The sequence below is a fragment of the Streptomyces sp. NPDC059080 genome, assembly GCF_042739975.1.
In the GTDB taxonomy this organism is placed as follows: Bacteria; Actinomycetota; Actinomycetes; order Streptomycetales; family Streptomycetaceae; genus Streptomyces; species Streptomyces benahoarensis.
Map to the genome: position 1 here is coordinate 60,202 of NZ_JBHYGX010000019.1, position 53,555 is coordinate 113,756.

Annotated in this window: 35 protein-coding genes; 20 read left to right on the forward strand and 15 right to left on the reverse strand. The window is 72.9% G+C overall.

All coding sequences use genetic code 11. The annotated features are described in order from the left end of the window. Positions 1 to 105: 105 nt before the first annotated feature. Entirely contained in the window at positions 106 to 309 is a 204-nt protein-coding gene (locus tag ACFWWQ_RS17135) for a DUF1918 domain-containing protein (protein WP_384596848.1), read from the reverse strand. Positions 310 to 718: 409 nt separating this feature from the next. On the opposite strand from ACFWWQ_RS17135, the gene ACFWWQ_RS17140 reads away from it, so the two are divergent. The 3 genes from ACFWWQ_RS17140 (at position 719) to ACFWWQ_RS17150 (ending at position 2,681) form a co-directional block, all read left to right on the forward strand. Continuing rightward, positions 719 to 1,171, forward strand: a complete 453-nt coding sequence (locus ACFWWQ_RS17140; protein WP_384596850.1) for a GNAT family N-acetyltransferase — start codon at positions 719 to 721, stop codon at positions 1,169 to 1,171. 146 nt (positions 1,172 to 1,317) lie between these two features. Continuing rightward, the gene (locus ACFWWQ_RS17145) at positions 1,318 to 2,373 is read left to right on the forward strand and encodes a hypothetical protein (RefSeq protein ID WP_384596852.1); all 1,056 of its coding nucleotides are present in this window, start codon (positions 1,318 to 1,320) and stop codon (positions 2,371 to 2,373) included. Between the two features lie 116 nt (positions 2,374 to 2,489). Continuing rightward, positions 2,490 to 2,681 carry a DUF1059 domain-containing protein gene (locus tag ACFWWQ_RS17150; protein WP_384596854.1) on the forward strand — a complete coding sequence of 64 codons (192 nt, stop codon included), beginning with the start codon at positions 2,490 to 2,492 and terminating at the stop codon, positions 2,679 to 2,681. 123 nt (positions 2,682 to 2,804) lie between these two features. Here the strand turns inward: ACFWWQ_RS17150 and ACFWWQ_RS17155 are convergent, their stop codons facing one another. The 11 genes from ACFWWQ_RS17155 to eccD form a co-directional block, all read right to left on the reverse strand. Then, entirely contained in the window at positions 2,805 to 6,293 is a 3,489-nt protein-coding gene (locus ACFWWQ_RS17155; protein ID WP_384596856.1) for a right-handed parallel beta-helix repeat-containing protein, read from the reverse strand. Between the two features lie 55 nt (positions 6,294 to 6,348). Beyond that, positions 6,349 to 7,896: a hypothetical protein gene (locus tag ACFWWQ_RS17160; protein WP_384596858.1), complete on the reverse strand. Its 1,548-nt coding sequence runs from the start codon at positions 7,894 to 7,896 to the stop codon at positions 6,349 to 6,351. Positions 7,897 to 7,994: 98 nt separating this feature from the next. Further along, complete coding sequence (locus ACFWWQ_RS17165; RefSeq protein WP_384596860.1) at positions 7,995 to 22,220, reverse strand: hypothetical protein; 14,226 nt, start codon at positions 22,218 to 22,220, stop codon at positions 7,995 to 7,997. Beyond that, positions 22,217 to 22,549, reverse strand: coding sequence for a hypothetical protein (locus tag ACFWWQ_RS17170; RefSeq protein WP_384596863.1), 333 nt, complete (start codon positions 22,547 to 22,549; stop codon positions 22,217 to 22,219). Before ACFWWQ_RS17170 ends, ACFWWQ_RS17165 begins: the two co-directional genes overlap by 4 nt. 130 nt (positions 22,550 to 22,679) lie before the next feature. Continuing rightward, on the reverse strand, positions 22,680 to 22,979 hold the full coding sequence (locus tag ACFWWQ_RS17175; RefSeq protein ID WP_384596865.1) for a YbaB/EbfC family nucleoid-associated protein: 300 nt from the start codon (positions 22,977 to 22,979) through the stop codon (positions 22,680 to 22,682). Next, positions 22,936 to 25,011, reverse strand: coding sequence for a hypothetical protein (locus ACFWWQ_RS17180; RefSeq protein ID WP_384596867.1), 2,076 nt, complete (start codon positions 25,009 to 25,011; stop codon positions 22,936 to 22,938). Before ACFWWQ_RS17180 ends, ACFWWQ_RS17175 begins: the two co-directional genes overlap by 44 nt. Before the next feature lie 77 nt (positions 25,012 to 25,088). Continuing rightward, on the reverse strand, positions 25,089 to 25,571 hold the full coding sequence (locus ACFWWQ_RS17185) for a hypothetical protein (protein WP_384596869.1): 483 nt from the start codon (positions 25,569 to 25,571) through the stop codon (positions 25,089 to 25,091). A gap of 161 nt (positions 25,572 to 25,732) precedes the next feature. Then, positions 25,733 to 26,041 (reverse strand): WXG100 family type VII secretion target, encoded by a 309-nt coding sequence (locus tag ACFWWQ_RS17190; protein ID WP_384596871.1) that lies wholly within the window; start codon positions 26,039 to 26,041, stop codon positions 25,733 to 25,735. A gap of 99 nt (positions 26,042 to 26,140) precedes the next feature. Continuing rightward, positions 26,141 to 26,464 carry a WXG100 family type VII secretion target gene (locus tag ACFWWQ_RS17195; protein WP_384596873.1) on the reverse strand — a complete coding sequence of 108 codons (324 nt, stop codon included), beginning with the start codon at positions 26,462 to 26,464 and terminating at the stop codon, positions 26,141 to 26,143. A 105-nt stretch (positions 26,465 to 26,569) separates the two neighbouring features. Continuing rightward, positions 26,570 to 28,090 carry a type VII secretion protein EccB gene (eccB, locus tag ACFWWQ_RS17200; protein WP_384596875.1) on the reverse strand — a complete coding sequence of 507 codons (1,521 nt, stop codon included), beginning with the start codon at positions 28,088 to 28,090 and terminating at the stop codon, positions 26,570 to 26,572. 139 nt (positions 28,091 to 28,229) lie between these two features. Beyond that, complete coding sequence (gene eccD / locus ACFWWQ_RS17205; protein WP_384596877.1) at positions 28,230 to 29,624, reverse strand: type VII secretion integral membrane protein EccD; 1,395 nt, start codon at positions 29,622 to 29,624, stop codon at positions 28,230 to 28,232. 464 nt (positions 29,625 to 30,088) lie between these two features. On the opposite strand from eccD, the gene eccCa reads away from it, so the two are divergent. Both eccCa and ACFWWQ_RS17215 read left to right on the forward strand, forming a co-directional pair. Then, positions 30,089 to 34,054: a type VII secretion protein EccCa gene (eccCa, locus tag ACFWWQ_RS17210; protein WP_384596879.1), complete on the forward strand. Its 3,966-nt coding sequence runs from the start codon at positions 30,089 to 30,091 to the stop codon at positions 34,052 to 34,054. A 169-nt stretch (positions 34,055 to 34,223) separates the two neighbouring features. Beyond that, positions 34,224 to 35,372: a glycosyltransferase gene (locus ACFWWQ_RS17215; protein ID WP_384596881.1), complete on the forward strand. Its 1,149-nt coding sequence runs from the start codon at positions 34,224 to 34,226 to the stop codon at positions 35,370 to 35,372. A 65-nt stretch (positions 35,373 to 35,437) separates the two neighbouring features. Here ACFWWQ_RS17215 and ACFWWQ_RS17220 read toward each other — a convergent pair whose 3' ends face one another. Both ACFWWQ_RS17220 and ACFWWQ_RS17225 read right to left on the reverse strand, forming a co-directional pair. Next, on the reverse strand, positions 35,438 to 36,643 hold the full coding sequence (locus ACFWWQ_RS17220) for a S8 family serine peptidase (protein WP_384596883.1): 1,206 nt from the start codon (positions 36,641 to 36,643) through the stop codon (positions 35,438 to 35,440). 174 nt (positions 36,644 to 36,817) lie between these two features. Next, positions 36,818 to 37,582: a class I SAM-dependent methyltransferase gene (locus tag ACFWWQ_RS17225; RefSeq protein ID WP_384596885.1), complete on the reverse strand. Its 765-nt coding sequence runs from the start codon at positions 37,580 to 37,582 to the stop codon at positions 36,818 to 36,820. Between the two features lie 163 nt (positions 37,583 to 37,745). Here ACFWWQ_RS17225 and ACFWWQ_RS17230 point away from each other — a divergent pair, with 163 nt between their 5' ends. From ACFWWQ_RS17230 to ACFWWQ_RS17280, 11 genes are all read left to right on the forward strand, one after another. Then, positions 37,746 to 38,678, forward strand: a complete 933-nt coding sequence (locus ACFWWQ_RS17230; RefSeq protein ID WP_384596887.1) for an ABC transporter ATP-binding protein — start codon at positions 37,746 to 37,748, stop codon at positions 38,676 to 38,678. A 1-nt stretch (position 38,679) separates the two neighbouring features. Further along, positions 38,680 to 39,432, forward strand: a complete 753-nt coding sequence (locus ACFWWQ_RS17235; protein WP_384596889.1) for an ABC transporter permease — start codon at positions 38,680 to 38,682, stop codon at positions 39,430 to 39,432. Between the two features lie 80 nt (positions 39,433 to 39,512). Next, positions 39,513 to 40,772: a sensor histidine kinase gene (locus tag ACFWWQ_RS17240; protein ID WP_384596891.1), complete on the forward strand. Its 1,260-nt coding sequence runs from the start codon at positions 39,513 to 39,515 to the stop codon at positions 40,770 to 40,772. Beyond that, positions 40,765 to 41,406 carry a response regulator transcription factor gene (locus ACFWWQ_RS17245; protein ID WP_143941688.1) on the forward strand — a complete coding sequence of 214 codons (642 nt, stop codon included), beginning with the start codon at positions 40,765 to 40,767 and terminating at the stop codon, positions 41,404 to 41,406. The genes ACFWWQ_RS17240 and ACFWWQ_RS17245 overlap by 8 nt, the downstream gene beginning before the upstream one ends. Before the next feature lie 119 nt (positions 41,407 to 41,525). Beyond that, on the forward strand, positions 41,526 to 41,756 hold the full coding sequence (locus ACFWWQ_RS17250; RefSeq protein ID WP_384596893.1) for a hypothetical protein: 231 nt from the start codon (positions 41,526 to 41,528) through the stop codon (positions 41,754 to 41,756). Positions 41,757 to 42,017: 261 nt separating this feature from the next. Beyond that, the gene (locus ACFWWQ_RS17255; protein ID WP_384596895.1) at positions 42,018 to 42,365 is read left to right on the forward strand and encodes a DUF4333 domain-containing protein; all 348 of its coding nucleotides are present in this window, start codon (positions 42,018 to 42,020) and stop codon (positions 42,363 to 42,365) included. Positions 42,366 to 42,604: 239 nt separating this feature from the next. After that, on the forward strand, positions 42,605 to 43,633 hold the full coding sequence (gene argC / locus ACFWWQ_RS17260) for an N-acetyl-gamma-glutamyl-phosphate reductase (RefSeq protein WP_384596897.1): 1,029 nt from the start codon (positions 42,605 to 42,607) through the stop codon (positions 43,631 to 43,633). A gap of 85 nt (positions 43,634 to 43,718) precedes the next feature. Further along, complete coding sequence (argJ, locus tag ACFWWQ_RS17265) at positions 43,719 to 44,897, forward strand: bifunctional glutamate N-acetyltransferase/amino-acid acetyltransferase ArgJ (protein ID WP_384596899.1); 1,179 nt, start codon at positions 43,719 to 43,721, stop codon at positions 44,895 to 44,897. Positions 44,898 to 44,958: 61 nt separating this feature from the next. Further along, positions 44,959 to 45,885 carry an acetylglutamate kinase gene (argB, locus tag ACFWWQ_RS17270; RefSeq protein WP_384596901.1) on the forward strand — a complete coding sequence of 309 codons (927 nt, stop codon included), beginning with the start codon at positions 44,959 to 44,961 and terminating at the stop codon, positions 45,883 to 45,885. Next, positions 45,882 to 47,099 carry an acetylornithine transaminase gene (locus ACFWWQ_RS17275; RefSeq protein WP_384596903.1) on the forward strand — a complete coding sequence of 406 codons (1,218 nt, stop codon included), beginning with the start codon at positions 45,882 to 45,884 and terminating at the stop codon, positions 47,097 to 47,099. The genes argB and ACFWWQ_RS17275 overlap by 4 nt, the downstream gene beginning before the upstream one ends. A gap of 7 nt (positions 47,100 to 47,106) precedes the next feature. After that, entirely contained in the window at positions 47,107 to 47,649 is a 543-nt protein-coding gene (locus tag ACFWWQ_RS17280) for an arginine repressor (RefSeq protein ID WP_143941680.1), read from the forward strand. 148 nt (positions 47,650 to 47,797) lie between these two features. Here ACFWWQ_RS17280 and ACFWWQ_RS17285 read toward each other — a convergent pair whose 3' ends face one another. Continuing rightward, positions 47,798 to 48,124 (reverse strand): TraR/DksA family transcriptional regulator, encoded by a 327-nt coding sequence (locus ACFWWQ_RS17285; protein ID WP_384596905.1) that lies wholly within the window; start codon positions 48,122 to 48,124, stop codon positions 47,798 to 47,800. A gap of 440 nt (positions 48,125 to 48,564) precedes the next feature. On the opposite strand from ACFWWQ_RS17285, the gene ACFWWQ_RS17290 reads away from it, so the two are divergent. From ACFWWQ_RS17290 to secD, 4 genes are all read left to right on the forward strand, one after another. Then, positions 48,565 to 49,524, forward strand: coding sequence for a HAMP domain-containing sensor histidine kinase (locus ACFWWQ_RS17290; RefSeq protein ID WP_384596907.1), 960 nt, complete (start codon positions 48,565 to 48,567; stop codon positions 49,522 to 49,524). Then, complete coding sequence (locus tag ACFWWQ_RS17295) at positions 49,521 to 50,189, forward strand: response regulator (protein ID WP_384596909.1); 669 nt, start codon at positions 49,521 to 49,523, stop codon at positions 50,187 to 50,189. Before ACFWWQ_RS17290 ends, ACFWWQ_RS17295 begins: the two co-directional genes overlap by 4 nt. A gap of 80 nt (positions 50,190 to 50,269) precedes the next feature. Next, positions 50,270 to 50,911 (forward strand): hypothetical protein, encoded by a 642-nt coding sequence (locus tag ACFWWQ_RS17300; RefSeq protein WP_384596911.1) that lies wholly within the window; start codon positions 50,270 to 50,272, stop codon positions 50,909 to 50,911. A 96-nt stretch (positions 50,912 to 51,007) separates the two neighbouring features. Next, positions 51,008 to 53,458 carry a protein translocase subunit SecD gene (gene secD / locus ACFWWQ_RS17305; protein ID WP_384596913.1) on the forward strand — a complete coding sequence of 817 codons (2,451 nt, stop codon included), beginning with the start codon at positions 51,008 to 51,010 and terminating at the stop codon, positions 53,456 to 53,458. Positions 53,459 to 53,555 lie beyond the last annotated feature (97 nt).

Below are 53,555 nucleotides of genomic sequence, written 5' to 3' on the forward strand. Positions count from 1 at the left end.
GGCGGGGGGCGCTGGTTGCTGTTGTGGGGGGGGGGGGGGGGGGGGGGGGGGGGGGGGGGGGGGGGGGGGGGGGGGGGGGGGCGCGCGCCGCCCCCCCCACCGCCCTCAGCGGGTGTGCTCGCTCGATTTCGCGTGGCGGACGACCGCGTCGGGGCCGGGCGACAGGATCGCCTCATGACCCGAGTCGTCGCGGACGCGGTAGGGCGGATCGCCGTGGTCACCCAGCACTTCGATGATCTCGACGATGTGGTCGTGCTGTCCGACGGTCCTGCCGTGCACCAGCAGTCGGTCGCCCGTGGTCGCATGCATCAGGGGTCCTCCCGCCTGGAAGGCCGTACGGCCGCCACTCGGCCGGGCGGCCTGGCCAACGGATTACGGGCCGGGGCGGCCCGGACGGCGGTACATGCCGCTGCGGCCAGTTTACGTCGGGGGGTGGCGGGCGCATCCGGCGCGAGGCGAAGGAGGAGGGGAGCGGGCGGGGCGTTCGGGCTCGGAGTGGCCCGGGCCCGAGCGCCGCGGTGCCCCGCCCCGCCGGCTCCTGGCCGCTCCGCCGCGGCGCCTCAGCCCGTCCGCGCGCCCGCCTCCGCCCTCTCCTTCCCCCGTCCTCAGCTCCTGCTGCGCTGCGGGTGCGGACGGCGCCTGGCCGCCGCCTGGCAGGAGGTCGGGCCGTAGGACAAAGGGCTCGACGTGCGCCCCGCCGGTCTGCGACTCTCCGGCCATGAACGCGCATCTGCCCGCGGGCTACGAGCTGTCCACTGACCCGGCGCGGCTGGACGGTGAGCGGGTGCACCGCTGGCTGTCCGAGGACACTTACTGGGCGCCCGGCCGCTCCCGGGAACGGCAGGAGCGGGCGGTGGCCGGTTCGCTCAACTTCGGCCTGTTCGCCACCGATTCGGGCCGTCAGGCGGCGTACGCGCGGGTGGTCACCGACCGCGCCACCTTCGCCTGGCTCTGCGATGTCTACGTGGATCCCGCCGACCGCGGCCGGGGCCTGGGCACCGCCCTCGTCGAGGCGGTCGCCGCCGACCTCGCGGCGCGCGGGCTGCCGCGGATCGTGCTCGCCACCCGGGACGCGCACGGGGTGTACGAGAAGGCCGGGTTCCGGCCGCTGCCGGTGCCGGGGGAGTGGATGACGCGGCCGCTGGCCGGTCCGGAAACGCCCGGCCGCTGACCGCCGGACCCCGTCCGGCCCAGCCGCTACCCGGTCGGCGCAGCGCCGCCGGTGACCTGCGCGGATGGCGGCGGTCGGGGCCCGTTGCGCGGCCGTCGGGCCCGGACCGAGGTGCGCCCGGCGGGCGGCCGGGGTCTGCTCGGTGCATGTTCATACGGCATGTCCTCCGACACGCACCGGCCACCGGCGCCCTCGCGGCCTCGCTGGCCCTGACCGGCGCCGGGCCGGTCCTCGCCGCGGGCGACGCGCACCGGGCGGTCGTCCAGCCCGATCCGGTCGCCCCCGGGGAGGAGTTCTCGGTCTTCGACGGCGGCAACTGCCCCGGGGGGAGCGGCGAGGCGACGTTCGACGGCGCGGGCATACCGACGATGAAGCTGTCCCCGCTCCGCAACCAGGTGGGCGGCACCGGGCGGGTCCCCGAGTCCGCCGAGCCCGGCTCGTACAAGGTGACCGTCGTCTGCGGCCAGGGCGGCCAGGACGGCGGCCACGGCGGCCACGGCGGCGCGGGCTCCGGCCATGACGGCGGGAGCGGCCACCGGCCCGGGGCGCGGCAGGGCGATGGCGGGCTGGTGCCCCAGAGCGATCCGGGCGCGGCGGACCCGGGTGCCCCGACGACGGACGGGGGCCTGCCCGGCGGGGACCTGCCGGACGGGACGTTCCCCGGCAGCGGGACGCCGCCCGGCGACGGCCTGCCCGGGGCCGGGGACGGCGCGCCCGGGGCCGGGGACGGCGTGCCCCTGGCACCCGGCGACGGCACCCTCCGCACGCCCGGCGACGGCGGATCGGCCGCGTCCGGTGAGGCGCTGCTGCCCGGCGACGGTGCGGCGGGCGCACCGGCGGACCCCGGGGGCGCGGCCGGAGCCGGGCGGCCCGCCGCGGGCCCGGTGGACGGTCGGGCGGCGAGCGCCGGCACGGCGGGTGCGGGCACGGCCCGGGCGGTGGCCGCCGTACGGCCGGGCGGCGCCGTGCCGACGACCGGCGGCGACGACCGCGGGCATGGGGAGGCCACGCTGACCGGCACCCTGACGGTGGTCGCCGCCGACCACGGCCTCCTGCCCAAGGGTGGCTCCGACACCGGTCTCGGCGGCGCCGCGGGCACCGGCCTGGGCACCACGGCGCTGGGCGGCGCCCTGCTGGCCGGTGCGATCGGCTGGGGCGTGGTCGACCATCGGCGCCGCAGCCGGGAGGAGAACCCGGACTGAGCGGAGCGGGCGGCCGGGCAGCCGGGCGGCGGGGCCCGGCGTCGTCGGGCCGCCCGGCCGCGCGCAGGCGGCCGACGGGCGGGTGGGCGGAGACTGGAGGTGTGAGGAGGTACGTCATGCGCAAGGTGATCGACTGCCGGGACTACCCCAGCGAATCGCGGTGCACGCTCACCATCTCCGGCGAGGAGGAGGAAGTGGTGCGCGCCGCCAGTGAACACGCCGTATCCGTCCACGGGCACGCGGCGGGCCCCGAACTGCGTGAGCAGATCCGGTCCGCTCTCAAGAACGAGATGCCGCAGCACGCCTGAGCCTGCGGGCCGCGCCGGTCGTCGCGGTGGTGCGCGCGGTACGCACCGCCGGGCGACCGGCGCGGTGTGCGCCCACGGCCCCGGGGCGAGCCGGGGGCGGGCGACCGCGGTCCGCCCCCTGGGTCACGTCAACGACGTCTCCTGAAAGTCCTCCGGCACCAGTTGCAGCAGTTCCTCGCGGCTCGGGGACGTCCGGCGGCTGAGGCGGCCCGCCTGGCGGGTGACGAGGGATTCGAAGACCTTGCGGGCGTAGCGGGCGTTGCCGAAGTTGCGGTCCCTCGGCACCGACGCGAAGTGCGTACGCAGCAGCGTCTCCAGCTCCGGGGCGCAGGTGTAGCCGCCCGCCCCGGCCTGCCGGTCCACGATGATCACCAGCTCGTCGGCGTCGTAGTTGCCGAACTCCACCCGCTGCGAGAAACGGGAGGTGAGACCGGGGTTGGAGGCGAGGAACGCACCCATCTCGTCCTCGTATCCGGCGGCGATGACGACGACGTCGTCGCGGTGGTCCTCCATCAGCTTGACGAGGGTGTCCACCGCCTCCTGGCCGAAGTCGCTGCCGCCCCGCTCGGACGGCGTCAGGGTGTACGCCTCGTCGATGAAGAGCACCCCGCCGCGCGCCTTGTTGAACGCCTCGGTGGTCATCTGCGCCGTGTGGCCGACGTACCGGCCGACCAGGTCGGCGCGCGCCACCTCCACCACCTGGCCACCGGCGAGCACGCCCAGCGCCTTGAGCAGCTTCGCGTAGAGCCGCGCCACGGTGGTCTTGCCGGTGCCGGGCGGGCCGACGAAGACCAGATGGCGGCTGAGCGACGGCGACGGCAGCCCCGCCGCCTCCCGCTGCCGGGCGTTGGCCAGCAGATGCACCAGGTCCGAGACCTGCCGCTTGGCCTCCGCCAGCCCCACCATCTGCTCCAACTCGCCGAGCAGTGACTCCAGCTGACCTTCGTCGCCGCCCGCCGCGCCCGCACCGACACCGGATCCGGCGACCTCGCCGAGGTCCTGCGGCAGCAGCCGGACCATATCGGCGGGGGAGGCGTTCACCTCGTTCGCCAGGCGGAACGCCTGCCGGTCCACCATCTCCTCGAACACCCCGCGCGCGGCGCGCCCGTTGCCGAACGTCTCGTCCCGCGTCATCTTCCGGAACAGCGTGTCCAGCCCGTCCCGGGCGGCCGGGGCGAGGGCGTACTCGTGCCGTTCGCAGATGCTCTCGACGATGGTCACCAGCTCGTCCACCGTGTAGTTGGGGAACTCCACGGTGCGGTTGAACCGCGAGGCCATGCCCGGGTTCGACGACAGGAAGCTGCGCATCTGCGAGGAGTATCCGGCGGCGATGACGACGACGTCGTCGCGGTGGTCCTCCATCAGCTTGACGAGGGTGTCCACCGCCTCCCGCCCGAAGTCGGGGCCGCCGGAGCCGGACTGAGAGGTGAGGGTGTACGCCTCATCGATGAAGAGCACCCCGCCGAGCGCCCTGTTGAACGCCTCCGTCGTCTTGATCGCCGTACCGCCGACGACCTGCGCCACCAGGTCCTGGCGCGCCACCTCCACCAGATGCCCGTACCGCAGCACCTCCAGCTCGGCGAGGATCGTGCCGTAGAGGCGGGCCACGGTCGTCTTGCCGGTGCCCGGCGGCCCGGCGAAGACCAGATGACGGCTCATCGGCGGCACCGTCATGCCCATCTCCTCACGGCGCCGCGCCATGCGGTTGAGGCTGACCAGCGTGGTCACCTCGTGCTTGACGGAGGCCAGCCCGACCAGCTGCTCCAGCTCCTCCAGCGGCGAGGCGGGGGCCTTCTTCTTCGTGTCCTTCTTCGTGTCCGTGCGGCCGGATCCGCCGTCGTCCGGCGCGGCGCCGTCCGCGGGGCGCTGCCCGCCGTCCGCACCGGCGGCGTTGTCCGTCGCGCCGGTGGCCGCGTCCCAGGCGGCGCTGCCCGCGGCCGGTACGTCCGTGCCGCCGCGTGCCGCCTCGCCGCGCGCCGCCGCCGGACCTGCCGCCGCGCCGTCCGCCGCGTCGCCGTGGATGTCGGCCAGGCCGTTGCCGCGCGACATCACCTCCTCCAGCAGGGCGTTCTCGCTCACCACCGTGCGGTGCACCCCGGCGCCGCCGTTCTCCCAGGTGGAGACGGACCGCAGCGCGAACTGCCCGTCGGTGTGCGTCAGGACGCCGTCGCCGCGGTTGCCGAAGACCTCGCAGCCGGTGAAGGTGCCCGAGCCCCCGGCCGCCACCAGGATGCCGTTGCGCTCCCCGTCGTGGAACCGCGACTGCGTCGCCACGACATTGGCGCCGGAGCCGACCGACAGCCCGTCGCCGCCGGTACCGGCCACATCGCAGTCCCGCAGCCGCACCGACGCCGTGCCGGACACGGCTATCCCCGCCGCACCGCTCTGCCGTACGACCAGCATGTTCAGCCGGGCGCGGGCCTCGCCGCCGATCTGGACGCCGCTGCGCCGGGTGCCGGTGATCTCCAGGTCCTCGAACCGGCCCTGGCTGGTGTCGCACACCTCCAGGCCGTGCGCGCCGCCGCCGGTCAGCACCGTACGGCGCAGCGTCGGCCGGGCGTCCTCGGCCACCCGCACCCCGATGCCCGTCGGCTCCGTCACCGTCAGCCGGTCCAGCTCCGGCACGCAGTCCTGCGTCAGCTCCACGCCGGTGCCCTTGGCGTCCGCGACCCGCAGGTCCACGAAGACCGGCCGGGCCGCACCGCCCACCCACAGGCCGGTGCCCTCGCTCGCCTCGACCGCGCAGTCCTCGAACCGCCCCCGCGCCGAGTCGTACATCCGCACGCCCTGCCCGGCGGTACGGGCCACCCGCAGCCGCCGCACCAGCGGGTCGGCGTGCTCGGCGACCGTCACGCCCTCCTTTCCGGTCTCCTCGACGTGGCAGTCCTCGACCAGCACCTGATTGCGGCTGGCCAGATGCAGGCCGACGGCCTTCGTGCGGTGGATGCGGCAGCGCAGCAGCCGGGTCGAGCTGTCGTCCTCCAGCGCGACGCCGGGCTGCGCCGTCCCGGAGAAGTCGCAGTCCTCGACGGTGCCCTGGCCGTGGCCGCTGACGTACAGGCCGTTGCCGCGCGCGTCACGGACCGTGCAGCGGCGCACCAGCGGGTCGCCGTGCCCGCCGATGACGATGCCGGACGCGCCGAGGTCGGCCAGCCGGCAGTCCTCGATGACGCTCTCCGCCTCGCTGGTGACGACGATCCCGGCGCCCTTGGGGTTGGTCACCTCGCAGTCGCGCATGGCGAGGGTGCCGGTGTCGCGGGCGAGGACGGTGGCCCAGGCCGCGCCGCCGACCTCGCAGCCGTCCAGCTCCAGCTGGCCGTCGGCGACGTCCACGGCCGGGCGCTCGGGGTCGCTGCCGTGCACCACGAGACCGGTGAGTTTCACCGCCTCGGCGGCCACCGTGACCGCGGAGCCGGTACGCGGCGTGATCCGCACCGTGCCGAGGCCCTCCGCGGCGATCACGGTCACGATGCCGGTGAACACCAGCGCCTCGGCGTACCGGCCCGGGGCCACGGTGATCAGCGCACCGCTCGGCGCCGCCTGCACCGCCTCCGCGATCGTCGCGAACTCCCCGGACCCGTCTGGCCCCACGGCCAGCACCTGACGGCTCATCCCCGCTAACTCCCTCCAGGGCCCGGCGCCGTGACGGCGCCGGACCCGAACGTGCTCACTCTGCGCGGCATTCGGCCTTCACCTGGGCGACGGCGACGTGCGCCCGCGTCGAGGTGTCGCCCTCCCAGTCCTGCCCGGCATTGGTCACCCGGAGGGTGAACCGGCCGCCCTCCACATGGACCGTGGTGCCGAGCACCCAGCTTCCCTTGTTGCGAGGCTGGTCGATGTGGAACCCGGCGAGGTCCCCGCCGTACCACTTGGTGCCCTTGTGCACCGAGTATCGCGCGGGAGCCCCGCCCACCTCCACCGGGCTCTTCCCTTGGGGTATGTAGACCGAGATGCGGCAACTTGCCGACTTCATCCCGGAATTGAACTGCCAATACGCGGTCACATCCGAGTCCGGCGAATCCGCGTCACCGGACATCGGTATCGCCCGCGAGCCGCCCCCGCAGCCCCCGGCCGTCGATCCGCCGGTCCGCGTCAGCCACCCCTTCATGCCGTCGCCGTACGCGCCGATCTCGTGGTACGAGGCGTGGGAGCCGGTCCCGCAGGTCGGCCCGGCGAACGCGGTGAAGGTATGGGTCGCCAGCGTCTGGGTGTGCGTCTCGGAGCCGGAGCCCTTGTCGCCCGCGCCCGCCTTGTCGGCGTGGTCGGCGTGGTCGGCGCGGCCGGCGGTCGGGTCGGTGCGGGTGGTGGCGTCGCCGTCGGTGTGCGGCCCGGAGCCGGAACCGGAGCCGCCGGAGCTGCCGTCGCCGTGGCCGTTCCCGGTGTCGGCGGGCGCGCGGCCGTCCTTCCGGGGGGCCGCGCCGCCGTCGTCGCGAACGCCGCCCGGTACGGGCACGAAGCCCTTGCCGCCGTCGCCGCCGATGTCCGGCAGCGGCTGCGTCAGATCACCGGCGGCGCGCGCCGACGACGCGGCGAAGCCCTTGCTCAGCGCCGAGATCGCGAACGGCGCGCCCAGGAGCACCACCCCGGCCAGCGCCGCGCCCGCCACCACACCGGGGGAGACCCGGCTGCCGCTCTCCGCCTTGGCGTCCGCGCCCGTCGCACCGGCCGCCGCGCCCGTCGCCGCGTCGACGCGGCGGAAGAGGCCGAGGCCGCGCCGCCCGGCGGACGCCTTCTTACCGGCGGACGCGCCCGCCGGGGCGGGGGCCGCCTCGGTCGCGGCGGGTTCCTTGGCCTCCGCAGCGGCCGCGCCGTCGTCCGCCGCCTCGGCGCCGGAGCCGTCCCCGCCGTCCGGCCGGGGCGCGGCATCCGTCTCCGCACCGGCCTCCGTGTCCGCCGCGCCGGGCAGCGGCGCGCCGGGCCGCAGCACGGTCGCCCCGGCGGCTCCGCCGGTGGCCGCCGGGGCCTCGTCGGACACCTCCGCAGCCGTCTCCGGCTGCTCCTGCTCGGGGCGCAGGGTCGTCCCGCCGGCCGGCGTCTTCGGGGTGCCCGGTGACGTGGTGGGGGTGTCCGTGGACGCGGCCGGGGTGGGCGCGTCGGCGGTACCGGCCGGACCGTTCTTCTGCGGCGTGTCGGTCACGGGCGCGGGCGTTTCGCCGGTGACTCCGGCGGCGCCGGTCTCTTTCGCGCTGCGGGAGTTCGCCGTCTCGTCGGTCATGATGAGTTCCGCTTCACTCGTCGGGTGTTGGGGGGTGTGGGGCGCCGCCGCGCGGGACGCGGAGGGGGCGTTCCGCCCGGCGGTGGCCCGGATGCCGGTCAGTAGTGCTCCATCGCCGCGTCCAGTGCCGTGTGGAGCGCGGCGGCCCAGGACTTGAGGCTCTCCGACGCCTCGGGCAGGCCCAGCAGGTCGGGGGTCTCCGGCTCGGGTGTCTTCGGGCGCGGGCCGTGGGTGCCGAGGACGTAGCCCGGCAGGTCGAGGTGGAGCAGGAGCGGTGCGCCCGCCCCGCCGTCCCACTGAACCAACTCATCAAGTCTCACCGCCTGTTCGGGACTGAGGTGCGGTTTCACGTAACGATCGAGGAACTGCTCGCGGCTCATCCGCTCGCCGCCCACCAGGACGTCGTCGCCCGCGGACGTCAGGTGCACGGTCTGCCGGCCGTCGTCCGCCGTCGTCTTCTGGGCCGTCAGCAGCGCGTCCAACATCGCCTTCTGCTGCGCGCCGTCGGCTTCGCCGTAAGGGTGTGCGGGCAGGTACCAGCCGGAGTCCACCCGGATCGCGCCTGGCTGCACCCCGCCGATGCCGCGCAGCACCGCCTCGGGGCCGAACCGCAGTTGCAGCGCGTCGTGCAGGGTGAAGGTCTCCTCGAAGACGTTCCTGTCGGAGATCTTCGGCAGCCCGAACGCGTCGAACGTGCTGTACGTGGCCACCTTCACCACCACGTCCACGGAGGTCGGCGTGTGCCGCTGCCAGTGCACGGTGCGGTCGACGGAGTTCTTCTGCAGCGCGACCTGGCCGCCGGAGTCGTGCTCCAGCGTCTGCGTCACCGACGAGGACGCGGAGAACCCCTGCTTGGCGCCCGCGAAGCTGCCGGCGGTGGAGCCGCCCAGCTTCGTGCCGAGGTTGTCGGTGTGCGCGTCGATGTCGTTCTGCAGGTCGTAGTCGGCCCGCTCGCCGGTGCCCTGGTGCCAGCCCTGCGACAGGCCCAGGTTGCCGGGGACGAAACCGACGGTGACCTGGGCGTGGGTGTGCGTGGCGACCCCGCCCTCCGCGGTGATGCGCACCGGGAACGTCGCGGTCCGCGTCGTCGGGGTGCCCAGGCCGGTGCGCACCATGTGGCGGGCCAGCTCCCGGGCGCCGATCAGCTGCTTGAGCTGCACATGGCCGCCGTGCCGGGGATCGGCGAAGACCTTGGGGGCTCCGGGGTGCCTGGCCAGCTGCGTCATCAGATCGGTGAACAGCGTGTGCCCGGCCCGCTCGTCCATGTCCACCAGCACGTCGTGGTTCAGGAACTCCTGGGACGTGATGGGGGCCAGCGGGGTGGGCGTGCCGGTCACGGGGACCGGCAGTTCGGACCGGGGGACGAGGACCTCCTCCCGGACCGGGACGGTGATTTCGTGCGGGGCGTTCCGGTCGGGCGAGAACCAGGTGGCGGCCTTGTCGATGCCCGCCTCGACAAGGTGGGCCTTGCCGAGCAGCAAGGCGTCGACCAGCTGCGAGGCGTGCGAGGAGCTCTCCACCGTCAGCGTCAGCGTCGCGTCGGTCTCGTAGACGAACAGGTCCTCCGCGTTGGTCGTGTACGCGTCGTGCCGGCGGACCATGACGCTGCTGTTGTTCGCGACGCCGTTCCCGGTGGAGCGGGTCCAGGACCCCGACAGCGAGGCGCCGCCCCCGGCGCCGCTGCCTCCGGCGCCGAGCGTGACGCCCTTGCTGTGCTTCGTGGAGGCGCTGAACTGGTCCTCGACACGGGTGTTGGACTGGATGTAGCGGGAGAGGACGCCGTGCGCCGACTTCCCGGTGAAGCGGGCCGCCGTCGCGTTCCGGTCCATCCGGAGGTGGACGTCGACGTAGGTGTGGTGGCCGACGCCGTCGGTGCGCAGCCGCAGGGTCAGTCCGGTGTCCCGCAGCAGGCTGGACAGGCCGCGCAGCGAGGCGCCGTCGAGAATGCTGTCGGCCATGGACTTCATGGCCCCGGCCGGTGCGTTGAGGGTGTTCAGCGGGCCGAGGACCTGCGGCGCCGCCCGCGACAGCAGCGTGACGAGCTGACCGAGCACCTGTTGCGAGAGCGTCCGGTCCGGCACGGGCGGCTGCTCGTTCGGCACCTGCGTCCGGTCGCGGGGGCCGTCGCCGTGGGTCTCCTGCCGCTGCTCCTCGTGGTTCTCCCGCGGCGGCTCGTTCTGCTCGTGCGGGCCGTTGGCGGTGGTGTGGGGGGCGCCGGGCACCGGCGTGAGCCCGGTGGTCATCGACAGGATCGGCAGCTGTTCCAGCGTCGGCGGCACCTCGGCGTCCTCCGCCGTCCGTTCGGCCAGCACCGGGCGCTGGAACGTCGCGCCGCCCGGCACGTGCAGGGTGGTGCTGAGCCCGTCCGCCTTCCAGGTGCCCAGCATGTTGTTCTTGGTGACGGCGATGTTCAGCCGCCAGACGACGTCCATGGCGTGGTGCTCGTGCGGGACGTCGACCGAGAAGAACTCGCCGGGGTGGGTGTCGTCGATCTCGATGGTGGTGCGGGCCTTGGAACGGCTCCACGTCTCCGAGTAGCCGACCGATCCGCTGCCACCGTTGTCGCCCTGTTTCCCCGCGTACTCCATGCTCCCGCCCGATGTCCAGGCGTTCCCGCCGGAGATCTGCGCCTTCTGGGTGTGCCGGAGCATGTACTCGGTGAGGCTGAACGACGACAGCTCCTGCGTCTCCGCGCTGAGCGGCCGCTTGTTGCCGGTGATCGCCTCCGCCATCAGATACACATGGGCGTCCGCGAACTGCTGCCCCACCACGAACCGGCCCGGCAGCGCCTTCGCATCACTGCTCAGCGCGCCCTTGAGCTGGTCGGTGGTGATCATGTGCTGGAGGTACGAGGCGACATACGGCGGTACGTGCAGCTCGGCCAGCAGCTCCGCCGCGGCCTCCCGCAGCGCACGGGCGTGCCGGACGTGGTCGATCCGGTCGCCCGACTCCAGCCGCTCCTGCCTGAAGCCGTCGGGCAGCACGAGGTCGGAGAAGGTCATCGACTTGCCGTTCCAGGTCGGCTTCGGCGCCCGCTGCGCGACCGGCGGCGGACCGTCGCCGGCCGCACCGTCGGAGTGCTGGACGACCGACAGGTCGGAGAGCGACTTCGGCACCAGGTACTGCACCGCGCCGGTCGGGTGGGTGACGTGTGGCGTGGACGTCTCGGACGCCGTGCCGGTGATCTTCTCGGCGTGCACCGACACGTGGTAGCGCGCCGGGTAGTGGTCGTGCCACATCGTGCCGGAGGCGTTCGTCCCGTGGTGGGAGAACGCGTACGTCGTGATGCCGTTGGTCAGCGAGACGTCACGGGAGCGCCCGAAGTTCAGCCCGGGCGGTGTGAAGGTCATCCCGCCGCCGCCCGCGGACATCGAGAAGCCGAGCGAGAGGGACTGGCCGTTGCCGACGGAGTCGGTCGTGGACAGCCAGTTCCAGTGGGTGGGCCAGCTCTGGACAGTGGCGTCGTCGACCGGCAGCCGCCACGGGCCGTCGGTGCCGCCGTCCTGGCGGTGTTCGCCCCGCACCTCGAAGTGGAGCAGCAGCTGGGTGCCGTTGTCGCCGCGCGGCCCGAGGAACGTCAGATGCAGCCCGTCGCCGAACACCTCCTTGGTCTTGCGGGACAGCTCGTTCACATGGAACCGGATCTCCAGGAAGCGGTTGAGCTGGTCGAGGTGGCGGGTGCGGTGCTCGGGCGTCAGATGGGAGAAGTCGACGTTCCGCTCCGCCACGACGGCCTGTTTCCGGAAGTGGTCCACGAGGTGCGACAGTCCGGAGACCCCGAACCCCTCGTACATCCCGAACTTCGGCGGGCTCGGCGGCGGCGTCGTCAGTTCCAGGGGCGGGTGCGCCGGCCGGCCCATGGCGTGCGCCAGCCGGTACTCGAAGTGGTCCGTCAGATGCTCCGGGACGTGCACGACCAGCCGCACCGGCACGGAGTGCGGCGGCATCGCCGGCGCGCCCGCCTCGGTGAGCGTCGCCTCCATCGTGAGGTGCACCTCGTACGGGACGCTCTTCCCGTTGAAGCGGACGGTGTCCAGCATGCCGCCGGTGTTGCCCTCGGTCAGTGACGAGGAGTTGTTGCTGCTCAGCGCGAAGGAGAACGGGAACGACAGCGACGGGTCGTTGTCGGAGAGCTTCGGCCCGACGGTGAGATCCACGCCGAAGCTCTTGCCACCGCCCTGGGACGTGGTGTGGAACAGCGAGTCCCACGCACGGACGTTGTTCGCCAGCCCGGCGTCGAACGCGTCGCCGGTCCGCTTGACGGACAGGATCTCCGCCCGGACGTCCGAGACGTAGTGGTGCCCGTCGCTGTGGACGGACGGCAGCCGGGTGGTGCTGAGCATCCGGGAGAAATGGGCGACGGTGCCCATCTCGCCGAACCAGTGGTGCAGGAACTCGCGCGCCCGCGATCCCGGGCCCATGTGCGGGTACGGGCCGGCCAGCAGCGACGCGAGCTGTTCCTGTCCGCTGCTCTCCCGGACCAGGAAGAATGTGTCCTGGAGCGCGCGGGCGACGCGGCGGCGCTCGTCCGGGGTGCGCGGGGTGACTTCCCAGTCGTGGCTGGTGTGGTTGGCCTCGTGGCCGGTCAGCTCGTGCGGGAAGGCCACCTCGACCGGCACCGGCCGGTGGACCGGTGCCTGGTGCTGCACGGCCTTGGGGACGCCGTGCAGCTCCGCCTTCAGGGTGGCGTGCGGGAAGGCGAAGTGTTCCTGGTCGCCGCTGAACACGAACTCCGGGCGGTCGTAGGAGTTGTGGAGGAAGCTCTGCCCGGCGGAGGCGCTGGACGAGCCGCCGAGGTTGAAGGCGAGGCTCAGCACCGCGTGCTCGGCGGCCGGCTTGAACGATGTGGTGCTGGTCAGCGAGCGCGCGTTGGAGGTGGTGTGGGTGCCGCCGTACTGCCGGTTGAGGGTCGCCTCGCGGTGCCCCCGGATCTTCGCGCCGAACGGCAGCTTCCGGGTGGCCTGGTGATCGGGCAGATGGGTCGCTCCGTTCCGGGACAGCCCGTCGAGCCGGACCTTCAGCCGGTACTTCGACTGCCGGTCGTCGTGCAGATCGAGCGTGAGCCCGTCCTTCGACAGCAACTGCCGTACGAGGAGGGGGCCTTCGGGTCCGGAGACCTTCTGCCACACCTCGGCGGCCACCTTGTTGACCAGGGCGTTCTTGTGGCCGGGCGCCAGCGTCGTCCCGGTCTGGTCGACGGCGGACCGCACCAGCGCGGTGAGCGAGGCGGGACGCGGCCCGGGGACGCCGATGGGGATGTCCCCGATCCGCACGACGGACCCGAACTGCCCGAGCGGGTGGTGCCCGCCGTCGCCGAAGCCTTGGGGGACCTGGGGCTGGTGGACGAGGGGGAGCGGCTGGGAGGGGGCGGGGTCCGGGTTGTCTTCCGGGTTGTCTTCCGGGGTTTCGTGCGGGGGCTCGGTAGGGTGGTTGTCGCGGTTGTCGTGCGGGGGCTCGGTGTGGGTGTGGTCCCGGTTCTCGTTCGGGTTCTCGTTCGGGTTGTTGTCCTGGTTGTCGTGCGGGGGCTCGTTCCCGCCGTCGTCCTGGTTCTCGTTCCGGTGGTGGTGCGACTCATCGGGCGTCGGCCGGGTGGAGGTGTCGATGGCGAGCCGGCGGGTGGCGCCGGGGGCGTCCGGCCCGTCCCAGTGCATCAGGCGGTGCAGGTCCGCGTTCTGCTCGGGGGTGAGCTGCGGGCGGACGTACCGGTCGAGGAAGTCCGCTTCGCTCAGGCGCTGGTCGCGGACGAGGACGGTGCCGTCGCCGCCCGAGGTGACATGCCAGGTGGTGCGGCCCTCGGTGAGGTCCGACTCCTGGGCGGTGCGCAGCGCGTCGAGCATGGTGGCGGTCTGCTGCTCGTCCCCGGCGTGGTGCGGGGCGAGGTACCAGCCCGAGTCGACCTTGACCGCAGCCTCGGTGACGCCGCCCACCTCGCGGACCACCGCCTCCGGCGAGTACCGCAGTTGCAGCATGTCGTCGAGTGCGAAGCTGCCCTGGTAGACGTCGTTGCGGGTGACGTTGCCGAGGTCGAAGTGGTCGACGGAGCTGTCCGCGGCCACATGCACATCGACCTTGAGCTTCGTGGGGCTGTGGCGCAGCCAGTGCACGGTGCGGTCGATCGACTCGGTGGGCATCGAGGTGAACGCGCCGCTGTCATGCGACTCGGTACGGCCCTGCTTGAACTTCCCCGCGAGGTTCTGCGTCATCTTGCCGGTGGCCGCGGCGAAGTTGGCGGTGGCGCTGCCGCCGACGCTGCGGTCCTTGCCGACCGCGTGGGACTGGGTGTGGTACTGGTACTGGTAGTCGGAGCGCTCGGAGGTGCCCTTGACCCAGCCCTCCGGCGAGCCGAATGCGAGCTGGGTGAAGGTGAGCCGCAGCTTTCCATAGGTGAGCGTCGCGACACCGGCCTCGGTGGTCAGCCGCGCGCCGAAGGTGCTGTCGTCCTCGGTGGCCTTGCCGAGGCCCGAGCGGTGCAGATGCCAGGCCAGCTCGCGGGAGTTGAGGAGCTGGCGGAGCTGCTCGCGGCCGGCCTGCCCCTTCTCCGCGAACTTCTTCGGGGCGCCGTCGTGCTCGCTCAGTTCCTTCATCAGTCCGTCGAAGAGCTTCCGCGAGGACGACTCGTTCATGTCCACCAGCACGCCGTGGTTGCGGAACTCGTCCTTGCCGATCGGCTTCGGAGTCTGCTGCGGGGGCAGCGTCTGCGTCTGCGTGTCCGTAGGTGTCTGCTGCGGGGACGGCGTCTCCGTGTGCAGGCCCTGGTGTGCGGCCTGGTTCCCGGTCTGCTCTTCGACCTGCTTGAGCTGCTCCGGGGAGAGTTCGGAGCGGGCGACGACCACTTCCTCCCGTACGGGGACGGAGAGGGTGTGCGTGCCGTCCTCGTGCTGGGTGACGTACTGCCACAGCGTTTCGGCGCCGCCCTTGATCGTGGCGGCCTGGCCGAGGAGCAGGGCGTTGACCAGCTGGGACGCATGGCTGACGCTCTCGACGGTAAGGTCGATCGTGCTGTCGACCTCGTAGACGTACAGCTCCTCCTCGGCGGTCGAGTACGCGTCGTGGCGGCGGATCATGATCGCGTCGCTGCCGGAGAGTGTGGTGCTCCGGCCGAAGCCGAGGGAGAGGGACGGCGAGGCGCCGTTGCTGCCCTTGCCACCGGAGGCGCCGCCGCCGAACGATCCGGAGTGTTTGACGGTGTGGGAGCGCGCCTCCTCGACGCGGATATGGGACTGCGTGTACCGGGAGAGCACGCCCTTGGAGATCTTGCCGGTGAAGTGCGCGCCGCCGGAGCCCCGGGTCAGCTGGGTGACGATGTTGGTGTACGTGTGGTGGCCGAAGCCGTCCGTCCGCATGCGGACGTGGAGGCCCGTGCCGCGCAGCAGGCTGCTGGTGCTCTGCAGGGTGCGGGCGTCGAAGATGCTGTCGCCCCCGGCCTCCGTCACGGTGCCCGGTTTGTTGTACCCGTGGTTCTTCCCCAGCGCGTCCGGTGCGTGCTGCTGAAGAAGCTTCTCCACCGTCTTCAGGATCGAGGACGACACCGGGGGCGTCGAGCCGCCGGGGTTGCCGTTCCCGTCCTGCCCCGTCGCCGTCGGATCGGTGTTCCGGGGGGACAGGTCCAGAGTCATCGCCGTCAGCGGCAGCTTCGCCAGATGCTCGGGGACCTTCGCCTCCGCCGCCGTCACCTTGGTGTACTCGGGGCGCAGATACGACACACCGCCCTCGACGTGGACATCCTTGACCAGCACCTGCGGCGTCCCCCATGTACCGAGCAGGTTGGTGTCGCGCTGGACGACGCTCAGTCGCCAGATGACGTCCGCCTCGTGCTGGCGGTGCGGCAGCGTCTGGTCGACGAACTGACCGGGGTGGATGCTGGTCACCTTGACGGTGGCCTTGCCGTCCGACACGGCCTTGCCGCCGGACGCGTCCCCCGAACCGCCGCCGGATTCATCACCGTTCTCCTTGGAGCCGCTGAGCGAGCCGCCCAGCCCGTGGGAGTGGGTGATCACCGTCTTGTCGGTGCTGGTGAAGCGGCTCATGGCCTCGTCCAGCGTGAAGTTCGACAGCTCCTGCGTCTGCTCGAAGCTCTTGTCGTCGACGGTGATGGCCTCGACGACGAACTGCACGTTGTTGTCGGTGAACGTCTTCTCCCGGACCAGCCGCCCGGCCGACGCCTGCGCGTCGCGGTTCAGGATGCCCTTGAGCTGGTCGGGGGTGAGCAGCTTCTCGACGTAGGGGACGGCGTCCTGCCGGGGGATGCCCGCCTGCTCGAAGAGCTTCGCCGCCTCGCGCTGGAGGTCCAGGGCGCCGTGCACATGGTCGATGCGGTCCTGGCTTTCGATCCGGTTCTCGGTCATGTCGGCCGGCGTCGTCAGCGGCGGGTAGCTCTTGTTCCTGCCGATGGCATCCGGCTCGACATCCACGACGGTGACCTGGTGCTTCGTCTGCTCGGTGGCGGAGTGCTCCTCGACCGGCAGCGACTTCGGGACCAGGTAGTCGGCGCGGCCGTTGACGGTCTTCGTCAGCACCGGCTTCTGCTGCTCGTTCAGCACCTTCGTACCGGAGACGTGCTCGGCCTCCACGGTCATCTCGAAGACCACCGGGTACGAGTCGTGCCACATCTCACCGGAGGCGTTGGCGCCCATGTGGGAGAAGCCGTACGTGGTGATGCCGTCGGACTCGGAGTGGTCGCGGCCCCGGGAGAAGAACGCGTCGGCCGGGGTCAGCGTGAACTCGTCGGTGATGTTCCCGGAGAGGGCGCCGCCGACGGTGAACGACTGGCTGGTGGTCTGGCCCTGGGAATCCTGGAGCCACGACCAGTTCGTCGGCCACTTCTGCACGGTGCCGTTCGCGACCGGCAGCCGCCAGGCGTGCGCCTCCTCGCCCGGCCGCGCCGGCCGGGCGGAGACGCCGAAGTGCAGCAGCAGCTGACCGTTGTCGCCCTTCGGGCTGCGGAACGTCCGCCGGACACCGCCGTTCAGCACGTCGGACGCCATATGGGACAGCTGGTCGGCGTGGAAGTGCGTCGTCAGGAACTCGTTCAGGGCGTGCCGGTGCTCCTTCTCCCGGGCGGTGTTCTTGTGCCGGAACTCCGTGCGCGTCTCGACGCGGCGCGCGTCGTGCAGGAAGGTCTTCGGCAGGTCGGCGAGCCCCTGGAGCCCGAAGACGCTGAAGAACCCGCGGGTCGGGGGCTGCTCCGGCGGCGTGAGCCGTTCCTCGGAACCGTTCCGGTGGTCCGTGTGGTCTTCCCGCGGGACCTCGGTGATCTCGTCGGGGTTCTCCTGGGGGCGCTCTTCGGGCCGCTCGTCGGTGGAGTGCCTGTCGTCGTCGTGCTGCGAGGTGGTGTCCTCGGTGCCGGACGTCTCGTGGGGGGTGTCCGGGCTCTGCGTGAGGTGGCCGCCGTCCTTCAGGGCCACGTCCGCGAGCTGCTGCTCGAAGTGGTCGGTGAGGTGCTCGGGGACGCGGATGATCACGGTCACGTCCCGGGTGCTGGAGAAGTCCGCGCTCCCCACCGGGTTGAGGCCCGCCTCGACACGCAGCTTCAGCTCGTACGGCACGCTGGGCCCGTTGAAGCGGGTGGTGTTGGACGTACCGCCGGTGTATCCCTCGGTCAGTGACGCCGAGTTGCTGGTACCGAGGCTGAAGCCGACCGGGAAGGACAGCATCGGCAGCGCCTCGGGGCCGATGACGACGGTTGCGTCGAGGGACTTGCCGCCGCCCTTGGAGGCGGTGTGGAACACCGAGTTCCAGTCGCGGGTGTTGCCGGCCAGGCCCACCTGCGTCGCGTCACCGACCCGGCGGATGGAGGTGACCCCGGCGCGTGTCTCGGCGGCGTAGTGGGTTCCCTTGTGGACGGTGGAGGGCAGCATCGTGGAGCTGAGCATCCGGTGGACGCTCCACAGCATGCCGTGTTCGCTGAACCAGTTGTCCAGCATCCGCCGCGGCGCCGAGTCCGGGCCCATCGACGCGTACGGCTTGGTCAGGCCGGAGACGAACGACGACTGGCCGTGGCTCTCCTGGGCGATGAAGAACGTGCCCTGCAGCGCCTGCGCGAGCTTCTGCCGCGCCGTGGGCGAGGTGCCGCTCTGTACTTCCCAGGGGTGTGCGGTGTGGTTGGCCTTCGGATCGGTCAGCTCGGTCGGGAAGGTCACCTCCAGGGTGTCCTTCGCGCTGCCCGTCCAGTGCCGGCCGCCGCCGTCGCGGCGGATGTCGACGGAGAGTGTGGCGCCCTCGAAGCCGAAGTGTTCCCGCGTCCCTGTGAGGTTCAGTTCCGGGCGGACGTAGGTGTTGGTGAGGTTGCTGTGCCCCTTCGACGAACTGGAGGAGCCGGTCAGCGTCACCTTGGGCTTCACGCCCACGTCGTTCACGGGCGAGGCATGCGAGGTGGTGGCCGACAGGCTGCGGCTGTTGCTCACCGTCGAGCTGTCGCTGACGTTGTAGTTGACCGCTGCTTCCCGCTGCCCCTTGTCACTCTCGCCGAACAGCAGCTGCCCGGTCGCCTTGGTGTCCTTGGCCGCACCGGTGGCCGAGGAGGAGCCGGGTGCGGGGGAGGAAGCCGGCTTCGGCGTCGGTGCGTTGAGGTGCTGCGCCGCGTTGCGGTGCACGTCGCTGAGCTTGAGCGTGACGGTGTACGAGTTCCCGAACCGGCCCACGGGGACGCGCAGCTTCAGCCCGTCCTCGTCGAACAGCTTCCGGGCCAGGTACTGCCCGTTGTCGCCCGACAGGTCCTTCCACAGCTGAGCGGAGAGCTTGTCCGCCAGCCGGTCGCGGTTGGCGGGCTTCAGCCGGCCGCCGTGCAGGCCCCCGCGCTGCCCGTGAACGTTGTCGAGGGCCGACCGAACCAGCGTGTGGAGCCCGGCGGGACGCTCCCCGCCCGCGCCGAAGGCGGTGTCCCCGAACCGCTGAAGCCGCCCGAACTGGCCCAGGCCGTACCGCCCGTCCTTCCCGAAGCCCTGTGGCACCTCGACCTGCTTGGGCGGGGTTTCCTGCGGGGGAGGCTGATGGGTGCCGTCGTTCCGGTCATCGTTCTGGCCGTCGTGCTGAGGGTTGTGCTGGCTGTCGTTCTGGTCGTCGTGCTGGTTGTTGTCCTGACCGTTGTCGTTCGGCTGCTCCTGCGGCTCCTGCGGGTTCGGCTTCTCCCGCTGGTGGGGCGTGTCCTGCTGCTCGGTCTTGTCCTGTGACGGGTCGGGCCGGGGCTCGGTGGTGGTGTCGTGCGGGATGTCGGACATGGTCTTGGCCATGGCCTGGTAGTGCGAGCCGCCGCCGTCGAAGTGCACGTACAGCGGGCTGCCCTCCCCGGTGGACAACGGCAGCGTGCCCCGGTCCAGGGACTTGAGCGTGACATTGACGCCGAGGGACTCACCGAGAAGCCGCGCGAAGTCGTCGGCGAACGGCGAGTTCCAGAGCCCGTCGCCGTTCTGGGCTGCCTTGACCATCAGCCCCTTGGTTCCCAGTTCCCGTGCTTCCGCCGGGGACCTGACGATGTCCGCCAACCCCGTGAACCTGCTGTGCCGCAGCAGGTCCTGCCACGCCTCCTGCCGCTTCTTGGCGTCCTCGCCGGACAGGCGCTGACGGATGTCTCTTTCGAGGGGGGCGTCAAAGGGCGTCGCCGGATTCGCGAACACCTCGGCCACCACGAGCTGGACGGGGTCGTCGACGTAGTGCGGCCCCAGCTCCGAGGTGTCGGCGTTCTCGATGTGCCGGGCCAGATGGTCCCGCAGGCCCTGCACGTCCAGCCCCCGGATCTCGGGCAGCTTGTTCTGGTGATAGGCGCTCACCAGCACTGCGGTGAACAGGCAGTCACCGTCGCCCGGGACGCTCAGCACGTCGTATGTGTCACCGTTCACGAGGTGCTCGCCGACGACGCTGCGCTGCTGGGTGACGAACTCCGGCGGCGTCACCGGCGCCGGTGCGCGATCCCGCTCGGTGAGCGTGGTCAGATCGCCCCACTTGCTGCCGGACGGTTCCGGAGCCGGTTGTTTCTGCTGCTCGGGCTGCTGCTCGGGCTGCTGCTCGGGCTTCGGCGTCTGCTGCTTCTGCTCCGGCTCCTGCTTCTCTTCCTGCTTGTCTTCCTGTTTCTGTTCGTGTTCCTGCTGCTGTTCCTGCTGCTGTTCCTGTGGCGGCCGGTGCTCGTCGGTGATCTTCTCGGACGAGGCCGGAGTGGACTGCGGCTGCTGCTTCTGGGTGCCGTCGGACTGGTTCTCGGGGGTGGCGGTGGAGCGGTCGGTGGACGCGGTGTCATTGGAGTGCGAGGACGTGGCGATCTTCTGCGGCTCGCCGCCCGCGTTCCCGGACGTGTCGTCGTTCGACGTGTTCGTGACCGTATCCGGCTGCCGCTGCTCGTGCTCCATGTGCGTCGCCTGCTGCGTGGCGCCCGTGTGCTGGTCCGTGACCGGCGGGGTGGCGCCGTCCTTCGTGGCCTCCGACTTCGGCGATGTCTGCGAGGTGCTCGCCTGCGCGGTGTGTGTCTGCGAAGCGTTCGGGTGCGTGGACTGCTGAGGGCCGGTCAGGGCGTTGGCCTGGACGGCTGCCGTGTTCCGCAGGTCGTCGTCCGTCGGCGTGGGGCGCGTGTCATGCGTCGTGTTCGAGGTGGCCGCGTTGTTGTGGTCGCCCTGGTTGCCCTCGGTGACGCTGTCCGTATCCGTCACGGACTCGTTGTCCGTGACCGACTCGTCGTCCGTGACGGAGGCGGCGTCCTCGTCATGCCCGGACGTCGGGGGCCGCTGGTTGCCGTCATCGCCGCCGCTGCCGCCGCTGCTGCTGTTCGCGGTGTTCTGCTGGGACGAGGAGTGCGCGGAGCCCGTCGTGGAGGTGTCGGTCGAGCCGCCGCCGGAGTTCTGGTTCGAGGTGGTGGTCTGCTGCCCGCCCGTGGGAGTGGTGTCCGTCGACGCGTTCTGCCGGCCGTCGCTGGACGTGGCCGGAGGCACGGACGCGTTCGGCTCGTTGGACGAGGGCAGGCTCCGGTCGCCGTCGACGGTGGTGGAGATCGGGCCCGGTGTGTTCTTGACGGCCTGCGTCAGGGCGGAGACGCCGGCGTGGCCGCCGGAGGTTCCGACGTGGGTGGCCGCCTGGCCCGCCGCGGCCGAGGCGCCGGACACCGGCGTGACGCTGAAGCTCTTTTCTTCGGAGAAGAGCAGGTTGTAGAAGCCCTCGGACAGATACGCCTGACCGGTCACCGCGCCGGTCGCGCCGGCGAAGTGGCTGGCCTTGCCGGCGACATGGTCGTGTTGGTGACGGATCGCCTTGAGGGTGGTGTCGGAGAGGTTCGTCAGCGTCTTGTGCACGGCCGGTTCGAGCCGCTGGCCGCCGCCGTTGCCGAGGACTTCCTTCAGCGCCGGCTTGCTCTCGTTGCCCCAGTTCTTGGCGAAGGTGTTCCCGTACTGCTTGCCGAGGTCGCGGGCGGCCTGTTCGCCCAGCGTGTCCTTGAACGTGTGGCTGAAGAGAGCGCCGAAGTCGTCGCTGATCTTCTTCGTCGCCGTGTCGCCGATCCCCTTGCCCGCGCCGGAGCCGCCGAGGGGGCGGAGCAGATCGTCGGCGTTCTTGGTGATGATGTCCTGGATGCCGTGCGACAGGCTCTTGGAGGTGGTGTCCGACACCGTGTTGGTGGCCACCGACAGGTCGTTGGCGATCTGCTTGGCGACGTTCTTGGCCACCGGCGAGGCGAAGACGGTGGACAGCTTCTGGCCGAACTTCCCGCCCAGCAGCGACAGCGGGCCCTCCAGCAGACCGTCGAGCAGTCCGCCGAGCGCCGCGTCCTTGGTCAGGCTCGCGTCCCAGGAGCCACGGTGGCCCTTGGCCATCTGGATGCGCTGCGCGAGCCCGTCCAGCGCGGTGCCGATGCCCTCGTTGAGGATGACGTGCATCGCGAGGTGGTCGAGGAGGGAGCGGAGCAGGCGCTGCAGGAAGGTCGAGGTCTTGACCTTGATCTCGGGGATTTCCTCGAACTGGAGCATGGCGATGGCGACGATGATCTCGATCAGCATCTCGGTGATCTGGAGGATCGCCATGATCTTCATGTACTCGATGTTGACCGAGGACGACTTGGCCATCTTCTCCAGGTTGCCGGTGAGTTCCTGACCGGCCCGGATGTAGTTGCGATCCCCCGTGGTGAACTCCGAGAGCGACTTCGCGTAGGCGTCGGCGGTGTCTCCCGTGATGCTGTTGCGGACCGAGTTGACGGCGCGGACCGTCTGCTCGGGCATCTCCTCCAGCTTCTGGCGGATCTTCCCGTAGCCGTCGCCCATCGCGTACAGCTTGTCCTCGTCCGCGTGGGTGAAGTCCTGCCCCGTCAGCGCGATGAACCAGCCCCGGCCCTCCTCGGAAATCTTGAGGCTCACCGGGTCATCCGCTGCTTCAGGTGGTGGGTGGCGTCGACGTTGGCGGCCTCGGCGTCGGTGAAGGACTTCTGGGTGCCGAAGGTGTCCTCGGCCGCCTGCTGGAAGGCGACGGCGAGGTTCCCCAGGAGTTCATGGCAGGCGTCGACCGCGGGCAGGAAGGTCTTCCGCAGCTGGTCGGCCGTCTCGTCGCCGGAGCCGCACGCCTCGTTCACCATGAGGGAGACCGTCTGCGTCTGCTTGGAGATCTCCCTGACGATGGCGGACAGGTCGTCCGTCTGGGACGCACCCTGGCCTATCCCGCTCAGATCGGCAGCCAGATTCTCGGCCACGGCCGTCTCCCTTCGTCCCCATCACATCCGCCACACACCGGCGGCCCGGATGGTGCCGCCGTGCCGCCGTGCCGCACGGCATCCCGTACGGCACGGCGTTTCACCTCCCGCGGGATGGCCCGCGTCCCCGCTATCCGTGTTGCTGGCCGGGGAGGGTGCCCCGGGTGAAGGAGGTCAGGAGGTCGTCCAGCGTCGAACGGCCCTCGGACAGCGCCTTCATGTCGAGCGTCTCGGGCAGGTGCGCTGCCATCGTCCGCTCCTTCGCCTCGGCGGCGTCCGCCTGCGCCTGCTGCACCGTCTCCAGCAACGCCTTCGCCAGCTCTGCCGCCGCCATCGAGCGGTAGCGGGTGCTGTGCAGTTTGATGCCGGTCACCCGGCCCCGGGCGTCAGCCGTGACGCTGAGCAGATGATCCTTGGCCGTAGCCGTCACGCTGACCCTGTCGAGACTCTCCCGCGCCTCCTTGGCCTTGACGCGGACCTCCTCCAGACGTTCCAGGGCGTCCTCCATACGGCCCAGCAGCGGGTTGCCATTCATCGGTCTCTCCCTGGTACGCGGTGTCGGCGAAGAGTTGGGTGCCCGGACGGCCGAGCACGGTGGGTGCCAGCTCCGGATCGGTTCCCCATACGGACGCGTCCTCGGCCAGCCAGGTTGTGCGTTCCCGCTCCTGATTCTCCTGGCCCTTGCCGCCGCCCATGCCGTTGGCCATCGGCGGGAACACCGGGACGCTCGAACCGTTCTTGCCGCCGGACGACGAGGTGGAGATCGGGCTGCGTACACCGCTGGCGCCGTTGGTGCCGGAGGCGCCGTTCGAGGTGGTCTGCTGTCCGCCGGGCCCGGAGCCGGAGCCGGTGCCGGGGCCCATGTGGCTGGTGGCGGAGGAGAGCCGCGGCGGTGTGTAGTTCTTGACGTCGTGGGGCATCCACCGCTTCAGGTCGGTCTGCCCCGGGCGCGGCGGTTTGTACGTGATGTTCTTGCCGCCGTTGTGGTTCTTGTCGTAGCCGGTGTACGGGTTCTTCCGGTTGACGTCGGTGTTGCCCGGGGGCGTCACGCCGGGGGGGTGGCGCAGGTACGGCGGCACGTAGTGGTTCTGACCGTTGGTGTCGGTTTGGCCGGGCGGGAGGTGGGTGTTGTTGCCGAGGCCGTTGTTGCCGAGGCTGTTGGTGTCGGTCTGGCCGGGCGGGAGGTGGGTGTTGTTGCCGAGGCCGTTGGTACCGAGACCGTTGGTGTCGGTCTGGCCGGGGGGCAGGTCGGTGTTGTCGCCGAGGCCGTTGGTGTCGGTCTGGCCGGGCGGGAGGTCGGTGTTGTCGCCGAGGCCGTTGTCGCCGAGGCTGTTGGTGTCGGTCTGGCCGGGAGGCAGATCGCTGCCGTCGCCGTTGCCGTCACCGATGCCGTCCGGCGGTGTCTGGGTGCCGTCCGGCGGTGTCTGGGTGTCGCCCGGTGGTGTCTGGGTGTCGTCCGGCGGTGTCTTGGTGCCGCCCGGCGGTGTCTGGGAGCCGTAGCCCCCGCCGTTGATGGCGTTCTCGATGCTCGGCGGGACGGGCTTCAGCGCCAGCGCCGCGCCGTTGTACGCCTGCGACAGCTTGATGTGGACGTCATTGACCATGCCGTTCAGATACTGCTGGGCGGTCTTCAGCCACAGGTCCTTCGCATGCTGCTCGATCAGGTCCCAGGTTCCCTGCTGGTCGACGTAGCCCAGCTCGCCGTACTCGCTGTGGGTGAGCTTGGTGGTGCCCTGGCCGCCGCCCGGATTGTCCTTGTGGTCGACGTTCAGCCCGGACAGCACCTGCTGGAGCGCACCGGCGGGCGACCACGTGGGCTGGGAGCCCCAGGTGCTGTAGATCTGCTGCATCTCGTCCACCGCGGAGCGCAGCCCGTCGCGCGCCTGGGCGATGGCGCCGAGATAGCCTCCGTTGCCGTCCGGGCCACCGGTCAGCGTGTTGATCTCCTCGAACGCGCGGGAGAGGCGCAGCAGTACGTCCGCGAAGGCCGAGGAGGCGGACCCCTTCCACCCGCTCTCCGGGTCGTCCAACTTGGCCCGCCACTGGTCGAGGCCGATGTGGTAGTTGTTGAAGTACTGGATGGCACCCCGGAGTTGCTGCTCGGCGCTGGTGAAGCTCGGCAGCGAGGTGACATCGGTCCCTGTGCCCGCCAGCGCCTGGATGACGTGGTAGGAGCCCATGTTCAGCTTGGGCCACGCCGAGTCCTTGCTGTCCGGGCCGTCCTCGTCGGTGCCCTTCATCGTGATGCCCGCGGTGCGCGACAGCCCGCGGCCGTCGTCGTAGCGCGTGTACCACTGCGCCTTGAACGGGTCCTGCCCGAGGGCGTAGTTCCAGTACGCCTTCGTCCAGCGCGGTGCCGTCACCGCCTCCAGCGGGGGGATCGGATCGATGGCCGTGCCACCCGGCAACCCCTTCGCGTAGAAGGAGTTCAGCAGTTCGGGCCACTGCGTGGGGTCGGCCATGGGTCTGCTCCTGCGTGAGATGCGGTCGGGGGGCGGGAGGCGGCCGGGGTCCTCTCACGGAGCCGCCGCCGCGCGGATCAGGCGGTGGTGTTCTGCCCGCCTTGGTTGTCGCCGGAGGAGGAGGCCGGCGGTTGCGTGCCCTCGCTGGAGCCGCTGCTGGAGCTACCGGAGCTACCGGAGCTACCGGAGCCCTTGCCGCCCGCCGCCAGCGCGCTGCCGATGATCCCCTGGAGCTGCTGGGCCGTCAGCTGGGTGTTCTCGTCCTCGATGTTGCTCATGGCGGTGCTGGTGTCCAGGAGCTGGACCATCATCTTGTCCGAGAGGTTGTACGCCGTGGTCAGCTCGTTGAGCAGCGCGGTCGCCGCCTCCTTGAAGCGGTTCTGCAGGTCGACGGCCGGCTGGTAGTTGGACCCGCCCGGCAGCAGCTTGTTGGCGCCCTGGAACGCCTGGAGGAGGATGCGGGCCTGGTCGGCCCCCTCGCGCAGGTTGGTCAGCTCGTTCGTCCGGAAACCCTCCAGGGTCGCCTTCGTGAACGTCAGGGTTCCGTTGTCGTCCGCCATGTCTCGCTCCTGCTGGGTGAGGGCGCGCGCACGCGGCGCGGGCCACGGTGATCGGCGCGGAAGTACGAAGTGGTACGGGAGAAGGGCGCCCGCCGCGGGCGGGGGCCACGGGCACGAGCGGCGTGCGGAGACCTCGCTCCGCACGCCGTCCGTACGGGCCGTCAGCTGGTGGTGAGGGCACCCCACTTGGCCTGCTCGGTACCGTCGACGTGCTGGTAGTTCATCCGGACCTGGCCCAGCGTCCTGCCGCCCATGCCCAGCGTCGCGCGCATCTCGTCGACCTTCTGGATCCAGGCGCGGTGCGCGTTGTCGTACGCGTCGATGGCCTGACCGGACATCTCGCTGCGGACGGTGTTGACCTGGGCGTTCAGCTCATCCAGGTAGTTCTCGATCGTCTGCGTGTAGTTCACCAGCTCCTGATGGCCCTGGTCTATGGCGGCGTGGTTGGCGCTGAAATCGGTGAGTTCCATCTGGCGCGTCCTTACGAATCGACGGGATGACAGGGGAAGAGTGGCCGCCCGGAGACGGCCCGGTCGCGGACCGTCGGGAGCGGTCCGCCCACACGTCGCTCAGTGGTGACTGGTCTGGGTCACCCAGTTCTTGCTCAGGCCGAGGCCCTCCGCCTCGGTGTTGGTGAAGCTGTTGCGCGTGCCGCCCAGCTGGTCACCCATCGCCTGGAGGGAGTCCATGAGCGCCTTGAGCTGCGTCTGCCAGGTCGTCAGGGCGTTGCCGAAGCCGCCCGACGCGTTGCCCGTCCAGCTGCCGGACAGCGCGATCTTGCTGTTCTCGACGCTGGTCTGGATGTTCTGGCAGCTGGTGTGCGTGTTGTCGATGGCCTTGGCCGCGATCTGGAGAGCGTGCTCACTGCTTGTGAGCTGGTTTCCGGCTCCCATGCTGGGCTCCTTGGAGATCGGCGCCGGACGCGGACCCGGTGTCCGTGTCCCGGCGGAGACGTGCGGTGAACGGCACCCGGTCCGGGGCGGCCGGAAGACGGTGCGTCATCCCGCCGCCCCCTTCCCGGAGTCTGCGGTGGCGCTCGCGGAGGTGCGGCACTCGGGGTCCTCCGGCGCCTGCGGAGCCGTCAGCGCGGGCTGCGCCGCCGCCACCGGATCGAGCACAGGGCCCGTCGGCAGCAGCCGCAGCAGCGCGGACGGCAGTCGTACGGCCTGCGGCTCGCTGAACGAGAGCTTCTTCAGCACCGAGTCGTCGGCCAGCGGGTACTTGGTGCCGTCCCCGGTGACGAGGTACGGCGCGCCGGTGCTCCGGCCGCTGCCCTCGCCGCCGCGGCCCGGCAGCGGGCGGGCCAGCACCGCGGTGCCCGGCTGCGCGGTCACCAGGCCCGGCTGCGGGCAGCCCGGCGCGGTGCTCTGCCGCGGCACGATCGGACGGCCACCGGCCAGCCGCCGGTCGGTCAGGGTGATCCGCTGGAGCGGCGCGTTGCCGTGCGGGGTGACGGTCAGACAGGGGACGGAGCCGCCGGGGGAGACCGCGCGGGGCGGCGCGGCGGGCAGCCCGGCCAGGAACTCCGCCGGCTTGCCCTTGGCCAGCGCCGGGCGGACCTGGTCCGGGGTGAGGGCGCTCGCGGCGGGCGCGGAGCCGCCGTACGCCTTCTTCCGGGTGGCGGCGTCGCCGGTCAGCAGCTGCGAGCCGGTGAGGGTGAACGGCGCCAGACCGTCCTTGGTCAGCAGGTAGTACTGGTCGGCGGAGCTGGGCGTGTGCACCACGAAGAACTGGCCGACCAGCCGCTTCGACCCGCCGATCACCGGGCCCGCGGAGCCGCGCCCGGGGACGTCCGGCGCCGCCAGGTCGGGACCGGCGGGGATCGCGGCGAGGAACGACTCGTCCACGGCGACCGGGTCGGCGGTGCCGTAGCCGAGCGCCTGCACGGCGCCGCTCCGGTCGTCCAGTCGCAGCCGCTGACCGTGCCAGAGCAGGTAGACGTTCTCCTTGGCGTCCTGGACGAGCACCGCCTTGGTGTCCGGCAGTGGCGGGCTCGCCGCGCTCACGCCGACGCCCACCGAGGTGGTCGCCAGCTCGCGTCCGTCGTCGCCGGTGCGGCTGGTGGCGCAGACCTGCCAGGCGCCCTGGGAAAGGGCGTCGCCCGACGGCAGCGAGTCCGGCGCGTCGGGGATGCCGATCGCCGTGCCGCGCGGTACGCCCGCCAGCGACTCCTGCGAGACCTCCTGCACCAGGCCCTTCTCGCCGATGGCGAGCTTCGCCGAGGTGTAGTTGAGGACCGGGCGCAGCTCCCCGCCACCGTAGAGGTACCGGGCGCCGGTCTCCTTCTCCACGATGATCGCGTCGGCCTGCTGCCAGGAGGTGGACCGCCCGGGGAAGAGCAGACCGGACAGCGCGAACCCGACGCAGAGCAGCACCCCGATGACCAGCCCGATGACGGTCCCGCGCTTGGTGCGGCCCATATGGGTGTCGAGGGCGTCCGGATCGGCGGAGAGCATGCTGGAGGTCAGGCGTCCCACCACGAAGGAGTACGCCTGGACCTGGTCCCGCCGTGACTGCATCTGCTCTCCTACCACCGTGCCGCGCCCGCCGCTGCCGGGCTGTGTTGTCGGGACCGGACGGTGCGTTCGCGCCGGTCGCGGACCCACCGGGAGGCGAGAGGGCGCGCGGGGCCGGTCGTCCGCCGCGCGCCGCGGGACGTCAGCTCAGCCAGACCCGCAGCGCGCCGAGCGCACCCAGATCGATGAGAACGAGGGGGAACAGCGCGACGGCGCAGGCCGAGTGGAGCAGATCGGCGGCGCGGCCCCAGTACGGGACGAGCCGCCGGCCGGGCAGCGCCCAGGAGGCGATGACCAGTCCGGCGCCGACGACCAGCAGCGCCAGCAGGACGAGGGCGCGGGTGCCGGGGGAGCCGTGCCAGGCGAAGCCGACGGCGGGCAGCAGCAGACCGAGGCAGCCGGGGAGCACCACCGAAAGCCGCTGGCGGGTACCGGCCATCGCGCGGGCGTGCAGCACCAGCAGCACGCTGAGCACCGCGCCGAGCACCAGCGGCTCCCAGCCCCGCCCGGTGGACAGCGCCACCAGGCACACCGCGCACACCAGACCGCAGGCCGCGTAGAGGGCGGTCATGTAGCGGTCGGCGACGCGGGTGCGCGCCAGCACATCGGTGGACGGCACCGGGTCGATGCCCTCTTGGAGTTCCTGGGCGTTGGTGGGCAGCGGCGGCAGCCGCAGTCCGGCCAGCCGGAACGACAGCAGGGGCACGAAGGTGCCGAGGATGACGGTGACGGCGGCGACCGGACCGGCCGCCTCCGACGGCCCGAGACCGGCGGTGAGCCCGAGGGCCCCGCCGACCGCGGTGAGGAGGAAGCCCAGCAGGGCCGCGGTGAACAGCGGCGCCGCGGACGCCGCCGCGGCCAGCGCCAGGATGGCGGCGCCCGAACCCGCCGCGGCACCGGCCAGCAGCCGCGCCCCGAGCAGCGGGTCACCGGCCGGTCCGGCGGGCACGAACCAGCCCGCCACGAAGAGATAGGGGACGGCCAGCAGGCCGAGGGTGGTACCGGCGACGGCGTCGCCCACGGCCCGGGAGGCGGCGAGCGCGCCGAGGAGCAGCAGGACGCCGACGGCGGCGGTGGCCGCGGAGTGCAGCAGCGGCAGGCCGCTGGTGGCCAGCGGGACGAGACCGGCCAGCAGCACGGTGGAGCCGAAGCCGAGGGCGAGGCGCCGGGTGCCCTGGGGGCCCCACTGGTCGGCGCGCTCGCGGATGCCGGTGGCGACGCCGTCGACGAGGTCGTCGAAGTGGACGGGCGGCAACTGTTCGCGGCGCGGCCGCAGGTGGAGGGTCTCGCCGTCCCGCAGGCCCAGGTCGGCCGGGGTCGACTCCTCGTCGAGGGCGGGGCGGCCGAGCCGCTGGAGGATCCAGCCGCCGTGCTCCACGCCCGTTTCGTCGAGGTCGCCGCCGGGGACGGAGCCGTGCTCCAGCAGTGAGGGCATCACCTCGACCAGGGGCATGTCGGCCGGTAGACCGATCTCGAAGGAGCGCTCGGGCGCCTTGACGACGATCTTGCATATATCGGCAACGATGGTGCTGCTCACGTCAGTTCTCGCCTTCCGCCCCAACGTCGAGGGTCTTCGACCAGAACATCCCGCCGAGGCAAGGACCCCCGTCTCAGGTCGATCGACGCAAAGCGGATAGACATCCGATGGCTGTGCCGACGCCTGTTCCTCGGTCGTTGGGGCCTCCGCACAGGCCACGGAACGTCATGCTCCCGGCGCGAAAGCGTCGCTCCGTCAATCGCTCTGCCTGCGTGGGGGGCGTTCTGGTGGAGAGGAAGCTAACACAAGTCCCCTTAAGGATGGTCGGTCTGAGGAAAACTTGTGCGATCTTCGTCGGACGTGGGCGACGGGGCCCGGAAGAGGCCGTGGCATCATCTGGGCCCACCAGCCCGACGCGCCGCCGACCGACCGCAGTTGACGCCGCCGACCCCTGCCCGGACCCCCCTCCGGACGGTCGGCCGGCTCCGGCGGCGGCCGGCCCCGTATGTACCGAGAGGACCCGTGTGAGCCTCATCCTCTTCCGCCGTCCGCCACGCCGGCCGGGTCCTGAAGTTCCCGGTGGCGAACTGGAATTGCAGGAGCCGCCCGTCCTCCCCGAGCGGAGCAGCAGCCTCTCTGCGCTCTTCACCTATCTGCCGATGGCCGTCGCGTCCACCGGCATGGTGCTGATCTTCCTGCGGCCCGGCGGCAGCAGCGGCGTCTTCACCTATATGGTCGGCGGGATGATGCTGGTCAGCACGTTGGCCATGCTGATCGGCCAACTCGTGCGCACCGCAGGCGAACGCAAGCAGCGCCTCAGCGGCGACCGCCGCGACTATCTCCGCTACCTGTCGCAGAACCGCCGCCGGGTCCGCGAGGCCGTCGTCGGCCAGCGCGACGCCCACGCCTGGCGCAACCCCGATCCGGAGGCGCTGCGTTCACTGGTGCGAACGTCCCGGCTGTGGGAACGGCGCACCTCCCACGAGGACTTCGCCGAGGTCCGCCTCGCCGTCGGCGACCAGCGGCTCGGCATGCGCGTCGCCCCCATGGAGACCAAGCCCGTCGAGGACCTGGAGCCGCTCGCCGCCCACGCGCTGCGCCGCTTCATCCGCGCCTACACCTCCGTCGCCGACCAGCCCATCGCCCTTTACCTCCGCGGCTACGCCCGCGTCCAGTTCCGCGGCGACGACGAGACCGCGCGGGCCATGCTCCGCGCCCTCATCGGTCAACTCGCCGTCTTCCACGCCCCCGAGGAACTGCGCCTCGCGGCCTGCACCTCCAAGGACGCGCTGGAGCACTGGGAGTGGCTCAAGTGGCTGCCCCACGCCCTGCACCCGACCGAGCACGACGGTGCCGGACAACGCCGTCTGGTCACCGAGGACGCCACCGAATTCGCCGAACTCCTCGGAGGTCTGCTCTCCGACCGTCCGCGCTTCGACCCCCAGGCCACCCCCGGCAAGGAGGAGCCGTTCACCGTCGTCGTCCTCGACGGCGCCGACATCCCCGGCGACGACCGGCTGTCCGGCGGCGGCTACCGCAACTGCGTCGTCCTCGACCTCTCCTCCGGCCTCGCCTGGGGCGGCCCGCACACCCTCGGCCTGGAGGCCGAACCCGGCCATCTGCGCGCCGTCGGCCGCGACCGCAACGGACGCGAGACCGTCTCCCGGCTCGGCCGCCCCGACACCCTCGGCCTCGTCCGCGCCCGCGCCCTGGCCCGCATGATCGCGCCGTACCGCATGAGCGTGACCACCGAGGTCGCCGAGCCGCTGGAGTCCGACTTCCAGCTCACCACCCTGCTGGGCATCGCCGATCTGCACAGTCACGAGCTGGAGCGGTTCCACGAGTTCCGCGGCCCGGGCGAGCGCGACCGGCTGCGCGTCCCGGTCGGTGTCGCCGCCGACGGCTCGCCCGTCGAAATCGACCTCAAGGAGTCCGCGCACAACGGCATGGGCCCGCACGGCATGCTCATCGGCGCCACCGGCTCCGGCAAGAGCGAACTGCTGCGTACCCTCGTCACCTCGCTCGCCCTCACCCACTCCTCCGAGATCCTCAATCTCGTCCTCGTGGACTTCAAGGGCGGCGCCACCTTCCTCGGCCTGGAGAACCTGCCGCACACCTCGGCCGTCATCACCAACCTCGCCGACGAGGCCGCGCTGGTGACCCGTATGCACGACGCCGTCCACGGCGAACTGATCCGCCGTCAGGAGTTGCTGCGCGCCGCCGGTAACTACACCAACAACCTGGAGTACGAGAAGGCCCGCCTCGCCGGAACCCCGCTGGCGCCGATGCCGTCGCTCGTCATCATCGTCGACGAGTTCAGCGAACTGCTCGCCGCCCACCCCTCCTTCATGGACCTCTTCGTCATGATCGGACGGCTCGGCCGCAGCCTCGGCGTGCATCTGCTGCTCGCCTCCCAGCGCCTCGACGAGGGCCGCGTCCACCAGCTCGAATCGCATCTCTCGTACCGCATCGGCCTGCGCACCTTCTCCGCCATGGAGAGCCGCGGCGTCCTCGGCGTCCCCGACGCCCATCAGCTGCCGCCCGCCCCCGGCAACGGCTACCTCAAGAGCGACACCGCCACCCTCACCCGCTTCAAGGCCGCCTACGTCTCCGGCCCCTACGAGGCCCGGCGCCGCAACGCCCCGAGCGCCCAGGGCGGCGGCTCGGCCGTCCCGTACCGCTCCGGCTACGTGGCACCCACCCGGCCCGTCGTCCCCGCCGAGCCCGAACCGGCCGAGGAGCGGGAGCAGCTCACCCTCCTGGAGACCGCCAACCGGCGCCTGCTGGACGCCGGCGGCCCGCCCGCCCACCGCATCTGGCTGCCCCCGCTGGACGTCCCGCCGACCCTCGACGAGATGCTGCCCGCCCAGCCGGACGACCTGGCCCGCCTCTACGACCCCGAGCGCAAGGAGGCCGGACCGCTGCGGGTACCGGTCGGCGTCATCGACCGCCCCTTCGACCAGCGCCGCGACCCGCTCATCGCCGACCTGTCCGGCACCGGCGGCCACCTTGGCGTCGCCGGCGGACCGCAGACCGGCAAGAGCACCCTGCTGCGCACCGTCATCACCGCCCTCGCCCTCGCCCACACCCCGCGCGAGGTGCAGTTCCACTGCCTCGACTTCGGCGGTGGCAACTTCGGCACCCTCTCCGACCTGCCGCACATGGGCACCATCAGCAGCCGCGTCCACACCGAGCGCGTCCACCGCACCGTGGGCGAGCTGGAGACCCTGCTGACCCGCCGCGAGGAGCAGTTCGCCGAGTCCGGCATCGACGGCATCGCCGACTACCGCAGGCGCCGCGCCACCGGGGAGTTCCCCGACGACCCCTGGGGCGACGTCTTCCTCGTCGTCGACGGCTGGTCCACGCTGCGCAACGACTTCTTCGACCTGAGCCAGAACATCGCCCAACTCGGCGCCCGCGGCCTCAACTACGGCATCCACCTGCTGATCGCCTCGCCCCGTTGGGCCGACATCCAGCCCGCCCTGCGCGACCAGATCGGCAGCCGCTTCGAGCTGCGGCTCGGCGACCCGGTGGACTCCGTCGTCAACATGCGCAAGGCCAAGGAGGTCCCCCGCATCCCCGGCCGCGGTCTGACCGAGGACACCTACCACTTCCTCACCGCACTGCCCCGCACCGACGGCGACGGCAACGCCGCCACCCTCACCGAGGGCACCCAGGAGATGGTCGCCGCGGTCCGCGCCGCCTGGGGCGACCGCCCCGGCGCCCCCGCCGTGCGGATGCTGCCGCAGACGGTCCACGCCGCCGAACTGCCCGCGCCGGTCGGCCGGGACATCCCGCTGGGCCTGGAGGAGAACGAACTCGCCGCCTTCCGGCAGGACTTCGACGCCAACCCGCACCTCGTCGTCATCGGCGACACCGAGAGCGGCAAGACCAACCTGCTGCGGCTCGTCGCCGACTCCGTCGTCCGCACCCACACCGCCATGGAGGCCAAGTTCGCCTTCGTCGACCTGCGGCGCGAGCTGTACGACGCGGTGCCCGAGGAGTACCGCCTCGACTACGCGGTCTCCCTCGACGCCGCCCGCGAGATGGTCCGCAACTGCGCCGCCTCGATGCGGCCGCGCATCCCCGGCCCGGACATCACCCCGGACCGGCTGCGCAAACGCGACTGGTGGAAGGGCCCGCAGGTCTTCCTCATCGTGGACGACTACGACCTGGTCGGCGGCTCCGGTATCGGCGCGCAGACCCCGTTCGAGCCGCTGATCGACATCCTCACCCAGGGCTCGGAGATCGGCTTCCACCTGATCCTCGCCCGCTCCGCCGGAGGCGTCAGCCGCGCGATGAACGACCCGCTGATGCGGCGTCTCGTCGAGGCGAACACCAACCGCCTGCTGCTCTCCTGCCCGCCCGGCGAAGGCGTTCTCTTCGGCGACGTCCGCCCCCGTACCTACCCGCCGGGCCGCGCACAGTGGATCGCCCGCCGCCGCAACGTCCAGGTACAGACGGCGCTGCTGGAGGAGAAGGAGCACTGAGGCCCGTCGCGAAGGCGCCGGTCACGCCGCTGGTGTGACCGGCACTTTCCTTTTCCCGTGGGCTCCCGCGTACGAAACGCGCCCGCGCGCCACACCCGCGGTCCGCGGGCGCCCGTTCCGGCGCACCATGGCCGGACCGCCACGCCCCACGAGGAATCCCGGAGCCCCCATGACCTTACGGATCGCCGTCACCGCCGAGCCGATACCGTCGCATCTCTCCGCGCTCGACTACCTCATCGGCCCGGCCCGGGAACAGGGCCACGAGGTCACCCTCCACGCCCCCCTCATGTTCCGCCGCGAGGCCCGGCGCCGCGGCATCGCGTACCGGCGGGCGGGCACGGACTGGACCTGCGAGCCCGGCGTGCAGGAGACGGCGAGCGAGATCTGGCGGCGGCACGGGAACTGGGCCTTCAACCGCCATGTCTTCGGGCGGCTCTGGCCCGGCCACGCCGAGGCCAAGACCCGCGCCCTGCTCACCGCTTGGCGCCGGGACCGGCCCGATCTGGTGATCGCCGAATGCAGCGACCCGGGCGCCCACCTCGCGGCGCGGATCCTGCGCCTGCCGCTGCTCGCGGCGGACAACGGCCTCGGCCCGCTGCTGCGGGACCTCTGGGACACCGACATCGCGCCCGCCCTGAACCCCCTCCACAAGCAGTACGAGCAGGACGCCCCCGCCCTGCCCCCGATGCTCACCCCGGCCCCGGTCCCGTGGTTCCACGCGACGCCCCCGCCCGCCGCGCACCCGGTCCGCCGCACCGTCGCGGCACACCGGACCGTCCTCCCCGCCTGGCTGGACCGCGCCCCGTCCGCCCGCCCCCTCGTCTACGCGAGCCTGGGCACCCTCACCACCGCGATGCCGGGGCTGCGCACCACCGTGGAGGCCGTGTACCGGGAGATCATCGCCGCGCTGACCGCGCTCGACTGCGACGCGATCGTCTCCGCGGGCGACCTCGCGACGCACCTGGCCGGTGACGATCCCCGTATCACCGTCGTCGCGCACGTACCGCAGCCCGCGCTGCTGCACCGCGCCGACCTCTTCGTGACGCACGGCGGCCGGGCATCCCTGCTCGACGCGGTGCAGGGCGCGACGCCCGTCCTCGGCATGGGCGTCCTCGCCGATCAGCCCGCCAACACCGCCGCGTTCGCCCGGCACGGACTCGGCCGGGCCCTGCCCCTGGCGGCGCCGCGCGCGGAGATCGCCGACGCCATGACGGCCCTGCTCGGCGACTCCCGGTACACCGACGCCATGACCGCCGCCCGGACCGAACTGTCCGGGCTGCCGCCGCTCGACCTCACCCGGCTGCCGGAGCCCTGCTGAGACACGCGCACGCACACGGCGCACCGGGCGTCGTCCGCCCGGTGCGCCCTCGCCGCACCCAGCCCCTACGGCGCGCGCCAGCCGCGCGCCCGGCCCCGGGGGATCACCACCGCCAACAGCGCCGCCACCGCCGCCACCGCGGCGACCCCGCCCGCCATCGCCCACACCGGACCGGACGCGACCTGCGGCGGCGGCTGGTCCGCCTGGTAGGCGGCGGCGACCGTCCCCTTGCCGGGCGCGGCCGTGCCCTCGCCCGGCCGCAGCGCGGCCACCGCGCCCTCCGGGTCGACCATGCCGTACCCCGTCACCGCGTCCGGCACCGCCCCGGAGCCGCGCACCGCGGTGGCCCGCAGCCGTTCCCGTACCGCGTCGGCCGACAGCTGCGGATCGCGGGCGCGTACCAGCGCGGCGGCCCCGGCGACGAACGCCGCCGCCACCGGGTCCCCGCTCCCCGTGAAGTGCCCGCCGCCGGGGCCCACGCTCAGCACCCGGTCGCCGGGCGCCGTCAGATCGACGCGGACCGTCGCCCCGCCGGTCGCCGCCGCCTGCCGGGTGTCGCCGCCGAGCGGGGCGCCCTCCACGTTGACGGCGGCCACGCTGACCACCCGCGGAGAGGCCGCCGGGTACGAGATCCCGTGGCTGCGGCTCTCCGTACCGGCGCCCGCCACCACGACGACATCCTTCTCCTGTGCGTACGCCAGCGCCGACTTCAGCGCCCCGCTGGAGCGCGTGGCACCCACCCCGACCAGCACCACCCGCGCACCGTGGCCGATGGTCGCGCGGATGCCCGCGGCCACCGCGTCGGGGTCGGCGTCCCCGCCGTACCCCTCCGCCTCGACGGCCGCCCCGACGATCCGGGCCTGCGGGGCGACGCCCTCGAAGCCGATGTCCGGGGTGCGCGCGGCCGCGACCACCCCGGCGAGGAAGGTGCCGTGCCCGGAGCAGTCCTTGCCGGTGCCCGCTGCCCGCCCGGACAGCGCCGGGACGGAGGCGTCGAGCCCGCCGTCGACCACCCCGACCGTCACCCCGCGGCCCTCGCTGAGCGGATGCGCCTTCTCGATGCCGAGCAGCTTCTGCGGCCACGGCGTCGCCCGCGCCGTACGGGAGCTGTGCTGGACGCACTTCGTGCCGTCGAGCGCCGTGGAGATCTGCGGCAGTACGGCGGAGTCGGCGAGCGGGGCGGCGACGGCCGGGACCGGGATCGCCCCGGCGAGCAGGACGCAGCCCACCGTGGTGGCCCGCAGGGAGAATTTCCGCCGACGGTCGGACACGAAGGTGCCTCCTGGAGCAGGTCGAACAGCGGCCACCGAAGGGGCCGGCCTGTGCTTGACCGGGATCATACGCAGAACCGGCCGACGGACGAACGGGCAGGCGAGCCAGGGCAGTCCGTCCGGTGGACGGGCCCGGGGCCGACGGACGCGGCCCGCCCCGGAGGCCCGCCCCGCTCACCCCGCCGGCTTCCGCGCCTCGATCAGAAACCGCGTCGTACGCGCCTGGAACGGCCCCTCCGCCAGGATCTTCTCGTGCAGCTCGCGCAGCTGGTCGCGGTAGCCGTCCACGGTGAAGCCCGGGACCATCCAGATCACCTTCCGCAGGAAGTACACCACCGCGCCGATGTCGCGGAACTCCGTCCGCAGCGACTCCAGCCGCAGATCGACGACGTCCAGACCGGCCGCCTCCGCGTCCCGCCGGGCGTCGTCGGGGTGGCGGCTGCGCCGCACCTCCTCAGGCTGCGGCCCCAGGAAGAACTCCACCAGCTCGAAGACGCTGGCCGGACCGACCTGTTGGGACAGATACGTACCACCGGGCTCCAGCACCCGGGCGATCTCCTGCCACCACACCGTCACCGGATGGCGGCTGACGACCAGATCGAAGGAGGCGTCGGCGAACGGCAGCGGCGGCTCGTCCGGATCGGCGATCACCACCACACCGCGCGGCCGCAGCAGCCGCGTCGCCGCGGCGACGTTCGGCGGCCACGCCTCCGTGGCGGCCACCACCGGCGGCAGCCGGTCCACCCCGGCCAGCACCTCCCCGCCGCCGGTCTGTACATCCAGCGCCGCCGACGCGCGCGCCATCCGCGCGCCCATCAGCCGCTGATACCCCCACGACGGGCGGTCCTCCGCCGCCCGCCCCGCCAGCCAGGAGAAGTCCCAGCCCGCCATCGGAGCCCGCTCGGCCTCCGCCACCAGATCCTCGAACGTTCGCGACACGGGGGCGATGCTCCCAGCCGCTCCGCCCCGAAGCCACCCGTTTTTCGCCCTGGGGTCGTACCCCGGCCATCGGCCGATCGCCGCGCCATCAACCGATCGGCTGATACGGCGTCGAGCGTGTCGGCCGATGTCCGGCGCGGGCCCGGCGGGCGAGGCTGGCGTCATGTCCATCATCGAAGTGAAGGGCCTGCGCAGGGCCTACGGGGGGCGCCCCGTCGTCGACGGCATCAGCTTCACCGTCGACGAGGGCGAGATCTTCGGCATTCTCGGCCCGAACGGCGCCGGTAAGACCACCACCGTCGAATGCGTCGAGGGCCTGCGCGTCCCCGACGCCGGAACCGTACGGGTCGCCGGGCTCGACCCCATCGCCGACCACCACCGGGTCACCGGTCTCCTCGGCGCCCAGCTCCAGGAGAGCGAACTCCAGCCGAAACTCACCGTCGGCGAGGCCCTGGAGCTGTACAGCGCCTTCTACCCCGACCCCGCCGACCGCGGCCACCTCGCCGACCGGCTCGGCCTCACCGACCTCCTCGGCCACCGCTTCGGCAAGCTCAGCGGCGGCCAGAAACAACGCCTGTTCATCGCGCTCGCCCTCATCGGCAACCCCCGCGTGGTGGTCCTCGACGAGCTGACGACCGGCCTCGACCCGCGGTCGCGGCGCGACACCTGGCGGCTCATCGAGGAGGTCCGCGACAGCGGCGTCACCGTCCTCCTCGTCACCCACTTCATGGAGGAGGCGCAGCGGCTCTGCGACCGCGTCGCGGTGATCGACCGGGGCCGGATCGCCGCCCTCGACACCCCCGCGGGCCTGATCCGCGGCGCCTCCGCCGCCACCGTCATCTCCTTCACCCCCTCCCGGCCGCTGGACCCCGCGGACCTCGCCGCGCTGCCCGCCGCCACCTCCACCAGCCAGGACAAGGACGGCCGCGTCACCCTGCACGGCGCCGACGACACCGTCACCGCGCTCCTCTCGCTGCTCGCCCGGCACGCCATCACGGCCGGCCGGCTGCGCGTCGTCGACGCCACGCTCGACGACGCGTTCCTCGACCTGACCGCGGGGCACGGCGCCACCGACCTCATCGACCGGGAGAGCTGAGATGTCCACCGTGACCACGGCGCACACCGCCGTACTCAAGACCGAGGCGAAGCTCTTCCGCCGCGAACCCGGCGCGCTCTTCTGGCTGGTGGTCTTCCCGAGCGGGCTGCTGACGATCCTCGGCCTCATCCCGTCCTTCCGTGAGCCGGGCGCGGCCCCCGGCGGGCTGCGCGTCGTCGACCTGTACGTGCCGGTCGCCGTGCTGCTCGCGCTGAGCGTCGCCGGGGTGCAGACGATGCCGGCCCAGCTCACCGGCTACCGCGAACGCGGCATCCTGCGCCGCCTGTCCACCACCCCGGCCCGCCCCTCGTCGCTGCTCCTGGCGTCGCTGGTGCTGCACGCCACCGTCGTCCTCGGCTCCGTGCTGCTCGCCCTCGCGGTCGGCCGCCTCGCGTTCGGCGTGGCGCTCCCCGCCCAACCCATCGGCTACGTAATGGCGTTGCTGGTCACGGCGCTCGCCGCGTTCGCGCTGGGCTGCGCGCTGGCGGCCCTCTCCCGGACGGTGAAGGCCGCGCAGACCCTCGGCACCGTCGTCTTCTTCCCGATGATGTTCACCGCGGGTGTGTGGATCCCGGTCCAGTCCATGCCGGAGACGCTGCGGCACATCGTGGAGTGGTCGCCGCTCGGCGCCGCCTCGCAGGCGCTCGGCCAGGCGGCCGCCGGCGACTGGCCGAGCTGGTCGCACCTCGGCGTGACCGGCCTGTGGGCGGCGCTGCTGCTGACCGTGGCCGCCCGCCGGTTCCGTTGGGAGTGAGCGACGGCGGGGCCGCGGTGCGCAGCGCCGTCCCCGGGCCGGAGGGGGACCCGGGGACGGCGCAGTGCATCCTGATCGCCATGACGACCGTGAACGAGCTGCCCGGCCCCGACGAGCGCGGGGAACAGTTCTACCGCTGGGGCCCGTACGCCCTGTTGACGGTCAGCGTCGCCCTCGCGACGGTGTCGCGTCCCTTCCTCCCCTCGCACGGCCACGGCCATCAGGACCTCGCACTGGGTGCCGCCGCCCTCGTCCTCCAGCTGTGGTGGCACCGCAGGCGCCGCACCGCCGCCCCGGGGACAGCGCCCGCCCTCGCGTACTACGCCGTCCGCACCGCGCTCGCCTTCGCCCTGACCTGGGTGAACCCCTTCTATTCGATCTTCGCCCTGATGGGGTACTTCGACAGCGGGGTGCTGCTGCCGCCCCGGCTGCGGAACGCCGGTCTGGTCCTCACCGCCGTGACGATGGCGGGCTCGCAGTCCGGCGGACTGCCCCCGGGCCCCGGCGTGGCGGGCTGGACCCTCTTCGGCGGGGTGTTCGTCCTCCACTGCGGCCTCGGCCTGCTCTTCAAGAACCTCGCGGACCGGGACGCCGAGCGGGCGGCGGCCAAGGCGGCGGCCATCGCCGAGCTGGAGCGGACCAACGCCCGCCTGGAGCAGGCGCTTCAGGAGAACGCCGGGCTCCACGCCCAGCTCCTCGTCCAGGCCCGCGAGGCCGGCGTCGCCGACGAACGGAGCCGCCTGGCCGCCGAGATCCACGACACCATCGCCCAGGGCCTGACCGGCATCATCACCCAGCTCCAGGCCGCCACCGACACCGGCGACCCGCACCGCGCCCGCTCCCATGTGGAGCGTGCCGCCGGGCTCGCCCGCCGCTCCCTGGGCGAGGCGCGCCGCTCCGTCCAGGATCTCGGCCCCGGCGATCTGGAGCACGACGCGCTCCCCGAGGCGCTGGAGAAACTGGTACGGAACTGGTCGGCGCAGGCGGGCGCCCGCGCCGCACTGACCGTCACCGGCACCGTCGAACCACTCCACGACGAACTGGAGGCCACCTTGCTGCGCATCGCCCAGGAAGCGCTCGGCAACACCGCCCGCCACGCCGCCGCCACCCGCGTCGGCGTCACCCTCTCCTACATGGGCGACGAGGTGAGCCTGGACATCCGCGACGACGGCCGCGGCTTCGACCCGCTGGCGCTGCCCCCGCGGTCGGCCACCGGCGGCTTCGGCCTCGGCGGGATGCGGGCGCGCGCCGAACGCGTCGCCGGGACCGTCGACATCGAGTCGGAGCCCGGCGGCGGGACGGCCGTCTCCGCTCGCGTACCGTTGGTGCGCCATGGCTGACGACCCGACGATCACTCTCCTCCTCGTCGACGACCACCCCGTCGTCCGCGACGGTCTGCGCGGCATGTTCAGCGCGTCCCCCGGCTTCACCGTCCTCGGCGAGGCATCGGGCGGCATCGAGGCGGTGGCGCTCGCCGAACGCCTCGACCCGGACGTCATCCTGATGGACCTGCGCATGCCGCGGGGCAGCGGCGTCGAGGCCATCGCGGAACTCACCCGCCGTGGCGCCCGCGCGAAGGTCCTCGTCCTCACCACGTACGACACGGACTCCGACACCCTCCCGGCGATCGAGGCGGGCGCCACCGGCTACCTCCTCAAGGACGCCCCGCGCGACGAGCTGTTCACCGCCGTCCGCGCCGCGGCCGCCGGCCGCACGGTCCTCTCACCCGCCGTCGCCTCCCGCCTGGTCACGGCCGTCCGCTCCCCGGCCGCCGCCGACGCCACCCTCTCCGCCCGTGAACGCGAGGTCCTCACCCTCGTCGCCAAGGGCACCTCCAACCGCGAGATCGCCCGCGTCCTCTTCATCAGCGAGGCCACCGTCAAGACCCACCTCACCCACATCTACGCCAAGTTGGACGCGAAGGACCGTGCGGCGGCGGTGGCGAACGCTTATGACCGGGGGATTCTCGGGTAGCGGGGCACGGTGTACGCGTCGAAGGAGAGAAAAGCACTCCGGCGCGACGGAGCCCGGCGAAACGGCACCGCCCCGAAGCCTGCTGCGAGGCCGTCGGGCTGCGCCAGGACGCGGACGGCGTGACCGTCGGGACGGCGGACGGTACTGCGGTTCGGCGTCCTGCCCGACGTGGACGGGAAGGCGGGCGTGTACCGCTTCGTCGTGCCCGCCGAGGGGGTGTCCGAGGACCGTACGGCGCCGACGTGCCCGCCGTGCTGCTGCGACCGGACGGGCATGTGGCGTGGGTCGGCGACGACCAGGGGGAGTTGGACGACCGGCTGGCGGCGTGGTTCGGGGCGGCCGCCGGGTGAGGGTGGGGCGGGCCGGAGAAGGCCCGGCCCGCCGCAGCCGGGCGCGACAAAAGGTGGGATGTCGCATTCGCCGCCCGCGTTCCGATACAGGTGTGTCACAGACCTCCGCCGGGCGGAACGCCGCTCTCCGCCCCGGGGGTCTCGCCGGGTGTCCCCACGGGCCCGCCGGCCGGGTGGGCGCGGTCTGCCACAAGGGCGGAGCGCCGGGGGACGGACGGCGGGCCGGGCGGACCGGCCCGCAGGGAACGTGAGGAGTCCGGTATGAAGCGCATCCGCATCATCATCGCCCTGGGCGTGGTCACCGTACTGGCGGTGGGCGCGGCGGTCGTGGCGTGGAACACGGCGGGCGACGGCGCGGTTGCCACCGCCAAGGGGCCGGGGCCGACGGTGCCGCGGGCCGAGGTGGAGGAGCGTGCGGCGAACGACTTCTCCTACCCCGACGACGAGCCCGACGCGGTGACGTGCCCCGGCGACCTGCCCGCGAAGAAGGGCGCGGTCGTACGCTGCACCGCCGTCTTCGGCAAGAAGAGCAAGACCATGGAGGTCTCCGCGGACAAGATCGAGGGCGACCAGGTCACCCTGGGCTTCGGCCTGCTGAACCAGGGCTGAGGGGCCTATGGCGGGGTGCCGCGTCCCGGGCGCTCGCCCCCTGCGCCGACCGGGGCGCCGCAGCCCCGCGGGCCGGCGCATGAGGCGGCATCCGGTGACGCGTAGCGGGCTGCGGTGCCGGTCGGGTGGCGACGGGGCGGAGTCGCGCTCCGTGATCGAAAGGCGACCGACCGCCCGCTGAATGGATTGCATAACCCTGCTGTCGACCGTATAGTCATGCCATCGAGGAGGAGGGTTCCATGGCGGTACGTGCAGCAGTGGCCGGAGCGAGCGGGTACGCGGGAGGTGAGGTCCTGCGCATGCTTCTGGGGCACCCGGAGGTCGAGATCGGCGCGGTGACCGGGCACTCCAACGCCGGGCAGCGCCTGGGATCCCTCCAGCCGCATCTGCTCCCGCTGGCCGACCGCGAGGTGGCGCCGACCTCCGCCGAGGTGCTGGCCGGGCACGACGTCGTCTTCCTCGCGTTGCCGCACGGGCAGTCCGCGGCCGTCGCCGAGGAGCTGGGCCCGGATGTGCTGGTCGTCGACTGCGGCGCCGACTTCCGGCTTCGGGACGCCGCCGACTGGGAGGCGTTCTACGGTTCGCCGCACGCCGGCTCCTGGCCGTACGGGCTGCCCGAGCTGCCCGGAGCGCGGGCCGCACTCCAGGGCACCAAGCGGATCGCGGTGCCGGGCTGCTACCCGACCGCCGTTTCGCTGGCGCTCTTCCCCGCGTACACCGCGCGGCTCGCCGAGCCCGAGGCGGTGATCGTCGCGGCGTCCGGCACCTCCGGCGCGGGCAAGTCCGCCAAGCCGCATCTGCTGGGCTCGGAGGTGATGGGCTCGATGAGCCCGTACGGCGTCGGCGGCGGTCACCGGCACACGCCGGAGATGATCCAGAGCCTCAGCGCGGTGGCGGGGGAGCGGGTCGGCGTCTCGTTCACGCCGACGCTCGCGCCGATGCCCCGCGGCATCCTCGCCACCTGTACCGCCAAGGCGCGCCCCGGCGTGGACGCGGCGGCGGTCCGGGACGCGTACGAGAAGGCGTTCGCGGACGAGCCGTTCGTGACGCTGTTGCCGGAGGGGCAGTGGCCGGCGACCGCCGCGGTGTACGGCGCCAACACCGCGCAGATCCAGGTGACCCTGGACCCGGCGGCCGGGCGGATCATCGCGATCTGCGCCCTCGACAACCTCGCCAAGGGCACCGCGGGCGGCGCGGTGCAGAGCATGAACCTCGCCCTCGGCCTCTCGGAGACCACCGGGTTGCCGCTCGTCGGGGTGGCCCCGTGAGCCGTATGGGCAGCACGGGCGGGCAGTACGGGGCGACCGCCGGGTCCACGACGGACGCGGCCGGAGAAATGATCGAGGAGAAGCAGTGAGCGTCACGGCAGCACAGGGATTCACGGCGTCGGGCATCGCCGCCGGGATCAAGGAGAACGGCAACCCGGACCTCGCCGTCGTGGTGAACAACGGGCCGCGCCTGGCCGCCGCGGGCGTCTTCACCTCCAACCGCGTCAAGGCCGCGCCGGTCCTCTGGTCCGAGCAGGTCCTCAAGGGCGGCGAGGTCTCCGCCGTCGTCCTCAACTCCGGCGGCGCCAACGCCTGCACCGGCCCCCAGGGCTTCCGGGACACCCACGCCACCGCGGAGAAGGTCGCCGCCTCGCTGAACACCGCGGGGTGCGACGAGACCGGCGGCCACGCCCCCGGCGCCGTCGCCGTCTGCTCCACCGGCCTGATCGGCGAGCTGCTGCCGATGGACAAGCTGCTCAAGGGCGTCGACAAGGCCGTCGCCGAGCTCACCCCGCACGGCGGCGAGAAGGCCGCCATCGCCATCAAGACCACCGACAGCGTGCACAAGACCGCCGTCGTCACCGGCGACGGCTGGACCGTCGGCGGCATGGCCAAGGGCGCCGGAATGCTCGCGCCGGGCCTGGCCACCATGCTCGTCGTCCTCACCACCGACGCCGACGTCCCCGCCGCGGAGCTGGACACCGCGCTGCGCGCCGCGACCCGCACCACCTTCGACCGCGTCGACTCCGACGGCTGCATGTCGACCAACGACACGGTGCTGCTGCTGGCGTCCGGCGCCTCCGGCACCGTCCCGGAGAGCGCCGCGTTCGCCGAGGCCGTCCGCGCCGTCTGCGACGACCTGGCCCGGCAGCTGATCGGCGACGCCGAGGGCGCCAGCAAGGACATCCGTATCGAGGTGGTGGGCGCCGCGAGCGAGGACGACGCCGTCGAGGTCGGCCGCTCCATCGCCCGCAACAACCTCCTCAAGTGCGCCATCCACGGCGAGGACCCCAACTGGGGCCGGGTCCTCTCCGCCATCGGCACCACCTCCGCCGCCTTCGAGCCCGACCGGCTCCACGTCGCCATCAACGGCGTCTGGGTCTGCAAGAACGGCTCCGTGGGGGAGGACCGCGACCTCGTCGACATGCGGTACCGCGAGGTGCGCATCACCGCCGACCTCGCCGCCGGCAGCGAATCCGCGGTCATCTGGGCCAACGACCTCACCGCCGACTACGTCCACGAGAACAGCGCGTACTCGTCGTGAGGGGCCGTCCGCCGTCCGCCGCCCGCGCATCCGCCCCGAGCCCAGCCAGCGAGGCCGTCGCATGAGTACCCGCAAACACACCGCGTTGCCCAAGGCCCGCACCCTCATCGAGGCGTTGCCCTGGCTGACGCGCCATCACGGCAAGACCGTCGTCATCAAGTTCGGCGGCAACGCCATGATCGACGAGGACCTGAAGAACGCCTTCGCCCAGGACGTCGTCTTCCTCCGCCACGCCGGACTCCGTCCGGTCGTCGTGCACGGCGGCGGCCCGCAGATCAGCGCCCAGCTGGACCGCCTCGGCCTGGAGTCGGAGTTCAAGGCGGGCCTGCGGGTCACCACGCCCGAGGCGATGGAGGTCGTCCGGATGGTGCTGGCCGGGCAGGTGCAGCGCGAACTGGTCGGCCTCCTCAACCGGCACGGCCCGCTCGCCGTCGGCATGACCGGCGAGGACGCCCAGCTGATGACCGCCACCAAGCACTACGCATCGCTCGACGGCGAGCGGGTGGACATCGGCCGGGTCGGCGAGGTCGCCGCCATCGACACCGGCGCCGTCCAGGCGCTGCTGGACGACGGCCGCATCCCCGTCATCTCCTCCGTCGCGGCCAGCGGCGACGACGGCGACCACGGCGTCTTCAACGTCAACGCGGACACCGCCGCCGCCGCACTGGCCGCGGCCCTCGGCGCCGAGACCCTGATGGTCCTCACCGACGTCGAGGGCCTGTACGAGGACTGGCCGCACAGCGACGAGGTCATCTCGCGGCTGACCGCCACCGAACTGGAGGCGCTGCTGCCCGACCTGGCCAGCGGCATGGTCCCCAAGATGCGGGGCTGCCTGCACGCGGTCCGCAACGGCGTGCACACCGCCCGGGTCATCGACGGGCGGGTCCAGCACGCGATCCTGCTGGAGATCTTCACCGACGAGGGCATCGGCACGATGGTCGTGCCGGACCAGGACACCGAGAACGGTACAAACGAGGGGGCGGCATGAGCGACGAGACCGGCACCACGGATTACCAGCGGCGCTGGCAGGGCGCCATGATGGACAACTTCGGCACCCCGCGCCTGGCGCTGGTCCGCGGCGAGGGCACCACCGTGTGGGACGCCGACGGCGCCGCCTACCTCGACTTCCTCGGCGGCATCGCGGTCAACGCCCTCGGCCACGCCCACCCCGCGGTGGTCCGCGCCGTCACCGACCAGATCACCACGCTCGGCCATGTCTCCAACTTCTACGTCTCCGGGCCGACCGTCACGCTCGCCGAGCGGCTGCTCGCCCTCGCCGGGCGCCCCGGACGTGTCTACTTCTCCAACTCCGGCGCCGAGGCCAACGAGGCCGCCTTCAAGATCGGCCGCCGCACCGGCCGCACCCACATGGTCTCCACCGCCGGCGGCTTCCACGGCCGCACCATGGGCGCCCTGGCCCTGACCGGCCAGCCCGCCAAGCAGCAGCCGTTCGCCCCGCTGCCCGGCGACGTCGACCACGTCCCGTACGGCGATGTGGAGGCGCTGCGCGCGGCGGTCACCACCGACACCGCGTTCGTCATTCTGGAGCCGGTGCAGGGGGAGAACGGCGTGGTCGTCCCGCCGCCGGGCTACCTCCGGGCCGCCCGGGAGATCACCGCCGCCACCGGCACCCTCCTCGTCCTCGACGAGATCCAGACCGGCATCGGCCGCACCGGGCACTGGTTCGCCGCCCAGGAGGAGGGCGTGGAGGCGGACGTCGTCACGCTGGCGAAGGGGCTGGGCGGCGGGCTGCCGATCGGCGCGACGCTGGCGTTCGGCCCGGCCGCCGAGCTGCTGACGCCCGGCTCGCACGGCTCGACGTTCAGCGGCAACCCGGTCGTCTGCGCGGCGGCGCTCGCCGTCCTGGACACCATCGAGCGCGAGGGCCTGCTCGCCCACGTCAAGCGGGCCGGGGAGCGGCTGCGCTCCGGGATCGAGGCGCTGGCGCACCCCGCCGTCGCCTCGGTCCGCGGCGCGGGCCTCCTCCTGGGTATCGTCTTGACGGAGCCCCTCGCGCCCCAGGCGCAGCAGGCGGCTCAGGACGCGGGCCTGCTGGTGAACGCGGTCGCGCCGGACGTCATCCGGCTCGCCCCGCCGCTGATCGTCTCCGACGACGACGTGGACACGTTCCTCCGCAAGCTGCCCGGCGTCCTCGACACGGCCCGCGAAGCGGCCGACGGGGAACAACGATCCGGAGACTGACGAAGCGATGATTGAGGCGCAGGACAACGAAACACTCGGTGGAGGCCAGGCCGTACCGCAGACCCGTACCGCCCGCCACCGCCGGATCGTGGACATCCTCAACCGGCAGGCGGTCCGCTCGCAGAGCCAGCTCGCGAAGCTGCTCGCCGACGACGGTCTCTCCGTCACCCAGGCGACGCTCTCCCGCGATCTGGACGAGCTGGGCGCGGTGAAGATCCGCAACACCGGCGGCGAGCTGATCTACGCGGTGCCCAGCGAGGGCGGCGACCGCACCCCTCGGGCGCCGCTGGGGGAGTCGGCCAAGGAGGAGCGGATGCGCCGCCTCTCCGGGGAGCTGCTGATCTCGGCCGAGGCGTCCGCCAACCTCGTCGTGCTGCGCACCCCGCCGGGCGCCGCGCAGTTCCTCGCCTCCGCCATCGACCAGGCCGAACTGCACGACATCCTCGGCACCATCGCGGGCGACGACACGCTGATGCTGATCAGCCGTGACCCGGCGGGCGGTCAGGCGCTCGCCGATCATCTGCTGCGGCTGGCGCAGAAGGCGCACTGAGACACCTCACGACGCGGGCCCGGCCCTGACCTGTCGGTCGGAGCCGGGCCCGCGTCGTCGTGCGCGGCGGGCCGGCCGTACGCGCGAAGGGCCCGGGCGCCCGCCCTCACGGAAGCGGCGCGCCCGGGCTCTCGTCCTGCCCGGCGGTTCAGCCGGTGTGCTCCTGGCAGCCGACGCAGCACCGGGCGTACGGCAGGATCTCCAGCCGCTCGGCGGGCACCGGCTCGGCGCACCGCGTGCAGGTGCCGTAGGTGCCCGCGTCCAGCCGCGCCTCGGCCTGCTCGATCTCCGTCAGGACCCGGCGGATCGCGACGGTCTGCGACGTCAGCAGCGCGTCGGTGCCGGGAGGCGCACCGCCCTCGATGGCCGTGAGCTGCGCCAGCCGGGCGTCACGCTCGTGCGCCAGGCGCTGACGGGCCTCGTCGGCGCCGATCCGTTCGGCGGGGGTCTCGGCGCGGGCCGCTTCAGGCGACATCGTGGACGGTTCCTTTCGCTGCGCCACGAGGACCGCGGCGGGCGTGCCCCGGCCCGGGTCCGAGACCGGGCCGGGACGCGGCCACCGCGGCCCCCGATACGCTCCGGCGACGGTGCCGGGGCGGGCGGGTGACGGGACGGCGGGCGGCGGTCACCGCCCGGCCGGGAGCGGCCCGGACCGCGCCCCTGGGCGGCACGCCGCCCGGCGAACGCGGCACCGTCGCTCCCGCATCTCACCCTGACCGCCGCCGCCCGCCCCGTACATGGGTGGTGCCACCCATCTCCGGGGGCGCCGGAGCTGTAGCCCCTGGTCAGGGATGGGCCGCGCACCCGATCGACGCGGCCGCCGGGCACCGGCAGGCTGGGCCCGGTGCCCGACCCGGGCGCCCCCGAGGTCCCGACGGATGGGAGAGTGAGCCGATCAAGGAGGTGTGGCGCGCGGTGTCGCTGTTCTGGCGGATCTTCGGGCTCAACGCGGTGGTGCTGGGAGCGGCTACCGCGTTGCTGCTGTGGGCGCCGGTGACCGTTTCGGTGCCGGTGGTGCTGACCGAGGCGGTGGTGCTCGTCGGCGGCCTCGTCGTCATGCTGGTCGCCAACGCCGCGCTGCTGCGCATCGGCCTGGCGCCGCTGGACCGGCTCACCCAGCGGATGGTCACCGTGGACCTGCTGCGCCCCGGCCACCGGCTGCCGGTCGACGGCCGTGGCGACGTCGCCGTCCTGCTGCGCACCTTCAACGAGATGCTCGACCGGCTGGAGTCCGAACGCGCCGCCAGCTCCGCCCGCGCCCTCTCCGCCCAGGAGTCCGAGCGGCGCCGCATCGCCCGGGAACTCCACGACGAGGTGGGCCAGAGCATGACCGCCGTGCTCCTGGAGCTCAAGCGCGCCGCCGACCGCGCCCCGGAACACCTCCGCGGCGAGTTGCAGCACGCCCAGGAGACCACCCGGCAGAGCCTGGACGAGGTCCGCCGCATCGCCCGCCGGCTGCGCCCCGGCGTCCTCGACGACCTCGGCCTGACCAGCGCCCTCACCGCCCTCGCCACCGACTACGCCACCCACACCGGCCTCACGGTGCGCTGCCGCTGCGACGGTCCGCCGGACCTGGGGGCCGCCGCCGAGCTGGTGGTCTACCGCGTCGCCCAGGAGGCGCTGACCAACACCGCCCGGCACGCCGACGCCCGCACCGTCGACCTGACCCTGCGCCGGGCGCCCGGGGCGGTGGTGCTGGAGGTCCGCGACGACGGCCGCGGCATGGGCCGGGCCCGCGAGGGCGCCGGGATCCGCGGGATGCGGGAGCGTGCCCTGTTCATCGAGGCGGGCCTGGACATCGGGCCCGGGCCCACCGGGGGCCTCAGCGTCCGGCTGACCGTTCCGCTGCCCCGGGAAGAGAGGGAAGCCGCATGATCGACCGCACCGCGCCCGCCCCCGTCCGCATCCTGCTCGCCGACGACCACGCCCTCGTGCGGCGCGGCGTCCGGCTGATCCTGGACGGCGAGCCGGACCTGGAGGTCGTCGCCGAGGCGGGGGACGGCGCCGAGGCCCTCGCGCTGGCCCGGGAGCACCGCCCCGATCTGGCCGTCCTGGACGTCGCCATGCCCCGGATGACCGGCCTCCAGGCGGCCCGCGAACTCTCCGTGGCCCTGCCCGGCCTGCGGCTGCTGATGCTGACGATGTACGACAACGAGCAGTACTTCTTCGAAGCCCTCAAGGCGGGCGCGTCCGGTTACGTCCTCAAATCCGTCGCCGACCGGGATCTCGTGGAAGCCTGCCGCTCCGCCATGCGCGGCGAACCCTTCCTCTACCCGGGCGCGGTCACCGCCCTGATCCGCCACTACCTCGACCGTGCCCGGCAGGGCGACGGCGTGCCGGAGAAGATCCTCACCGCCCGCGAGGAGGAGATCCTCAAACTCGTCGCCGAGGGCCACTCGTCCAAGGAGATCGCCGCCACCCTCGTCATCAGCGTCAAGACGGTCGAACGCCACCGCGCGAACATGCTGCACAAACTCGGCATGCGCGACCGCCTGGAACTGACCCGGTACGCGATCCGGGTGGGCCTGATCGAGCCGTAGCGGCAGCGGCAGCGGCAGCCACGGCGGTGGCGGTGGCGGTGGAACGGAGTGGACGATGCGGACGGGAGAGGGGGGACGGCATGACGCGGCGGAGCGCACGGCGCCCGGGCCCGGCCGCCCGTGACCTGCGCGGTCCCGTGCTCCGCACCCTCCTGCTGCTCACCGCCCTGCTCCTCGGCTCGCTCCCGCCACCGGCGGGGGAGCGGGGGGCGGTGCCGTCCGGGCATGTGGCGAGCGCCGTCCGCCTGGCGAGCACCGCGTACGCACCGGGGAACGCCCTCGCGCCGGCTGCCTCCTCGACCTCGGGCGCCGCCTCCGGGCCGCGCGCCCCCTCCGCCGCAGAAGCCGCCTCGGAGCCGCACGCCGCCTCCGCCCCGGACGCTCCCTCCGTCCCCTCCGCCCCGGACGCCCCCTCCGAGCCGGGCGCCCGCCCCGTACCCCCGCCCTCACCCCCGCACTCCGAAGCCCCCCACGCCGCCCCCTTCGTCGGCGGCTTCCGGACCGCCCCCGTCGTCCGCTGTCCGGCCCCCGTGCTGCGGACCGGACCGGGCGCGGGTCCCGAGCAGACGTACCACCCGGTGTCGGGCACGCCGCCCGCCGCCGTCCTTCCCGTACCGCCGTACACCGGGCCGCGCCCGCCGCGTATCCGTGGCGCCTCCGACGGTGTGCGCGGGTACGCCGCGCTGCATCCGGCCCGCGCCCCGCCCTCCTCCGGCAGCTGACGACGTCCTGTCGCATTCCACCGCGCCCGGCAACGCCCGGACGCGGTAACGACCTGGGGGCAATGGTCCTCGGGTCGTAAGCCCGTTGGAGGCATCATGACCCGCGCCACCAGGGTGCGCGCGCTGCTCGCGTGCGCCGTGCTCGCCCTGTCCGCCTATCTCGCCGTGACCCAACCCGTCCGGCTCGGTCTCGATCTGCGAGGCGGTACGCAGCTCGTTCTGGAGACCCGCGACTCCCCGTCGGCGCAAGCCGGCCGGGACGCCACCGACCGCACGCTGGAGGTGCTGCGCCGCCGGGTGGACGCCCTCGGCGTCGCCGAACCGTCCCTCACCCGCTCCGGCGACCACCGCATCGTCGTCGAACTCCCCGGCGTCCAGGACCCGGCCCACGCCGCCGCCGTCCTCGGCCGCACCGCCCAACTCACCGTCCACCCCGTCCTCGGCACCGCCGCACCCACCGACCGCCCGGCCACCGGCAAGGACACCCGGGGGACCGGCAAGGCCACCGCAGCACCCGGGAAGGGCGCGGAAGAAACCGGCAGGGTCCCTGCGGATTCCGGCACACTCCCGAAGGACTCCCGCAAGGGATCGGGCGACGCCCCCGGGCCCGTCCTGCCCGACGCATCCGGCACCCGGCTGCGGCTCGGGCCGCCCGCGCTCACCGGCGCCGGGGTGGAGAACGCCGCGGCGCGGTTCGACGCGGAGCGCGGTACGGGCTGGCACATCGGCCTCGACCTGCGAGGTTCGGGGGAGCGCGCCTGGGCGGCGCTCACCGCCGAGGCGGCCTGCGCGCCCCCGGGCGACCCCGCCCGCCGCGCCGCCATCGTCCTCGACGACAAGATCATCTCGTCGCCGCAGGTCGACCCCTCCGTCGCCTGCGGCACCGGCATCACCGGCGGCGCGACGCAGATCACCGGCGGCTTCGACCAGGAATCCGCGAAGGAACTCGCCCTCCTGATCAACGGCGGCGCCCTGCCGGTCCCCGTCGAGACCGTCGAACAGCGCACCGTCGGCCCGACCCTCGGCGCCGCCGCCCTCGACTCCAGCGCCCGCGCGGCGCTCCTCGGCACGGCGCTGACGGCGGTCTTCCTCACCGTCGTCTACCGCCTCCTCGGCGCCCTCGCCGCCGCCGCGCTGGCCTGCTACGCGCTGATCTCGTACGCCGCGCTGCTCGCCGTCGGCGCGACCCTCACCCTCCCCGGGCTCGCCGGTTTCGTCCTCGCCGTCGGCATGGCCGTCGACGCCAACGTGCTGGTCTTCGAGCGGGCCCGCGAGGAGTACGCGGCGGGCGGCCGGACCCGGAGCGGCGCACCGAAGCGCAGCCCCCGCGCCGCGCTCACCGCCGGATTCCGGCACGCCTTCAGCGCCATCGCCGACTCCAACCTCACCACCCTGCTCGCCGCGGGCCTGCTGTTCGTCTGCGCCTCGGGCCCGGTCCGCGGCTTCGGCGTGACCCTGTGCATCGGCGTCCTCGCCTCCATGGTGAGCGCCCTGCTGATCACCCGCGTCCTGGCCGAACTCACCCTCTCCCGGCGGGCGGTGACCCGCCGCCCCGGCCTCACCGGCCTCGCCCGCCCCGGACGGGTCCGCACCTGGCTCACGCAGCGTGCCCCCGACCCGCTGCGCCACCGCCGCCGCTGGCCGCTGCTGGCCGCCGTCGCGCTCGCCCTGGCCGTCACCGGCATCGTGGTACGCGGCCTGGACTTCGGCGTGGAGTTCACCGGCGGCCGGATGATCGAGTACACGACCACCGCCCCCGTGGACGCCGAGCGGGCCCGTACCGCCCTGGGCGACGCGGGCTTCCCGCGCGCGGTGGTCCACACCTCGGGCACCAGGGAGCTGACCGTCCGCACCGAGCCGCTGTCCGCCGCGGACGGGAGCCGGGTCACGAACGTGGTGTCCGGTCTGGGCGGCGGCGCGGAGAAGGTGCGCGACGAGCAGATCGGGCCGAGCCTCGGCACCGAACTGCGCCGCGGCGCGCTGATCGCCCTGGGCGTGGCGCTGGCCGGGCAGATGCTCTATCTCGCGGCCCGGTTCCGCTGGACCTTCGCCCTCTCCGCGGTCGCCGCGCTCGCCCACGACGTGCTGCTGCTGATCGGCGCCTTCGCCTGGCTCGGCAAACCCGTCGACGGCGTCTTCCTCGCGGCGCTGCTGACCGTCGTCGGCTACTCCGTCAACGACTCCGTCGTGGTCTTCGACCGGGTCCGCGAGCTGTGGGCCGCCGACCGCGCCGCGCCGTTCCGGGCGATCGCGGGCCGCGCGCTGCTGCAGACCGTGCCGCGGACGGTCAACACCGGCATCGGCACGGTCTTCGTCCTCGCCGCGCTGGCCCTCCTGGCCAGTGACACGCTGACCGACTTCGCGGTGGCGCTGCTCATCGGCATCGGCGTCGGCACGTACTCGTCGATGTTCACGGCGATGCCGCTGGCCATCGCGCTGGAGACGGCGAGCGGCGCCCCGCCGCCGCACCCGGCCCGCCCGCGCGGCACCCGTCCCCGCCGCCCGGCGGGCGACCGGCCGCGCCACGACACGGGGGCACGGGTCTGAACCGGAGGTGGGGGGGGGGCGGCGGGCGCGCCGCGCCCCCCCCCCCCCCCCCCCCCGCCGGCCACCAGCAGCCCCCACCCCCCACGCCCCCACCCCC

Bases quoted from the DNA above. Each gene is read 5' to 3' on its own strand.
- ACFWWQ_RS17150 (WP_384596854.1), top strand. From the start codon at position 2,490: ATGCGCAAGGTGATCGACTGCCGGGACTACCCCAGCGAATCGCGGTGC.
- ACFWWQ_RS17230 (WP_384596887.1), top strand. From the start codon at position 37,746: ATGTCCATCATCGAAGTGAAGGGCCTGCGCAGGGCCTACGGGGGGCGC.
- argC (WP_384596897.1), top strand. From the start codon at position 42,605: ATGGCGGTACGTGCAGCAGTGGCCGGAGCGAGCGGGTACGCGGGAGGT.
- ACFWWQ_RS17215 (WP_384596881.1), top strand. From the start codon at position 34,224: ATGACCTTACGGATCGCCGTCACCGCCGAGCCGATACCGTCGCATCTC.
- ACFWWQ_RS17245 (WP_143941688.1), top strand. From the start codon at position 40,765: ATGGCTGACGACCCGACGATCACTCTCCTCCTCGTCGACGACCACCCC.
- ACFWWQ_RS17280 (WP_143941680.1), top strand. From the start codon at position 47,107: ATGATTGAGGCGCAGGACAACGAAACACTCGGTGGAGGCCAGGCCGTA.
- ACFWWQ_RS17140 (WP_384596850.1), top strand. From the start codon at position 719: ATGAACGCGCATCTGCCCGCGGGCTACGAGCTGTCCACTGACCCGGCG.
- ACFWWQ_RS17285 (WP_384596905.1), bottom strand. From the start codon at position 48,124: ATGTCGCCTGAAGCGGCCCGCGCCGAGACCCCCGCCGAACGGATCGGC.
- ACFWWQ_RS17155 (WP_384596856.1), bottom strand. From the start codon at position 6,293: ATGAGCCGTCAGGTGCTGGCCGTGGGGCCAGACGGGTCCGGGGAGTTC.
- ACFWWQ_RS17195 (WP_384596873.1), bottom strand. From the start codon at position 26,464: ATGGGAGCCGGAAACCAGCTCACAAGCAGTGAGCACGCTCTCCAGATC.
- ACFWWQ_RS17190 (WP_384596871.1), bottom strand. From the start codon at position 26,041: ATGGAACTCACCGATTTCAGCGCCAACCACGCCGCCATAGACCAGGGC.
- secD (WP_384596913.1), top strand. From the start codon at position 51,008: ATGACCCGCGCCACCAGGGTGCGCGCGCTGCTCGCGTGCGCCGTGCTC.
- ACFWWQ_RS17180 (WP_384596867.1), bottom strand. From the start codon at position 25,011: ATGGCCGACCCCACGCAGTGGCCCGAACTGCTGAACTCCTTCTACGCG.
- ACFWWQ_RS17295 (WP_384596909.1), top strand. From the start codon at position 49,521: ATGATCGACCGCACCGCGCCCGCCCCCGTCCGCATCCTGCTCGCCGAC.
- argB (WP_384596901.1), top strand. From the start codon at position 44,959: ATGAGTACCCGCAAACACACCGCGTTGCCCAAGGCCCGCACCCTCATC.
- ACFWWQ_RS17235 (WP_384596889.1), top strand. From the start codon at position 38,680: ATGTCCACCGTGACCACGGCGCACACCGCCGTACTCAAGACCGAGGCG.
- ACFWWQ_RS17275 (WP_384596903.1), top strand. From the start codon at position 45,882: ATGAGCGACGAGACCGGCACCACGGATTACCAGCGGCGCTGGCAGGGC.
- ACFWWQ_RS17240 (WP_384596891.1), top strand. From the start codon at position 39,513: ATGACGACCGTGAACGAGCTGCCCGGCCCCGACGAGCGCGGGGAACAG.
- eccB (WP_384596875.1), bottom strand. From the start codon at position 28,090: ATGCAGTCACGGCGGGACCAGGTCCAGGCGTACTCCTTCGTGGTGGGA.
- ACFWWQ_RS17255 (WP_384596895.1), top strand. From the start codon at position 42,018: ATGAAGCGCATCCGCATCATCATCGCCCTGGGCGTGGTCACCGTACTG.
- ACFWWQ_RS17145 (WP_384596852.1), top strand. From the start codon at position 1,318: ATGTTCATACGGCATGTCCTCCGACACGCACCGGCCACCGGCGCCCTC.
- ACFWWQ_RS17185 (WP_384596869.1), bottom strand. From the start codon at position 25,571: ATGGCGGACGACAACGGAACCCTGACGTTCACGAAGGCGACCCTGGAG.
- ACFWWQ_RS17160 (WP_384596858.1), bottom strand. From the start codon at position 7,896: ATGACCGACGAGACGGCGAACTCCCGCAGCGCGAAAGAGACCGGCGCC.
- ACFWWQ_RS17300 (WP_384596911.1), top strand. From the start codon at position 50,270: ATGACGCGGCGGAGCGCACGGCGCCCGGGCCCGGCCGCCCGTGACCTG.
- ACFWWQ_RS17135 (WP_384596848.1), bottom strand. From the start codon at position 309: ATGCATGCGACCACGGGCGACCGACTGCTGGTGCACGGCAGGACCGTC.